The organism is Myxococcus sp. AS-1-15, from assembly GCF_020037055.1.
GTDB lineage: Bacteria > Myxococcota > Myxococcia > Myxococcales > Myxococcaceae > Myxococcus > Myxococcus fulvus.
Genome location: NZ_JAIQDF010000023.1, coordinates 112,491 through 152,954, shown reverse-complemented (window position 1 = coordinate 152,954; position 40,464 = coordinate 112,491). Strand labels below are relative to the sequence as shown.

The 40,464-nt window shown below is 71.4% G+C and carries 27 protein-coding genes (1 of these 27 cut by a window edge); 20 read left to right on the top strand and 7 right to left on the bottom strand.

The genetic code is table 11. From position 1 onward, the window contains the following. Nucleotides 1-107 precede the first annotated feature (107 nt). The 12 genes from K8625_RS40395 to K8625_RS40340 all read left to right on the top strand — a co-directional run bounded on the left by K8625_RS40395 (nucleotide 108) and on the right by K8625_RS40340 (nucleotide 11,925). Nucleotides 108-1,400: a glycoside hydrolase family 2 TIM barrel-domain containing protein gene (locus tag K8625_RS40395; RefSeq protein WP_223785694.1), complete on the top strand. Its 1,293-nt coding sequence runs from the start codon at nucleotides 108-110 to the stop codon at nucleotides 1,398-1,400. 121 nt (nucleotides 1,401-1,521) lie between these two features. After that, nucleotides 1,522-2,733 carry a hypothetical protein gene (locus tag K8625_RS40390; RefSeq protein ID WP_223745755.1) on the top strand — a complete coding sequence of 404 codons (1,212 nt, stop codon included), beginning with the start codon at nucleotides 1,522-1,524 and terminating at the stop codon, nucleotides 2,731-2,733. A gap of 7 nt (nucleotides 2,734-2,740) precedes the next feature. Then, on the top strand, nucleotides 2,741-3,721 hold the full coding sequence (locus tag K8625_RS40385) for a HEAT repeat domain-containing protein (protein ID WP_223745756.1): 981 nt from the start codon (nucleotides 2,741-2,743) through the stop codon (nucleotides 3,719-3,721). 47 nt (nucleotides 3,722-3,768) lie between these two features. After that, complete coding sequence (locus tag K8625_RS40380; protein ID WP_141323642.1) at nucleotides 3,769-4,287, top strand: hypothetical protein; 519 nt, start codon at nucleotides 3,769-3,771, stop codon at nucleotides 4,285-4,287. Between the two features lie 115 nt (nucleotides 4,288-4,402). Then, nucleotides 4,403-5,785, top strand: coding sequence for an ATP-binding protein (locus tag K8625_RS40375; RefSeq protein WP_223745757.1), 1,383 nt, complete (start codon nucleotides 4,403-4,405; stop codon nucleotides 5,783-5,785). Beyond that, complete coding sequence (locus K8625_RS40370) at nucleotides 5,772-6,323, top strand: response regulator transcription factor (RefSeq protein WP_046714908.1); 552 nt, start codon at nucleotides 5,772-5,774, stop codon at nucleotides 6,321-6,323. The genes K8625_RS40375 and K8625_RS40370 overlap by 14 nt, the downstream gene beginning before the upstream one ends. A gap of 68 nt (nucleotides 6,324-6,391) precedes the next feature. After that, a complete protein-coding gene (locus tag K8625_RS40365; RefSeq protein WP_223785693.1) occupies nucleotides 6,392-7,438 on the top strand; it encodes a hypothetical protein in 1,047 nt (348 codons plus the stop codon). Nucleotides 7,439-7,440: 2 nt separating this feature from the next. Next, nucleotides 7,441-7,914: a hypothetical protein gene (locus K8625_RS40360; protein WP_223745759.1), complete on the top strand. Its 474-nt coding sequence runs from the start codon at nucleotides 7,441-7,443 to the stop codon at nucleotides 7,912-7,914. 310 nt (nucleotides 7,915-8,224) lie between these two features. Then, nucleotides 8,225-8,878: a hypothetical protein gene (locus K8625_RS40355; protein ID WP_046714905.1), complete on the top strand. Its 654-nt coding sequence runs from the start codon at nucleotides 8,225-8,227 to the stop codon at nucleotides 8,876-8,878. After that, nucleotides 8,875-9,339 carry a (2Fe-2S)-binding protein gene (locus K8625_RS40350; RefSeq protein WP_223785692.1) on the top strand — a complete coding sequence of 155 codons (465 nt, stop codon included), beginning with the start codon at nucleotides 8,875-8,877 and terminating at the stop codon, nucleotides 9,337-9,339. The genes K8625_RS40355 and K8625_RS40350 overlap by 4 nt, the downstream gene beginning before the upstream one ends. A 10-nt stretch (nucleotides 9,340-9,349) precedes the next feature. Further along, nucleotides 9,350-11,611: a molybdopterin cofactor-binding domain-containing protein gene (locus K8625_RS40345; RefSeq protein ID WP_223785691.1), complete on the top strand. Its 2,262-nt coding sequence runs from the start codon at nucleotides 9,350-9,352 to the stop codon at nucleotides 11,609-11,611. 56 nt (nucleotides 11,612-11,667) lie between these two features. Continuing rightward, the gene (locus K8625_RS40340; RefSeq protein ID WP_223785690.1) at nucleotides 11,668-11,925 is read left to right on the top strand and encodes a hypothetical protein; all 258 of its coding nucleotides are present in this window, start codon (nucleotides 11,668-11,670) and stop codon (nucleotides 11,923-11,925) included. A gap of 25 nt (nucleotides 11,926-11,950) precedes the next feature. Here the strand turns inward: K8625_RS40340 and K8625_RS44340 are convergent, their stop codons facing one another. Continuing rightward, nucleotides 11,951-15,142 (bottom strand): PAS domain-containing protein, encoded by a 3,192-nt coding sequence (locus K8625_RS44340; protein WP_370642031.1) that lies wholly within the window; start codon nucleotides 15,140-15,142, stop codon nucleotides 11,951-11,953. A 248-nt stretch (nucleotides 15,143-15,390) separates the two neighbouring features. Beyond that, the gene (locus K8625_RS40325; protein WP_223785689.1) at nucleotides 15,391-16,389 is read right to left on the bottom strand and encodes a hypothetical protein; all 999 of its coding nucleotides are present in this window, start codon (nucleotides 16,387-16,389) and stop codon (nucleotides 15,391-15,393) included. A gap of 187 nt (nucleotides 16,390-16,576) precedes the next feature. Here K8625_RS40325 and K8625_RS40320 point away from each other — a divergent pair, with 187 nt between their 5' ends. After that, nucleotides 16,577-18,118, top strand: coding sequence for a M28 family metallopeptidase (locus tag K8625_RS40320; RefSeq protein ID WP_223785688.1), 1,542 nt, complete (start codon nucleotides 16,577-16,579; stop codon nucleotides 18,116-18,118). A 7-nt stretch (nucleotides 18,119-18,125) separates the two neighbouring features. On the opposite strand, the gene K8625_RS40315 is transcribed toward K8625_RS40320, so the two are convergent. The 4 genes from K8625_RS40315 to K8625_RS40300 form a co-directional block, all read right to left on the bottom strand. Next, the gene (locus K8625_RS40315) at nucleotides 18,126-21,101 is read right to left on the bottom strand and encodes a tetratricopeptide repeat protein (protein ID WP_223785687.1); all 2,976 of its coding nucleotides are present in this window, start codon (nucleotides 21,099-21,101) and stop codon (nucleotides 18,126-18,128) included. Nucleotides 21,102-21,197: 96 nt separating this feature from the next. Continuing rightward, nucleotides 21,198-23,510, bottom strand: coding sequence for an AAA family ATPase (locus tag K8625_RS40310; RefSeq protein WP_223785686.1), 2,313 nt, complete (start codon nucleotides 23,508-23,510; stop codon nucleotides 21,198-21,200). Nucleotide 23,511: 1 nt separating this feature from the next. Further along, nucleotides 23,512-26,910 (bottom strand): AAA family ATPase, encoded by a 3,399-nt coding sequence (locus tag K8625_RS40305; RefSeq protein ID WP_223745767.1) that lies wholly within the window; start codon nucleotides 26,908-26,910, stop codon nucleotides 23,512-23,514. A 3-nt stretch (nucleotides 26,911-26,913) separates the two neighbouring features. After that, nucleotides 26,914-30,327, bottom strand: a complete 3,414-nt coding sequence (locus K8625_RS40300; RefSeq protein ID WP_223745768.1) for an AAA family ATPase — start codon at nucleotides 30,325-30,327, stop codon at nucleotides 26,914-26,916. Between the two features lie 139 nt (nucleotides 30,328-30,466). Here K8625_RS40300 and K8625_RS40295 point away from each other — a divergent pair, with 139 nt between their 5' ends. Continuing rightward, nucleotides 30,467-32,224 carry an aminotransferase class V-fold PLP-dependent enzyme gene (locus tag K8625_RS40295; RefSeq protein ID WP_223785685.1) on the top strand — a complete coding sequence of 586 codons (1,758 nt, stop codon included), beginning with the start codon at nucleotides 30,467-30,469 and terminating at the stop codon, nucleotides 32,222-32,224. A 13-nt stretch (nucleotides 32,225-32,237) separates the two neighbouring features. On the opposite strand, the gene K8625_RS40290 is transcribed toward K8625_RS40295, so the two are convergent. Then, a complete protein-coding gene (locus K8625_RS40290; RefSeq protein ID WP_223785684.1) occupies nucleotides 32,238-34,829 on the bottom strand; it encodes a LamG domain-containing protein in 2,592 nt (863 codons plus the stop codon). A gap of 377 nt (nucleotides 34,830-35,206) precedes the next feature. On the opposite strand from K8625_RS40290, the gene K8625_RS40285 reads away from it, so the two are divergent. The 6 genes from K8625_RS40285 to K8625_RS40260 form a co-directional block, all read left to right on the top strand. After that, on the top strand, nucleotides 35,207-36,511 hold the full coding sequence (locus K8625_RS40285) for an OprO/OprP family phosphate-selective porin (RefSeq protein ID WP_223745771.1): 1,305 nt from the start codon (nucleotides 35,207-35,209) through the stop codon (nucleotides 36,509-36,511). 11 nt (nucleotides 36,512-36,522) lie between these two features. Continuing rightward, complete coding sequence (locus tag K8625_RS40280; RefSeq protein WP_223785683.1) at nucleotides 36,523-37,554, top strand: sulfate ABC transporter substrate-binding protein; 1,032 nt, start codon at nucleotides 36,523-36,525, stop codon at nucleotides 37,552-37,554. Between the two features lie 3 nt (nucleotides 37,555-37,557). After that, nucleotides 37,558-38,400: a sulfate ABC transporter permease subunit CysT gene (gene cysT, locus K8625_RS40275; protein WP_223745773.1), complete on the top strand. Its 843-nt coding sequence runs from the start codon at nucleotides 37,558-37,560 to the stop codon at nucleotides 38,398-38,400. Between the two features lie 8 nt (nucleotides 38,401-38,408). Then, entirely contained in the window at nucleotides 38,409-39,257 is an 849-nt protein-coding gene (gene cysW, locus K8625_RS40270) for a sulfate ABC transporter permease subunit CysW (RefSeq protein WP_370640313.1), read from the top strand. Next, entirely contained in the window at nucleotides 39,254-40,321 is a 1,068-nt protein-coding gene (locus K8625_RS40265; RefSeq protein ID WP_223745775.1) for a sulfate/molybdate ABC transporter ATP-binding protein, read from the top strand. The genes cysW and K8625_RS40265 overlap by 4 nt, the downstream gene beginning before the upstream one ends. A gap of 76 nt (nucleotides 40,322-40,397) precedes the next feature. Further along, a protein-coding gene (locus tag K8625_RS40260) for a family 16 glycosylhydrolase (protein ID WP_223745776.1) crosses the window boundary here: on the top strand, nucleotides 40,398-40,464 show its beginning. It continues 1,292 nt past the right edge of the window; only the first 67 of its 1,359 coding nucleotides appear in the window; the start codon lies at nucleotides 40,398-40,400; its stop codon lies off the right edge, out of view.

Below are 40,464 nucleotides of genomic sequence, written 5' to 3'. Positions count from 1 at the left end.
ACCGCACGTACGGTTTGAAAGGAGGCGGGTGGAAACGGGCCGCTGACCGGTACCGCGCCACCCATCTACCAATGGCCCCTACGCTTCGCTGTCCTGGCGTCGTCCTGGTGTGGCTGTTCGCGGTGGTGCTGTCCGTAGGTCCGGTGGCGGAGGCCCGGACCACCCTGGTGAAGGGGGAGGGCGGCTGGAGCTTGCAGGTGGATGGCCGCCCCCATGTCGCCAAGGGGGTGACGTTCAGCGGCAGCGCGGGCTCGGCCGCGTACGAGCAGGACTGCGCGCGGCTCGCGGCGCTCGGCGTCAATACCTTGAGGACCTGGGGAGTGGGGCCGCAGACGCAGCCGCTGTTGGACGCGGCGCACAAGCACGGGCTCAAGGTGCTCGTCGGGCTGTGGATGCGGCATGGCCAGCCCGGCGCGGAGGACGACGACTCGTTCGACTATCTCACCGACACGGCGGGCATGAAGAAGCAGCGCGAGGACACGCTGGAGAGCGTGCGGCGCTACAAGGACCACCCGGCGGTGCTCGCGTGGGGCGTGGGCAACGAGGTCATCCTCAACAGTCCCAACGACGCGGCGAAGGAGGCCTACGCCCGCTTCCTGGAGGGCGTGGTCCGGGACATCAAGAAGGTGGACGACGCGCACCCCGTCATCTCGGTGGATGCGTGGGTGCTCGCGGTGAAGTGGTGGGAGAAGCTCGTCCCGTCGCTGGATGCCTACGGCCTCAATGTCTATGGACGGGGGCTCCAGGCGCTGCCGGAGGCGCTGCGCGAGGAGGGCGCCACCAAACCCTGGCTCATCACCGAGTTCGGCGCGCAGGGTGAGTGGGACGCGCCCAAGGATGAGCGGGGCGTCCCGCGCGAGCCCGATGACCGGGAGAAGTACGCCGTCATCGTCGACGCGTGGAACACGCTGCTCGCGCCCCACGTGCGCACCGGTGACTGCCTGGGGCTCTTCGTCTTCAACTTCAGCTCCACGTTCGACCACACCAGCCTGTGGCTCGGCATGCTGTCGGGCAAGTCGACGCGGCCCGCGTGGCACGCCGTGCGCGAGGCGTACACGGGGCAGAAGCCGCAGCCGCCCCTGCCGGAGGTGGGCGCGCTCGTCGTCCAGGGCGTGAAGAAGGAGACCTCGGGCACCTGGGCGGACGTGGCCTTCGAGGTGAAGGACCCGCAGGGCCGGCCGCTGGACATCTCCTTCGCGTACAACTTTCGGGGCGCGGCCACCCGCTTCGAGCGCGGTGAGGTCATCCGCCTGCGCGCCACGCCGGGCGCCACACCGAACTCTTGGCGCGTGAAGCTCCCCTCGGTGAAAGGCCCCATCAAGCTGTACGGGCTGGCGAAGGACGCCTCTGGCAACCTGATGACGGCCACCACCTCCGTGCTCACTTCCTCTGCGCCATGAGCCGTTCCGCCGTGTCGTGGAAAGGCAGAGCGAATTGTATCTTCGAAGGAATACTGTAATTATCTGATTTCTGAGATTTTAAGGTCTGGGTGGTTGGAGCACGTAGTAGGGTCGGCGCGGCATGCGTCCCGAATCGTCTTCGCGCTCCACCTCCTCGGGCCGGCTGTCGCGCCATCGCGTGGTCGCCGTGCTCGTGGGTGGGCTGTTGCTGGTGTTGGTCGTGGGGGTGGTGACCTTCTGGCGCGGAAGTCTTGCGCCCTCGACTCCGGTGCCGGCTGTTGGCGTCACGCCCGACGGAGGGGCCCCGCATCGGGGCGCTCGCGCGGGTGGGCGGGCCTTGGCCGCGGCCCAAGAGGAGGAGGCCGTCGAGGCTGCGCCCCGGTACGACGCCACCACCTGCTGGCGGGAGCTGGAGCGCTTCAACGACGGCGTGAGCGTGGAGACGTTCCGCGAGTGGGCGGCGCCGCTGCTCGCGTCGAGAGACCCGCTGGTCCGGATGTACCTCAAGGAGCGGCTGACGGAGCTCATCGGCGGAGACGCGAGCAAGGCGCGCGAGGTGTTGGAGTGGACGCGCGAGGCGGGGCCGAAGGAGTTCAAGGTCTTCGCGATGGCGCTGAAGGACTCGGACGCGGTGCACCTGCCGGAGGTGTCCCGGCGCATCCTGGAGCTGGGGCTGGACGTGGAGCTGTCGCCCGAGCGGCGCGCGGGGGTGTTGTCCGCGTTGGACACGCAGAAGCAGCTCTCCCCCGACGCGCTGTCGAAGCTCTCGGACTTCGCCAAGGACCCGGCCTCGGGTGAGGCGGGGTGGGCGGCGGCGCGGACCATCGCCCGGGTGATGAAGAACGACTACGGGCGCACGGCGAACGCGGGGCCCTATCTCGAATCACTGTTGAGCATCGGCACGCAGTCGCTCGACGAGCACGTGCGCTACATGGCGCTCTCCACGCCGATGGAGACGGCGCCGGTGCTGGATGCGCGCGCCACGGACGGCTACGCGAAGGTGCTCACCACCGAGGGCAGCCCCGACGCGCGCGGCGCCGCGGCGCACAACCTGGCCCTGTCCGAGGACCGGACGAAGGTGCTGGACACCTTCACGCGCGCCTTCGAGCCGGAGCAGGACGTGTGCGTGAGATGGGCGTTGTTCCGCTTCTCCGCGCGCGCCGCGGGACAGGAGGCGCTGCCCGTCATGGCGAAGATGGCGCTCATCGACCCGCGCTTCCAGCCGCTGTACCAGGACTTCGAGCGCATCTACGCCAGCGGCGTCGTGGACTTCGAGCGCGTGTGGAACGCGCTGGCGGACCAGGACCCCCTCGGCTGTCTCCACCACGACTGAGCCCTCCATGACGCGCACCTCGTCTTTTCTCCGGGCCCTTCGCCTGCTGGCCCTGTCGTCGCTCCTGCTGTCCGTCCCTTCCTGGTCCGCGCCGCCTCCCGAGCTCCAGCCGGAGACGTGCTCGGTGGAGGGGCTGATGGACTCCATCCGTCGAGGGCTCCAGTCGAAGTCGCCCGCGTACCGGCGCTACCTGCGCGAGCTGTTGAAGGAGTCCGCCGTCACGCTGCCCGAGGCGCAGCTGCGCGCGGCCTTCGAGCGCGAGACGGAGCCCGTCATGGTGGAGCACCTGGCGGCGGCCCTGGCGGCGAAGACGGACCGGGGCGAGAGCCCGGGCACGCTCCAGCTCGTGGCGAAGCGCGCGCTCGGGGACGCGGACCCGGCGGTGCGAGCGGCCGCCACGCGCGCGCTGCGGCGCACGAGCGCGGAGGAGCACACCGGGGACATGTACTCGCGGCTGGTGCGGGACGCCTCGCCCCAGGTCCGCGAGGAGGCCGCGACGAACCTCATCGAAGACAACCAGTTTGTCTACGCGGGCATGCACGGGCCGTCGTCGGACCTGGCGGTGGCGGCGGCCGCGGCGTCCCATGACGCGAAGGTGACGGCGAGAATCCTGGGCAACATCTCCACCGCGGCCATCGGCGCGGGTTCCGCCGGGGCGCTGCACACGCTGCTGGGCAGCGATGACGCGCAGGTGCGCGCCTCCGCGGCGACGGCGCTGGGCGGGGTGCCGGCGTCGGAGATGGCGCGCGCGCGTCAGACGCTCGGCGCGCTGTATCGCGCCGAACAGGACGTGGGTGTGCGGACGGCCATCCTCCAGAGCCTCGCGCGGCTGGGGTTCCAGGGCGCGGTGCCGGAGCTTCGGGCGCTGCGCAGTGTCGACCCTCGGCTGGTCGCCGAGGTCGACGCCTGGATTGGCGCGTTGAGTACCGGTCTTCAGGAGTGGAGCCTGCTCCTGAGGGAGAAGCAGCGGTTGCGTCAGGCTCGCTGAGCAGCAGTCCTTCTGGGGGCCGCACAGTCGGCCCGAAAGGAACAACGATGCGTAGCTCCAAGTCGCGCCTGATGGCGCTGGCGGCCCTGGTCTCCCTTCCCACGGCCGCGCTCGCGTACACCGCCGTGGCGCCGTATCCGAGCACCGTGACGGCCACCACGTACTACTCGAGCGGCACGTACCACGGCGCCGTGGACGTGGCGAACTCGCGCTGCAACTACTGGGGGGCCCAGACGGGCGTGTCCGCCACCGTCTACTGGAACGTGACGGTGCGCACCTCGGGCGTGGTGTGCAACGGCAACGGCAGCGGCAACCAGAACGAGGCGAAGCTCAACCTCGGCAGCGGTTGGTCCTTCCGTCAGTGGCATTGGATCAAGACCAGTGACTCGTATGACCGCACGTGCAACCGCTGCCAGGTCGGAAACCTGGGCGGCACGGGCAACGCCACCGGTCCCCACTCCCACTTCCAGAAGGACCAGTACGGCACCAAGAACACGTCCTGGTACTCCTCGTACACGTCGAAGGGCGAGGCCTTGGACCGTGGTGAGCTGATGGGCTACATCTAACCGAAGCCCCGCACCGGCCAGGGAAGCGGGGCGTCGTGTTCCTCCTCCCTGGCCCGGTGCCCCTGCGTCAACTTGACGCGCTCGCGGACCGGGGGCTTACGGGTTACAAGGAGGCGTGTTCCGCCCGCCCTCCGACTCGCAGGCGGCCCCGCGTGGCTCGCCGGCGTCGAGACAACCTCCGCCTCGCTCCGCGTTCCACCGCTCCGCGCAGGACATGGTGGACCTGCTGTCGTCCAGCGCGATTGCCCTGCGGTGGCTCGCGCGCCTGCGCTGGCACGCGGTGGCGGGCACGGGGCTCACCATCATCGTGGCCGTGCGGGTGCTGATGCTCGACCTGCCGGTGGTGCCGCTGCTCGCGCTGGTGGCGACGACGGGTGTGTCCAACCTGCTCTTGACGCTGTGGCTGCGCCGGGGGCCGGTGGTGAAGACGCACCACCTGGGTGGCGTGCTCGCGTTCGACACGATGCTGCTGACGGCGATGCTCGCGCTCTCCGGGGGGCCGGACAACCCGTTCGCCATGCTGTACCTGGTGCACGTGTCGCTGGCGGCGCTCGTGCTGGGGCGGCGCTGGATCGTCTGCCTGTCCATGCTGTCCGTGCTGGGCCCCATGCTGCTGATGCTGTGGCACGTGCCACTGGCGGAGGTGGCGCATGTCGCCAGCCCCATGCCGACGCACTCGCGCCATGTGCTGGGGCTGTGGGTCGCCTTCTCGCTGACGGTGATGCTCATCGCGCTGATGGTGGCGCGGGTGTCGGCGGCGCTCCGGGACCGACAGGAGGCGCTGGTGCGCGCCCAACTGCTCGCGGCGCGGGCGGAGAAGCTGGCCTCGCTGAGCACCCTGGCGGCGGGCGCCGCGCACGAGCTGGGCTCCCCGTTGGGCACCATCGCCATCGCGGCCAACGAGCTGGAGGCGCTCATCCAGGAGGAGCCGAACGAGGCGCTCGAGGACGCCAGGCTCATCCGCGACCAGGTGGAGCGCTGCCGGGACATCCTGGAGCGCATGAGCGCGCGCGCGGGGCAGACCTACGGCGAGGTGCCCGAGCGCACCACGACGGGCGCGGTGCTCGGGCTGCTGCGCGAGCAGCTGTCGGCCGGGGAGCTCTCGCGGCTGCGCTTCACGCAAGGGCCCGACGTGTCGCTGTTCTTCCCCACGCGCGGGCTGGTGCAGGTGCTGGCCAACCTGGTGCGCAACGCGCTGCACGCGAGCGAGGCGTCGCAGGCGCCCGTCACGTTGAGCGTGCACGGCGACGCGGAGGGCACCGCCTTCGTGGTGGAGGACCAGGGCACGGGCATCCCCCGCGAGGTGCTGGAGCGCGTGGGCGAGCCGTTCTTCACCACCAAGCCGGCGGGGCAGGGCATGGGGCTGGGGCTGTTCCTGGGTCAGACGTTCGCGGAGCTGTGCGGCGGACGACTGGAGCTGGATACGGAAGAGGGCCGGGGCACGCGCGCCACGCTCGTGCTGCCGTGCCGGAGGGAGGCTGTCCATGCAGCGGCCTGAGACCTCCGCGGTGGTGCTCGTCATCGACGACGACGAGCCCTATCGCGAGCGATTGGTGCGCGCCTTCGGGCGCAAGGGCTTTACCGCGCACGGCGTGGGCAGCGCGAAGGAGGCGCTCGAGCTGGCGCCGTCGGTGCGCCCCGGCTACGCCGTCATCGACCTGAAGCTGCCGGATGGCTCGGGGCTCGACCTGGTGCGCGAGCTCAAGGCGCTGGATGCGCGCACGACGATGGTGGTCCTCACCGGCTACGGGAGCATCGCCACGGCGGTGGAGGCCGTGCGCCGTGGGGCCACGCACTACCTCTCCAAGCCCGTGGACGTGGATGACATCCTGCTGGCCTTCGCGGGCGCCACGCTGCCCGCCGGAGAGGCCGCGGCCCTGGAGCACCAGGTGCCCTCGCTGGCGCGCGCGGAGTGGGAGCACATCCAGCGGGTGCTCGCGGACTGTGGCGGCAATATCTCCCAGGCCGCCCGGCTGCTGCGCATCCAGCGCCGCAGCCTCCAGCGCAAGCTGTCCAAGCACCCCGTGCGGCAGTGAGACGGGGTGACGCGGGGTGCGTCACCAAGACGCACGATGCGGCCCGCGCCCTTCGTTAGTGTGGCGGCGTGCGAATCGTCTGGCTCGTCGTCCTCGTCCTCCTCGCTCCGGGCTGTGAGCGTCGCTCCTCGCGCGGGGGCGCCGGCTGGAAGGCCGTGGACGGCGGCATCGTCTGCGAGGGCGGAGGGCTGCAGCACCTGGCCTGCACGGGCCTGTACGGCGAGGGGGGCAAGGGCTGGGAGAAGCGCGCGGTGGGCGCCGGGATTCGCGCCTTCGAGCCCGGCCTGCAGCTCTGGAGCGACGGGCTGGAGAAGTCCCGCTTCATCCTGCTGCCGCCCGGGACGCGCATCGACACCTCGCGCCCGGACGAGTGGCGCTTTCCTCCCGGCACGAAGCTCTGGAAGGAGTTCCGCTGGAAGGGAAGGCCCATCGAGACGCGGCTCTTGTGGAAGAAGTCCGAGGGCAAGTGGCTGCGGACGACGTACCGCTGGAGCGACGACGGCCAGCAGGCCACCGAGCTCACCGACGGCGAGAAGAACGTGCCGGGGACCCCGGGCCATGAAATCCCGAGCCAGGTGGACTGCCTGACGTGCCACGGAGGGCGCGAGGACGAGGTGCTCGGCTTCGAGGCCGTGGCGCTCGGGCACGAGGCGGCGCGGGGACTGACGCTGGCGAAGCTGGTGGAGGAGGGCCTGCTCACCCATCCCCCCGAGCCTCCGCCGCGAATCCCGGGGAGCGAGGTGGACCGCGCGGCGCTGGGCTACCTGCACATGAACTGCGGCGTGTCCTGTCACAACACCAACCCGCTGGCGTTGGGCGGAGGCGGCGGGCTGCTGTTGCGCCTGGAGGCCGCGGAGCTGGGCTCGGTGCACCTGACGGATGCGTGGAAGACGGCGGTGGGCGTGCGCTCCATCTTCCGCACCACGGGCCTGTTCGGAGACGCCGTGCCTCGCATCGCGCCGGGGGACGTGAAGCGCAGCACCTTGTTCCACCGCATGAGCGCTCGCGGACTTCCCGTCCAGATGCCTCCCCTCGGCACCCACGTGGTGGATGAGCAGGGGCGCGGAGTGGTCCAGCGCTGGATTGAGTCCATGCCCGCCACGGCGGAGAGGTGAGCGTGAGCGCGTACCCGGTGGTGCTCTTCCTTCATTCGTGGGTGCGCTGGGCGGTGGTGCTGCTGGGCGTGCTCGCGCTGGGAAGGGCGCTTCGGGGCTGGAGCGGAGGGCGTGAGTGGACGCGCGGGGACCGGCGGCTCCAGGTGTTCTGCGTGTCCGCCTTCGACACGCAGATGCTGTTGGGGATGGTGCTCTATTCGGGCCTGAGCCCGTTCACGCCCTTCTCGCTGCAAGGCGGTCTGCGCGAGAGCCTGGCCCACCCGACGCTGCGCTTCTTCGGCATCGAACACCCGACGCTGATGCTGCTGGCGTTGGTCGTCGCTCACGTGGGGTCCGCGTTGAGCCAGCGCGCGGACGTGTCGGTGACGCGGCACCGCGCCTGGGCCCTGGGGCTGCTCGTCGCGATGGGGCTGGTCGCGTGCGCCATCCCGTGGGCCGGGTTGTCCCAGGGTCGTCCCCTGTTTCGAGGTTTCTGAGGTCCTCGCCCATGTATGACTTCCTCTGGATGATGTTCGTGGTGGCTCCCTCGGTGCCCCGGGCGCCGAGCCTCAAGCGAGCGCCGAGGGCCGCGCTGTCGGAGCGGACCCGGAAGGGGCCTGGCGAGGCGCCTCCCACGCCCCCGGCGAGGCGCGCGCGACGCCCGGTGGGCAAGACGCGTCGTCCTCGAGACCCCGCCGCAAGGTGAAGTGGGAAAGGGGCGTGTGACTCCCACCTCCACGTTCAGTGGCGGGAGTCCGTGGAACATTCAGCTTGAGCAGGGGGGCGACATGCCAGAACCTTGTCGCGATGAAGCTCGCCCTTCCGGTCATGGCCTCCGTGTTCTTCCTCGCGGGCGCCGGAGGATGTCGGCGTCAGCCTGATACCGAGGCTGCGCAGTGGGAACCGCTTCCGCGGGTGGACGCCCGCGAGCTGCGCTCCCTGGACATGTTCCAGCGCATCGAGGACCCGAAGCAGCGCTCCCGGGCGCTGTTCCTCGAAGCCAGTCGCGTGCTGCTGCATCCGCGCTGCGCGAACTGCCATCCGGATGGGGACAGCCCCTTCCAGGAGATGGGCTTCAAGCCGCATGACCCGCCCGTGACGCGAGGCCCCGAGGGCTTCGGCGTCGTGGGCATGGAGTGCGCGGGCTGTCACCAGGACCGCAACCAGGCGCTGACGCGCGTGCCGGGGGCGCCGAACTGGCACCTGGCGCCGTTGTCCATGGCCTGGGTGGGCAAGAGCCCCCGGCAGGTGTGCGAGCAGCTCAAGGACCCCGCGAGGAACGGAGGCAAGACGTTGGCGCAAATCGTCGAGCACAACGCGCATGACGAGCTGGTGGCGTGGGGTTGGACGCCGGGCTCCGGGCGGGAGCCCGCGCCGGGCACCCAGGAACAGTTCGGCGCGCTGGTGGGCGCGTGGGTGGAGACGGGCGCGGAGTGCCCCAGCGAGGAGGCGCGGCCATGAGCATTCGCGTGAAGGTCAACGGCGTGGACCAGGTGCTGGACGTGGACCCGGAGATGCCGCTGTTGTGGGCGCTGCGCGACGTGCTCGGGCTGACCGGGACGAAGTACGGCTGCGGTGAGGCGCTGTGCGGCGCGTGCAGCGTGCACCTGGACGGGCAGGTGGTGCGCGCGTGCGTGACGCCCATCCGCCGCGCGGACGGGCACAGCGTCACCACCATCGAGGGCCTGTCGCCGGACGGCAGCCATCCGCTCCAGCGCGCGTGGGTGGAGCTGGGCGTGCCGCAGTGCGGGTTCTGCCAGTCGGGACAGCTGATGTGCGCGGCGGCGCTGCTGGTGAAGAAGCCGCGGCCGACGGACCAGGACATCGACCAGTCGCTCGCGGGCAACCTCTGCCGCTGTGGGACGTACACGCGCATCCGCGCGGCCGTGAAGAAGGCCGCGGGCACGCCCGACGCGAAGTGACGAGGACGCGATGAGCCAACAGCCTGAGTTGATTTCCCGGCGCTCCTTCCTCGAAGGGCTCAACCTCTCGGTGGGAGGGCTGGCGCTGGGCGTGGTGCCCACCGTGACGCTGGCGGGCGCGGCCCCTGGCGCGAAGGGCAAGCCCGCGGAGCTTCGGCCCAACGTCTTCGTGCACATCGCCTCGGACGGGCAGGTCACCATCGTCTGCCACCGCTCGGAGATGGGGCAGGGCGTCCGCAGCTCGGTGCCGGTGGTGGTGGCGGACGAGTTGGGCGCGGACATGGCGCGGGTGAAGGTGGTGCAGGCCGTGGGTGACGCCGTGTACGGCGACCAGAACACGGATGGCTCCAGCAGCATCCGGGGCGTGTACCAGTCGCTGCGCCGCACGGGCGCCACGGCGCGGGAGATGCTGGTGGCCGCGGCGGCGCGTCGCTGGAAGGTGCCGGCCTCGGACTGCGAGGCGAGGGAGCACGCGGTGTTCCACAAGCGGAGCTCCCGCTCGCTGGGCTTCGGAGAGCTGGTGGCGGACGCGGCGAAGCTGCCGGTGCCGAAGGCGGAGTCCGTGGCGCTGCGGCCCTCGTCGGAGCTGCGCTACGTGGGCAAGGAGCTGCCGCTCTTGGACGGGCCGGCCTATGTCATGGGCACGGCCGTCTTCGGCGCGGACGTGAAGCTACCGGGCATGCTCATCGCGGTGGTGGCTCGGCCTCCCGTCGTCGGTGGGAAGGTGGTGCGCTTCGACGCCGCGAAGGCGCTCGCGATTCCGGGCGTGAAGCAGGTGCTGGAGCTGCCCGTGCCCAAGCGGCCCTATGTCTTCCAGGGCTGGGGTGGGGTGGCGGTGCTGGCGGAGAACACGTGGGCGGCGATGCGGGGCCGCGCGGCGCTGGACATCACCTGGGAGGACGGTCCCAACGCCGAGTACGACTCGGTGAAGTACCGCGAGGCGCTGCTGGAGTCGGTGCGGGTGCCGGGCAAGCCGGCGCGCACGGTGGGGGACGTGGACAAGGCGCTCGCGAGCGCCGCGCGGGTGGTGGAGGCGGAGTACTACGCGCCGCACCTGTCGCACGCGCCCATGGAGCCGCCGGTGGCGCTGGCGCGGGTGGCGAATGGGGTCTGCGAGGTGTGGGCGCCTTCGCAGCATCCGCAGGCGGCGCGCACCGAGGCGGCGCAGGCGTCGGGGCTGCCCGAGGACAAGGTGACGGTGAACGTCACGCTGCTGGGCGGCGGCTTCGGGCGCAAGTCGAAGGCGGACTTCGTCGCGGAGGCGGTGCACCTGGCGAAGATGGCGGGCGTGCCGGTGCGCGTGCAGTGGACGCGCGAGGACGACATCCGTCATGACTACTACCACTCGGCCAGCGCGCAGCGGCTGAGCTGCGGATTGGACGCGGCGGGCAAGCCGACGGCGTGGCTGCACCGCACGTCCTTCCCAGCCATCCGCTCCACGTTCTCCGAGGACGTGACGGGGCCGGTGGCGAGGGATTTGAACCAGGGCGTGCTGGACCTGGCGCTGGCGATTCCGAACGTGCGCGCGGAGATGGGCGAGGCGCTGGCGAAGGTGCGCATCGGCTGGCTGCGCTCGGTGAACAACATCTTCCACGGCTTCGCGGTGGGCTCGTTCATGGACGAGCTGGCGCATGCGCGGGGGATGGACCCGCGGGAGAACCTGCTGGAGGTGATCGGGCCTCCGCGCCTCGTGTCCGTGGCGGAGCTGGGCGTCAGCGCGCTGCCGAACTATGGCGCGCCGGTGGAGGCGCATCCGGTGAACGCGGCGCGGCTGCGCGGGGTCATCGAGCGCGTCACGGCGATGTCGGGCTGGAGCGAGCGCGAGAAGAACGGCCGCACGCTGGGGCTCGCCGCGCACCGCAGCTTCCTGAGCTACGTGGGCGTGGTGGTGTCGATGAAGAAGGACGCGGCGGGACGGGCGCGCGTGGACGAGGCGTGGGTGGCGGTGGACGCGGGGCTGGTGGTGAACCCGGACCGCGTCCGCTCGCAGATGGAGGGCTCCGTCATCTTCGGCATGAGCCTGGCGTTCTACGGCGCCATCACGATGAAGGGCGGCGCGACGGAGCAGTCGAACTTCCGCGACTACAAGCTGGTGCGCATGGCCGACGCGCCCCGGGCCATCCACGTGGACATCATCCAGAGTGACGCGCCCCCGGGTGGCGTGGGCGAGCCGGGCGTGCCCCCGGTAGCCCCCGCCATCGCCAATGCGCTCTTCGCCCTGACGGGGACACGCGTGAGGGATTTGCCCATCGTTCGGACATTTCCGGTGTAGCCGGGCTTGATGCTAGGCTTCTTGGAGTTCCAAGAAGTCTGGCCCAGGGGGACACCATGAAGACGTTCATCATTCGCGGAGCATTGGCTGTGGCGTTGCTGTCCGGATGTGGTGGCGATGTCGAGCCTTCGCTGGAGGGCGACGCGATGAGTTCGGAGTCGGCGTCGCTGGAGCTGCCCGCGTGCGAGGCCATGGACGGTCAGACCTGCCGTGTGCGCATCGCCGAGTGCACCTGGCAGTCGAATGGGGCCCTTGGCGTGTGTCTCTGCAAGAACACCTCTGCGGGATTGCGTTGGGGTTGCCAGGAGTACTGAGCAGCGGGGAGCCGCGGGCATGCCGTCAGTGGATGGACGGCGGCGCGGTGGGCTCGGGCCCGGTGAGCGGCAGCTCGACGATGAGCGTGGCGCCGTGGCCCCGCCGGCTCTCCGCGCGGATGGTGCCCTGGTGTGCCTCTACAATCCGGCGGCTGATGAAGAGGCCCAATCCCAGTCCCCCGTAGTTGCGCGCGGGGACTGCGCGGCCGAACTTCTCGAAGATGCGCTCCAGGTCCTCGGACGCGATGCCGATGCCCTCGTCGCTCACCAGGATTCGTCCCCGCCCCGCGCGCTCCTCCACGCGGATTCGCACGGGCCTGCCGGGCCCGTACTTGATGGCGTTGGACACCAGCCCCCGCACCACCTGCTCCAATCTGCGCGCATCCCACCGGCCCACCACCGCCACGGGCGCCTCGACCTCGAGCACGCTGTCCGCCTGCGCCGCCTGCGCCCGGAGCTGCTCCGCCACCTCGCGCGCCACCGCGGACAGGTCCACCCGCCCCAGCTCCAACGGCAGCGGTGAGCCCGCCAACTGCGTCACGTCCAGCAAATCATTGATGAGCGCGGCCAGCTTGCGCACCTGCAGCGACGTGCTCTCCGCCGCCCGCATCACGCTGTGACGCAGGTGCTCCTCGGACGTGGACGAGCCGGCCTCGCGCGCGAGCCCCTGGAGCTTGATTTGCAGCGGCGTCAGCGGCGTCTTGAGCTCGTGCGAGGCCACCGTGAGGAACTCGTCTCGCAGGCGCACCGCCTCCTGGAGCCGCACCTCCGTGTCCTTCAGCCGCGTCACGTCCTGGAGCGCCAGCACCACCGTCGCCGGATGTCCGTGCATCGCGGGCAACAGCTCGGAGTCCACCAGGATGTCGAGCACCTGTCCGGACGCGACCCGCCAGCGCATCGGCTCCCGCCGCAGCGTCTCACCCCGCGCCGCGCGGGCTCCTGGCATGCGCTCGTTGGGCAGCGCGGCGTCGTGCTCGTCGATGACGTTGTAGACGGTGCCGTAGCGCTCCACCGGCACGCCGAGCGCGAGCTCTCCGCCCGCGAGCTGATGGGCCGCCTGGTTGGCGAAGAGCACCTTCCCCGTCCCCGGCTCCATCATGAGCAAGGCAATCGGAGTCATGTGCAGCAGCGACTCCAGCCACTTCTGCTGGCTCGCCTGGTGCGCGGCCAGCTCCTCGGCCTGATAGCGCGCCCGGACCTGGTCCGTCACGTCCAGCGAGAACGACAGCACCGAGTCCACCTCGCCCCGCGCGTCCCGCAGCGGCTGGTAGACGATGTTGAAATAGTGCTGCTCCAGCCCCTTGTCGTTCAGGTTCAACAGCTGCGGCATCTCCGTGAGCTTCATCGGACGCCCCGACGCGAAGACCTCGTCGATGGCCAGCGAGTACGCCCGGACCTGCTCGCTCTCCCGTGCGATGTCCCGCAGGGAGGTGCCCACCAGCTCCGCGTTCTGTGCCTGCCGCTGGAAGTTCGGGTTGACCAGCGTGAAGGTCTGCTCCGGACCGGAGAGGATGGCGATGGACGCGGGCGCGTTCATCAGCACGTCGTAGAGCCGCGCGCGCTGGGCCTCCACCTCGGCCTCCGTGCGCTTGCGGTCCGTGATGTCGTGGATGAGCACCACGCAGCCCTGGATGCGGCCGCGCGCGTCCTCGCTGGGCACGAAGGTGGCCTGGACATGGATCTGCCGGCCGTCGCGCAGGCCGAGCGCCGTCTCGTGGGCCACGTGCTCTCCCGACAAGGCGCGGCGCACCCAGGCCTTGAAGACGGGATAGAGCAACTCCCCGCCCACCTCGCGCAGCGTCCTGCCCACCACGCTGCTGGGCTTCACGCCGAACCAGGTCTCGAAGGCGCGGTTGCAGAACAGGTAGCGCTCCTCCGGGTCCAGGTAGGCCACCAGCGCGGGCAGCGCATCGGTGATGGTGCGCAGCTGGTGCTCCCGCTGGCGCGCCTGCATGCGGCTGTGCTCCAGCGCCCGCTGCGCCTGGGCCTGCTCCGTCACGTCCCGCTGCGTCCCCCACACCCGCACGAGCCAGCCGTCCTCCACCACGCCCACGAAGTTGGACAGCCGCACCCGCTCCAGGCCCTTCCTGTCCCGCTGGCGCGTCTCCAGGTCCTGCACCCGGAAGCCGCGTTGGACGAAGGCTCGGATGGCCTCGGCCGAGCCCCCCGTTCGCTGGATGAGCTCGCGCAGCGACACGCCCTCCAACTCGCGAGCGGAGTCGAAGCCGCTCATCCGCGCCATCACCTCGTTGCTCTCCGCGATGTGGCCCGTGCGGATGATGGCGTCGACCAGCGCGTCCTCCGGCTGGCGCGTGTCCAGCGGCGCGTCGAACTCCATGCGCCAGATGCCCTCCGTGCTCTGGGCCAGGAAGGTCCGGTAGCGCTCGTCACTCGCCGCGAGCGCGCGCGTCGTCTGCCGCAGCTCCTGCTCCGCCTGCTTGCGCTCGCTGACGTCCTCGGCCGTGGACATCCACTCGCGCACCAGGCCGTCGTCGTCGAACACCGGCACGCCCCGGAGGATGACGTCCCGCCACGTCCCGTCGCGGTGCTGCAGGCGCACCTCCCCGCGGTACGGCTCGCTTGTCTTCAAGGCGGAGCGCCACTCCGCCACGAAGCGCCCGCGGTCCCCGGGGTGGATGGCGTCGAGCCAGCCGAGCCCCAGGTGGGCACCCCGCGACTGTCCGGTGAAGGCCATCCAGCGGGGAGCCGCCTCGGTCAGCTCCCCCTGCGCATCCGTGGTCCACACCGGCTGGGCCGTGGCCTCCACCAGCGAGCGGAAGCGCTCCTGATTCAGCCGGTTGGCCTGCTGCGCGAGCTTGTGCTCCGTCGTCTCCACGACGGTGATGCCCACGCCCTGCATCGCGCCCCCCGCGTCCCGCACGGGGAAGTAGTTGATGACGAAGCTGCGGGGGACGCCGAGCGCCTTGGCCGTGGCGCCGACAATCTCCAGGTTGCGCACCGGCTGCCCGTGCTCCAGCACCTGTCGGTAGTGCGGCTCGATGAAGGGCCACAGGTCCGGCACCACGTCGCGGACCTTGCGGCCCAGGTGCGCGTGGCGCGGCAGGCCGTTCATCTCCGCGAGCGCCTCGTTGATGTGGATGTAGCGCAGCTCCAGGTCGACGAAGGCCAGGCCCACGGGCGCCCCCGCGACCATCGTCTCGAGGAAGAAGCGGGACTGCTCCGGGGAGATACCCTCGATGGCCTCCTCGTCCGTCACGCTGGCGCCTGGTCCCCGCACACGGTGTTCCCCCGGCCGGCTCCACCCAGGATGGGTGGTGGGTAGGTCGTGCCCGCGCGCGCTTCCGGGCACACCCCACCCACCGCGAGTCTGTACATCCTCCCTGTCACCGGGGAGATGCGGGCTCACCAGGAGGCGAGCCCGCGGTCGTCGGGTGACAGTGGAGGACGCATGGCACCTGGGGGCGGGGACTTGCGCCCGCCGGGCCGTCTGCCCTCACGCGTGTGTCAGAGCTCGTGCCACGTCTGCTCGAAGACGATGACCTTGTACGACTGGGGGAAGAGCATGATGTAGAGGATGCGGTGGGTGTCTCCGTTGGGGCCGGTGGAGTACTCGCGGAAGTAGCGCTTCACCTGCACCGTCTCCGTCCCGTTGCCGTACGTCTCCAGGATGACGGGCAGCAGCGGGCGGAACTGGAACCACATGGAGCTGCTCGTCTCCGACAGGGAGAGCACCGCCGGCGCGGGGTCGCTGCGGTAGACCTGGTAGCGCCCCTGGGCGAGCACCGCCTGGACGGCCTGGTCCAGCGTGGCCTGCCCGGTGAAGGTCCAGTAGTAGTCGAGCCGACGCAGGGAGCCCGTCTCATTCTCGAACCAGTCATTGCCCTGGTCGACCACGGACTGGAGGCGCTCGGTGATGGGCTGCTCGAGCCAGCTCAGCGTGAGGCCCGCGGGCGGCGCCGGCGGGTTGACGAGGCAGGTGCCGCCGACACACGAGGCCGCGAGGCGGAACTGCTTGTTCGCGGCGTTCACGAAGCCGACCACCGCCAGGTACTCGCCCGTCTTCGGCACCGTCACCAGCTCCACCTTGCTGAGCGTGCCGTAGCCCGAGTCGTCGTCCTGCGCGAGCGGCGTCACCCCGAAGCTCCCGTTGGCGTCCTTGGGGCCGTAGAGGAACAGGCCGGTGTCCAGGTACATGGAGCTGCCCAGGTGCGTGACTTCGAGCCGGAGCTGCGCGCCCGCGTTCGCCTGGATGGTGTAGCCGAAGTAGCCGGGCTGCGAGCCCGGGTAGCCGGCCACCGCGCCGCCCACGGGCAGCACCCCCTGGTCCACGACGCTGTCCGCGATGTTCCCGCTGGGCGGTGTCGGCGGAGCGGCCACGAGCCCCGCCTGGCCCTGCTCCAGCGGCGCGTCGTCGGAGGCGGGCGCCTGGGGCGCTCCACCACACGCGCTCAACAGGGCCGCCGGCAACGTCCACAGAATGGCTTGCTTCAGATTCCCACGCATCGTCTGGGCCTCCACGGGGTGAGGACGGCGCCACGGCTGGTGTCGCCGCCCTGGGATGGGCCGCCCGTGTGCCATCCCCTCGCGTGGAACTCAAGCGGACGCAGATAAAACACAACAACGATTGTAGTCGGATGTACCGCGAGGTCCGTGGCGCCTTGCGGCTTGAAGCAGACGCGGGAGGTTGTGAATGCTGCGCGTCATGTCCTCACGTCAGAAGCCCTGGAGCGCGGCGTTGGTGTCGCTGGTCCTCGTGTCGTCGCAGCGGGTGGAGGCCGAGCCTCAGGCTCCTTCGGTGCGCGAGCGGGAGGTGATGTCGCTGACGGGAGCGGTGCTGGGGGCCACGCCGATGGTGGAGGACCTGCGCTCGCTGGTGGACGAGGTGGGTGGGCGGGCCACGGGCTCGGAGGCCAACCGTCGCGCGGTGGAGTGGGCGCTGGAGCGCTTCCGGGAGGCGGGCGTCAGCGCGAAGGCGGAGCCGTTCCGGATGCCGACGCTGTGGCTGGAGCAGGGCGCGAGCGCGACGGTGCAGGGCAAGGGCGTGCGCTTCTCGCCCCGGGTGGCGGCGATGCCCTTCTCGGCCGCGACGCCGAAGAATGGACTCACCGCGCCGCTCATCGACCTGGGGCGAGGCACGGAGGCGGACCACGCCCGCGTGGGCGCGAAGGTGAAGGGCGCCTTCGTCCTGGTGGAGACGGACGAGCTGCGGGACGTGGACGGGCTGTTCCGCGAGTACGCGGAGGCGGTGGGAATCGAGGCGCGCGCGGTGGCCGCCGGTGCCGCGGGCGTCGTCTACATGGGCAGCCGCCCCGGCAATCAGCTCTACCGCCACAACGTGTCGACGGGCGCGAAGAACACCCGGCCCATGATGGTGATGGAGCGCGATGGCGCCCGACGCGCGCAGCGGTTGCTTCGCGCGGGCACGGCCCTCACGTTGAGCGCGGCGTTGGATTTGAAGACGGGCGGGCCCTACGAGGCGCGCAACGTCATCGGTGAGATTCGGGGCACCACCAAGCCGGACGAAGTCGTGGTGCTGGGCGCGCACCTGGACAGTTGGGATCTGGGCGGAGGCGCGCTCGACAACGGCGCCAACGTGGCGATGCTCATCGACCTGGCCCGGCAGATTCGACGCCTGGGGCTCAAGCCCGCGCGGACGATTCGCTTCGCGCTCTGGAACGGCGAGGAGCAGGGTCTGTATGGCTCGGCGGGCTACGTGCGCTCGCACGCGGCGGAGCTGGACGGGCACGTCATGGCGCTGTCGGTGGACATCGGCTGCGGGCGCATCAACGGCTTCTTCACCAACGGCCGGCCTCCGCTGGTGCCCCTGGTGGACCGGGCGCTCGCGCCAGTGGCGGGCCTGGGGCCCTTCACCCAGGTCGACGTGCCGGTGGTGGGCACCGACAACCTGGACTTCATGCTCAGCGGCGTGGCGAACCTCATCGCCAACCAGGAGTCCGCGACGTACGGGCCCAACTACCACGCGCGCTCGGACGAGTTCGAGCAGTGCGACGCGCGCACGCTGCGCGGCAACGCGGCGGTGGTGGGCTCGCTGGCGTGGGGCTTCGCCACCATGGAGGAGCGGCTGGGGCGTCAGGGCCGCGCGGAGGTGGAGGCGCTCATGAAGGCGACGGACCTGCCCCAGCAGCTGCGCTCCTTCAACCTCTGGGACGAGTGGCAGGAGGGCAAGCGCGGCAGCCTCGCCGACAAGCAGGCGACGCCCACGCCGCGCTGAAGCGCCCTCAGCGCAGGCGGTGCTCGGCGAGCCAGGTGTCGATGAGCGGCTGGGTCCTCGGGGACGGGTCCTCCGTGAGGGCCATGGCCTTCGCCTCGTTGGCGAGCCGCACGGCGCGCTCGCGGTCCTTGCCGGAGTCCCACAGGGCCTGGGCCAGGAAGAAGCGCACCTCGGTGCGGTGGCCGGGGCCCGGCAGGGCCTTGTCCCAGCCCGCGACGGCGCGCTCCAGCGGCGCCAGCGCCTCGCGGGGCCGGCCGAGCTTGAGGAAGGCGGCGCCCAGGTCCCTCAGGCTGAGCGTCCACTGACTGGCGCTGTCGTCCGCCTGCTGCATCTGGATGTCGACGGCGCGCTGCAGGTGCGGCAGGGCGTCCTCGTACCGGCCCTTCAAGCCAAGCACCCGGGCCACCAGCCGCAGCGGACTGACGAGCCCCGGGTCCGTGAGGCCGCGCGCCTTCTCACGGATGCTCACCGCCGAGAGGAAGCGCTCGAGCGCGAGGTCGTGCTTGCCGCTCTGGAAGTAGAGCACGCCCAGGTTGGCGTTGATGACGGCGGCGCCCAGGCTCACCGCGCCGTCCGTCTTCGCGACGATGGAGAGCGCGCGCTCGTACAGCGGCAGGGCCTCGTCCGTGCGCGACTCGACGACGAGCGTCGAGGCCAGGTCATTGAGCGCGTCGTACACCCGAGGGTGCTCCGGGCCGAGCGTGCGCTCGAAGACGCCCAGCGCCTCGCGCGCGATGCGCTCCGCGACGTCCAGTTCGTTCAAGTCTCGCAGCACGGGGACCATGGCGATGCGCACGCGCGCGACGTCCGGGTGCTCGGGGCCCAGGGCCTGCTGGGTGATGGCGGCGGCGCGCTCCAGGTGGGCCTTCGCCTCCTCCAGCCGGGGGTGCACCCACTGGGTGGAGCCCAGCTCCAGCAGCACGTCCGCGACCTCCAGGCTGTCCGGGCCGAAGGTGCTCTCGGCGAACAGGAGCGCCTGCCGCTGGAGCTCGACGGCCTCCTCGAACCGGCGCTGCTTGCGCAAGAGCGTGCCGGAGTAGGTGAGGAGGTTGACGCGCGTCAGCTCGTTGCCGCCGCCCAGTCGCTCGATGGCGGCGGCGGCCCGGTCCTTCCAGCGCGAGGCGAGCTCGTACTCGTCCAGGCCGATGCACGTCACGCGCACCAGCAGCGTCCAGGCCCGCGCGGCCACGGCGTCCTGACGCGTGGCCTCCGCGGCGTTGAGCGCCTCGAAGAGGGCGGCCTCCGCGCCGCGCCAGTCGCCCGCGCCCTCGCGCAGCTCGCCGAGCAGCAGCGAGATTTCGGCGCCGTCATGCCGGTTCGCCGCGCGCCGGGCGGCGAGCGCCGTGGGCTCCACCAGCGCGACGCCCTCCGCATAGCGCCCGGTGGAGAGCAGCGCGCGGCCCCGGGCGAGGGTGGCGCGCAGCGTGGCGTGCTGGGCCCGGGCCTCGGGCCCCTCGGGAATCACGGCCCCGCCCGGCGCGAGCGCCTCCGAGCAGCCCGACAACGCCGGCAGCCCCTTCACCGCGCGGTGCGACTCGTCCACCGTCCGGGCATCCGCCTGGGACAACAGCCGCGCGAGCGCAGAGACGTCCGCCAGCCGGTTGTCGAGACAGCGCATGCGCCACGCCATCACCTCCTCGGGCTGCTCCTGGCGCACGCGCGTCGCCTCGCAGGCGGTGATGCGCGTGGTCGTCCACGCGGCGGTGTACGCGTCCAGCTCGCGGCGCACGCGCTCCCAGGCGGCGGTGGCGTAGGGACGGCCGGTGGCGGCGAAGGCGTTCTGGATGGCGTTGTGCTGCTCGGGCCCCCAGACGGCGGTCATCTCGTCCGGCGCGCTCGCGCAGGAGCGGGCGCCCCGGGTGTGCACCGCGTGCGTCAGGCCCACGGCCGCGCCGAGCACGGCCACGGCGCTGGCCAGCTGGAGCCCGCGCTTCCATCGGGCCGAGGGGTCCTTCTGGAGCGCGTCCAACAACGCCCCCAGATGCGGGAAGCGGTCCTCGGGACGCCGGGCCAGTCCGCGCAGCAACACGCGGCGCACCCACGGCGGCACGCGCGTGCCGGCGGGCGCGGTCCGCACCTGCCCCGAGGACACCTGGGTGGAGAGCTCCGCCAGCGTGGCGCCCTCGAAGGGCCGCGCGCCGTAGAGGGCCTCGTGCAGCGCCACGCAGAAGGAGAACTGGTCCCCGGCCGCGCTCGCGCGTGTCTTGTCGAGCAGCTGCTCCGGCGCCATGTAGGCCGGCGTGCCGCCCATGACGGAGCGCTCCATGCCCGCGGTGGCGGCACCCTCCGTCGTGGTGGCGGCGCCCTGTGTCGCGGTGGCGGCGCCCAGGCGCGCGAGGCCGAAGTCGGTGACATGGACGTCGCCGTCGTCGCCCACCAGGAGGTTGGCGGGCTTGAAGTCGCCGTGCACCACGCCCGCGGCGTGCGCGGCGGCGAGCCCCCGGCCCGCGTCGAGGAAGAGCTCGAGCACCTGTCGCCACGGGCGCGGCGCGGCCTTCAGCCACTCGACGAGCGTCCGGGCCTCCACGCGCTCCATGGCGAGGAAGACGTGCTGGCCGAAGGTGCCCACGTCGTACACGGCCACCACGTTGGGGTGGGAGACGCGGGCCATGGCCTGCGCCTCGCGCAGCAGGTGCGCGCGCTCCTTCTCGACGTTCAGCCCGAGCGCGCCGGTGCGCAGCAGCTTGAGCGCCACGCGGCGGTCCAGCTCCGGGTCATACGCGCCATAGACGACGCCCATGGCCCCGGCGCCGAGCAGCTCCAGCACCAGGTAGCGGCCCACGGCGGTGCCCTTCTCCAGGGCCGCGTCCGGGCGGCCTGGGAACGGCTGCGCGGGCTCGGTGGGCGGCTCCGCGCCGGCGGCGTCCGGGGACTGGGCGCGCAGGCCCTCGGCGACCATGGACCTGCAGGAGGCGCACGTGTCGAGGTGCGCATCCACCTCCGCGGACTCCTGGGGGGACAGCTCCCCCAGGAGCAACTTCATGAAGACGGCCTCGTCGACACAGCGCATGAAGGAGGGGTCTGGCTCCGGGTGGGGAGGGCGTGGGCGACGATAGCAGAGCCCTGTCACGAGTTGATGTCAGGCCCGGGGCACCACCTCCAGGCGCTCCTCGCTGCCCAGGCGCAGCTCCACGTGCCGGTGGGGCGCGCCCGCATGGGCGGCGAGCCACTGGGCGAGCGGGACGACGGCGTGCTGCTCCACCGCGCGCTTCAGGGGCCGGGCGCCGTAGCGCGCGTCGAAGCCCGTCCGGGCGAGGAAGTCCACCACGTCCTCGCCGAAGGACACCTTCACGCCCCGCCGTGAGAGGCCCTCGCGTCCCAGGGCGGCGTCCAGCGTGCGCCGGGTGAGCGTGCGGATGACGTCCGCGGACAGGGCGCGGTAGGGGACCACCTGGTCCAAGCGGTTGAGCAGCTCCGGCCGGAAGAAGGCCGTGGCCGCGCCCAGGTAGTGGGCCTCCATGTCGCGAGGCCCATCCCCGCCGAAGCCCAGCGAGCGCGCCGCCGACTCCGCGCCCAGGTTGCTGGTGAGCAGCACCACCGTGTTGCGGAAGCTGACGGTGCGGCCCGTGCCGTCCGTGAGCCGCCCCTCGCCGAGCACCTGGAGCAGCAGGTCGTGCACACCGGCGTCCGCCTTCTCCACCTCATCCAGCAGCACTACGCCGAAGGGCTGCTCGCGCACCCGCCGCGCAAGCCCCCCCTGCTGTCCACCCACCTCGCCCACGAGGCGCCCCGCGCTGCCCGGCGCCGCGTACTCGGCCATGTCGAAGCGCGCCAGCCGCGACACGTCCCCGAACAGGTACTCCGCCAGGGCCAGCGCGGACTCCGTCTTGCCCACGCCCGTGGGGCCCAGGAGCAGGAACGCGCCCAGGGGACGTGAAGGGTCGGCGAGGCCCGTCTTCAGCGTGACGACGAGGTTGCGCAACAGCAGCGTGGCCTCGTCCTGGCCGACGATGCGCTCGCGGAAGCGGCGCAGGAGCGCGTCCGGGTCCAGGCGAATCGACGCGTCCACCAGCTCCCGCGGATAGCCCGTGCGCGTGCAGAAGGCGGCCGTCACCGCGCCGGGGCCCACCTCCGCGCCCGAGTCGAGCTGGGACGTGGCGGCGCGCAGCAGCGACACCGCGCCACCGGGCGGAGGCCCCTCGCCGAAGCGCTCCGTCAGCTCGGCCGCGCGCTCCAGGGACTCCGGCGTGAAGCGCACCTTGCGCGTCTTGGCCACGCGCTGCGAGGCCTGCTGCACGGCGGCCCTGGCGGCGGACGCGGGCAGCGGCTCCACCGCGAGGTGTCGCAGGGCCTGGAGGAAGGCGCCATGCGTGCGCTCGGCGCGCGCGACGTCCTCGGGGGTGGCCTCCAGCACCAGCACCACCTCGCCGCCCTCCAGCGCGGGCAGCAGGTGCCGCGCGACGTCCAGGCCCGTGTCGCCGCCGCCCAGCGAGAGCAGCTCCGAGAGGCTGTCCAAATGCAGCACCGCGCGGCGCACCCGCAGCTCGAGCACCATCTGCTGCACGCGCTTCTGCCACTGCCCCAGGTAGGCCATGCCGGCCATGATGCGGCCCCCCGACGTGCTGTAGACCTCCAGCCCGTGGAGCGGGTTGCCCGCGGGGGCGGACTCGGCGCGGTGCACCAGTTCGTGCACCAGCGCCGTCTTGCCCACGGAGGGCGGCCCCACCAGCAGCACGCTGGCGCGCGCGCGCGCGGTGACGGCCTCGGTGAGCAGCCCCACCTCCTTGTTGCGCTCCCACGCACGCTCCAGCAGGCCCGCGCGGACCTCCTCGTTGAGGCAGCGGCTGGCCTCCGCGAGCGCGGGGGGCGGAGGCGGTCTGCGCTCGGCGCTCCGGGATTCGTCGACCCGGGTCGCGCGGGGTGCCTCACGGTGCTTCATCGACACGGAGAGGGTTTCGACGGTCTCATCGCCCAGGTAGGCCAGCGAGTGCAGCCGCTCCAGGGGCGCGAGGTAGAGCTCGTGCCGGACGAGCTCCTCCACGTACGCCTCCAGGTCGGAGAGGTCCTGCAGCGAGCCCTGCACGTCCACGCGCGGCACCCAGACGTGCACGGGGTCCTTGCCCGAGCCCGCCTTGCGCTTCGCGCGCTCCGCCTTGCCGCCGCCGCGCCCACCGCGCGTCACCACGGTGAGCTTGAGGGGCACGGGCAACAGCCGCCCGTGCTGTACGGCGCGCACGGTGAGGTTCATCTTCTTGGTGCGCAGGTCCGGCCAGTGCGTGACTTCATCGTGGAGCTGACCGCGCTTGAGCAGCCGCCCCAGCACCTCCGTCACGTCCAGGCGCGCGGTCGCCAGGTCCGGCGCGAACGAGGCGAGGTGCGGATGCGTCAGCACGTGCGCGGCCACACCCACGCCCGGGTAGCTGCGCACGAACAGGTGAAAGTTCTTCTCCATGTCAGTGCCCTCCTCGGGACTGCTCGCGCAGCACTCGCGCCGCCCAGGTGACGGCGTCCGCGGGCGGCCGTCCGCTCGCCAGGTGTTGGATGGGCGGCTGCATTCCTTCCAGGACGACCCGGCCCGGGGTGGGCGCGGGGGCCGTGCCCGCGCGGCGTGCCTGCTGCTCGGCGAGCTTCAGTTGGTCTCGCGCGGCCACCCGCTGGGCCACGTCCGCGAGCTGCTCCGGCGAGCCCTCCAGTCGCTCCACGCGCAGCAGCGCGGGCCTGGGGCCGTCATCGCGAGGGATGAGGACCAGCGCGTAGCCCTCCAGCTGGGGGAGGACGTCCGACAGACCGAACGCGGTCAGCGTCACCACCGCGCGCCGGACGCGGGCTCCGACGGGGAGCGCCGTCCCGCTCGACTCCCATGATGTCCTGCCATCCGGCTCCACGCGCTCCTCGAGGACGACGCAGCGGCCGAGCCCCTGGGGCAACGAGCCCGTCACGGCGCTCACCGCGAAGGTGGACGCGTCGGCCAGACCCTCGACCAACAGGCTGTGCGTCTCCACGCCGCGCTCGCGCCGGCCAAGCTGGTGCGCGAGCCACTCCACCTCATCCCGCAGCTTCATCACCTTGGGGCGGCAGCGGCGCAGCCGCTCCTCGGGAGACACCGGCAGGGGCTGCGCGGCGTACGCCGGACGGGGCCTCAGTCCACCGCGTCCCTTGTTGTGCCAGCTGGAGTCGTACGCGCGGCGCTCCTCCTTGCCCGCGCGCTCCTCCGTCTCGAGGAAGTCGCGGTCCGCCAGCTCGTTCTCGCGGATGTCCAGGGCCTCGGCCGACAGTCGCTCCAGGCGCTCGCCCAGTTCCAGCGCCTCGGGGCTCGTCGATACGTCTCCCGCCTCCGCGCGCTTCGCCTCCGCCGCCAGCAGCGCGTCCAGCCGCGCGGTGACCTCCTCGAGCGCACGGAAGACCGCGGGCAGCGTCCATGCGCTCGCGGCCTGCTCGGGCGCCCACGCGGGCTCGCGCACGAGCAGCTCCACGGACAGGCCCATGTCGTCACCCTGGCGATACAGCTCCACGCGGGCCAGGTCGTCGCCACCGCGCCGCACCAGGTGATGCGCCAGGGGCACGGTGAGGCGACGCTCCAGCGCGCGCTTCAGGGGACGCGCGCCATAGCGCGGGTCATAGGCCTGCTCCACGAGCAGGTCGAGCAGCGGGGACTCCACCTCCACCAGCACGTTGCCCCGGCGGATGCCCCGACGCGACAGCAGCGACTCCAGCGCGTGCTCCACGACGAGCCGCAGCGCGGCGGGCGTCAGCGAGCGGAAGGGCACCACGCGGTCCAACCGGTTGAAGAACTCCGGGCGGAAGAACGCGCGCACCGCGGAGAGGTAGTGCGCCTCCGCGCCTTCGGGGGCCCGGTGGAAGCCCGTGCGGGCGGCGGCCTCGCGCACGCCCAGGTTGGACGTGAGCACCACCACCGCCTGCCTTGCGTCCACGGTGCGCCCGGCGCCGTCCGTCAACCGCCCCTCGCCGAGGAACTGGAGCAGGGCATCGAACACGCGCGGGTGCGCCTTCTCCACTTCGTCGAAGAGCACGACGCAGAAGGGCTGGGTGCGCAGCGCCGTGGTCAGCTCACCGTCCGGCGCACCGGGCCGCCCGAGCAGGCGGGTGATGCTGGACGCGGAGATGAACTCCGACATGTCGAAGCGCACCAGCCGCTCCTCGCTGCCGAAGAGGGTGCGCGCCAGCGCCTTGGCCGTCTCCGTCTTGCCCACGCCCGTGGGGCCCACGAAGAGGTACGTGGCCAGCGGCTTGTCCGGCGGCTGCAGCGAGCGCTGGAGCGTGAGGATGGCGTCCACCACGGCGCCGACGGCCTCCGGCTGCCCCGCCACCTGCGTGGCCAGGGCCCGCTCCAGCGCCTCGCGGGGGCGGGGCGGCGCGCTGCCCAGCACGAAGTCCGGCAGGCCCGTCTGCTCACGCATCGCGGCGGTGACGTCGACCTCCGTGAAGCGCCGCACGTTCTGCTCCACCGTGCCCGGGCGCGCGAGCACCCGGCGCAAGAGGCGCACCGCCTTGCCCGGGAAGGACTCGTGCGCGACGAAGCGGTGCTGCAGGTCCAGGAGCGTCTCCAGCGCCAGCGGCGACAGCCGCACCGCGGGCCCGCCGTCACCCGAGCCCTCCAGCTCGCGCAGCGTGCCCAGCAGGGCGGGCAGCGTCGTGCGGGGCTCCAGCGCTGGCACGTGCACCACGCGGAAGAGCGAGGCGAGCGTGGGGGCCTCCTCGCGCACGCGCTCGAAGCGCTCCGGCGTGGACTCGGCCAGCACCGTCAGCTCGCCGCGCGCCATGTGCGGCTCCAGGAACTGCGCCACGTTGGTGCGCTCGTTCGCGGTGCGTCCCGCGTAGACGAGCGACGCCAGGTCGTCCACGTAGAGCAGGTCCGCGACCTCCACCAGCTCCTTCACCACGCCCCGGGCCCGCGCCTCCCACTGGCCCACGTAGCTCATGCCCGCGATGAACTGGTTGCCGTCCACGCGCCACACGTCCCGGCGCTGTCCCGCGGCGTCCTGGCGGACGGTGAGCCGGCGCACCACCTCGTGCACCAGCGCCGTCTTGCCCGAGCCCGGCGGGCCCACCAGGACGATGGCCGCGCCCTCGCGGCCTTCCAGTGCGTCCACCACCTCGCGCACGAGCGACTCGCGGCCGTAGCAATGCTCCAGCCCGTCGTCGCGCGCGGCGTGGCTCAGGTTGCGCGCCACCTCGCGCAGCTCCGTGAGCGTGAGCCGCCTGCGGTTGCGCCGCTTCTCTCGCTGCTCCGGTGTCTCGGGCGGCGTCGCGGTCTGCTTCGACTCCGACGCGGACGCGCGGCGACGCCGGGGCGGCTTGGGCGGCCGGGGCGGCGTGCGCGGGAGGATGGAGGGCGCGTAGGCATCCACCTCCAGCAGCTCCAGCCGCTCACGGCCCTGGGCCCAGCGCGAGTCCAGGTTCTTCAGCCCGTGCTCCAGGCACCACGCGCCCAGCCTGCGCCCCAGCGCCTTGGGCAGGTCCTCGGGCCGGGCGATGGCGAAGCGGGCCTCCGGCATGCGCGTGGGCGTCACCACCCAGAAGTCATCGCGAGGCCACTTCTCCAGCAGCACCGCCATGCGCCCCTCCAGCGCGATGCGCAGGCCCTTCTCCCGATCTCTCGCCTCGGTGTCCACCTTCACGTGCTTGAGCGACAGGTGCGGAGGCAGCTGGTAGCTGGCCACGCGCGACGGGTGCTCCTTCTCGAAGCGCTCCATGATGGCGAGCGCCAGGTCGTCGCGCAGCGCGGACAGGCTGGGGCCCACGCGGTGCAGGGCGGGCCAGAAGGCGGGGACCCAGGCCTCGACGAGGCGGCCACCCATGGGGGCGTAGACGAGGGGCAGTTTGAGATCCATGGGTCAGTCCTCCTCCGTCTCGCCGAACACGCGCCAGTTCATCCACGGCTCCTGCAGCGACTCCATGTCCAGCACGCCGCCGGCGTAGCGCGCGCGCGCGCCGGTGCGCAGGTCCTCCACGGAGCCCCCCGACATCTCCGTCGAGCCGGGGCGAATCCTCCGGACCTCCTCCTTCGGCAGCAGCTTCTCGAGCTTCTCCCACTCCGGCAGCACGTCCCGGCTGTACGGGTTCGTCGTGAAGAGCACGCGGACCAGCGCCGCCTGGCTCCCCTCGACGAAGCGGTGCACGCCGTGCTCGGCGGAGAGGAGGAGGGGGCGCGTCTCGCCCGTCACCTCGATGGCGTAGGCCATGGGCGTCGTCTTCAGCTTCGTCAGGTCGTCGTGCTTCTCGTAGCTCCACGTCGGAGGCGGGGGCTTGCGAGGCGCCTTCTCTCCCTCCGGCTTCTGGTAGGGCCACAGGAGCACGCGCTGGAACGTGAGCTGCTTGCTGTTGCACCAGCGCTCGTAGGAGGCCGCGAGGAAGCACAGCCGGGCCCACGCGCCCCGGCTGGGGACCAGGATGAGGGAGACGCTGCGCGAGTACTGGTAGAGGCTCCCGTAGAGCCGCTCCCGCAGAGGGCGGAACGTGGCGCGCAGCGAGGAGACATCACGCGCGAGCGACTCCGCCTGTCCCACCGAGCGCGACAGGTGCGCCTCGAAGAGCAGGTCCTCGATGGCCTCCGTCTGCTGGGCGCACTCGCGGAAGGCCTTGTCCAGCTCACGCGCCTCGCCGGACTTGCGTGACGACTCCTCCGCCAGCGCGCGCTCCTCCCAGTACGACGTCTGCCGGGACATCTTGTCGAAGACAGCCAGCTCCTGGCGGAGCACGCGCATGGGCGGAGAGCGACCCCAGCGCTGCACCTCCGCGCGCAGGGTGGCGGCCTCCTCCAGCACCTGCTCGATGGCCTGTCGACCCACGCCCTCCGCAGCGCCGCCCACCGCCTCCGCGCGCAGCGTGAGGCCACTGTCGCCGCCTTCCACGTGCAGCGTCACCGGGCCGCTCGTCGGGTGCTCCGCGAGCCAGGCCGCCACCGGCACCACCAGCTCCCGCTCCAGGGCCCGCTTGAGCGGGCGCGCGCCATAGCGCGGGTCGAAGCCACGCGCGGCGAGCCAGTCCAGCGCGGACTCGGAGACCTCCAGGCTCGCGTCGTGGCGGGACAGGCCGGAGCGGCGTCGCACGGCCTCCACCTCGCGCACCACCAACCGGCGCAGCAGCTCCGCGGAGAGGGGCGAGAAGACGATGGTGTCGTCCAGGCGGTTGAACATCTCCGGCCGGAAGAAGCGCTGCACCTCCGCCAGGTAGTGCGTGCGCAGGGCGGCCACGTCGGGGACTCCGCCCAGCGAGTCGAAGCCCACGCGCGCGCGCCACGTGTCCGCGCCCAGGTTGCTGGTGAGCACGAGCACCGCGTTGCGGAAGTCGGTGAAGCGGCCCGACGCGTCGGTGAGCCGGCCTTCGCCCAGCACGCCCAGCAGCGCGTCGTGCACGGCGGGGTGGGCCTTCTCCACCTCGTCCAGCAACACCACGCAGAAGGGCTGGCGGCGCACGGCCGCGGAGAGGTGGCCCGGCGTCTGCCCGTCACCCAACAGGCGCAGGAGCGCGTCCGGGCCGGCGTACTCGCCCATGTCCAGGCGCACCATGCGCTCGCGCGAGCCGAACAACAGCTCCGCCAGGGCCTTGGACAGCTCCGTCTTGCCCACGCCCGTGGGGCCCACGAACAGGAGCACGCCCAGCGGCCTGCGAGTGTCCGCGAGCCCCGCCTTCAGCACGGACACGACGTTGGCGACGCGCTCCACCGCCGTCGGCTGTCCCAGCACCCGCGTGGAAAGGAACGCGCGCACCTGCTCGGCCTCCAGCGGCACGTCGTCGCGAAGCAGGGACTCGGGGATGCCGGACTCGGAGGCGAACTGGCGGACGGCGTCCAGGCGCGTGACGTGGGCCTGGGCCGCGTGGGTGCAGGTGGCGAGCAGCCGCCGGAGGAAGGCCACCGCGTTGCCCACCTGCGCGCCGTACGGCAGGAAGCGCCGGCACAGGAAGCGGCACTCCTCCAGGGCCTCCGGCTTCACGTCCAGCGACGTGGCGCCCACGGTGTCCTGGGCCACGCGCGTCAGGATGCGGGAGAGCGACTCCAGCGCGGGCTCCTCCACGCGCACCACGGAGAACAGCCGGGCGAAGCTGGCGTTGCGGCGCTCCACCTGGGCCCACGTCTCCGCCGTGGCCTCGGCCACCACGGACACCTCGCGGGTGGACAGCAGCGGCAGGAGCAGCTGCGCCACGTTCTGGTCGCTGTGCGCGCTCTTGCCCGCGTCGAGCAGGTCGACGGCGTGGCCCAGCGCGAGGATGGCGCGGGCCTCGGAGGCCTCGCGATAGGACTGGAGCACCTGCTGCTGCCAGCCGCCCCACATGCCCTCGCCCGCGATGAGGCGGCTGCCGTCCAGGAAGAAGAAGGGCCGCGCGCGCTCGTCGTCCGTGGCGGTGGGCGCGCGCAGCGCCTCGGCGAGCGCGTGCAGCAGGGCGGACTTTCCCACCCCGGAGGGGCCCACCAGCACCACGGCCTCCGCGTCCTTCGCGGCCAGGCGGGCGCGCAGCAGGGACACCAGCGCGTCCTGCTCGTAGGCGGGGTCCAGCTGGCCGTCCTCCGCGAGCTTGTGCCAGGGCACCGCGATGCGGTCCAGCACGGGCGTGGGGGGCGGCTTCGCGGCCTTGTCACCCGGCTCATGGCGCCGCTTGCGCTTGCGGGGCTCCCACGTGTCGTCGTCGAGGACCTCCTCTTCGTCCTCGTCGTCCAGCGGCCCGGTGACGCGAGGCTCATCGGATGTGTCGGGGGCGTCCGGGGGACGCGGCGGTGGGCGGATGTCCAGGTGGAGCTGCCGCGGCGTCAGGGCCGACAGCCGCGTGGGCGTGGCCTCCACCTCCACGTCGATCAACGCCTCGCCGCCGTCCGCGCGCAGGGCCAACAGGCGCGCGTCGCTGAGTCCCTCCAGGCGCTCGCGCAGACGCTCCGGGGCATCTTCGGGGAGTGACTTGCCCTGGAACCACAGCTGCGTCTCCAGGCGCGGCGTGTTCAGCCCCAGGTAGGACTGGTGCGTGGGCGCGGAGACGCCGAAGAGCGACAGCGGCGCGACGGAGTTCTCCTCCTCGCCCCAGACGGGGAGGGCCCGCAGCTCCAGCGCGTGCGGCGTGCCGCCCGTGGCGGAGATGAACTCCGGCACGCGGCGGGGATGGATGCGGGTCAGCTGGTCGTCGAGCGCCAGCGTGAGCTCCTCGGTGGCCTTCTCCAGGGAGTCCGCGTGCACCGCGAGGTGGGGAAGTGACAGCGGCGTGAGCGTCACCCGACCGCTGGCGTGGCGCTGCACCCAGCACTGGAAGCGAAAGTTCATGGAGTGTGTTCACGCTAACATGGGGCGGCGCAGTGACGGTGCGACGCTCGCGTGGCTGACGCGGTCCGTCGGCGCGTGGGGACTGGACAGTCGGCGCGCTTCGGCGGGACGCTGGGCCCCACCACGAGAGGTGCGAGCGATGCACGACGCGCGTACACGGCTGGTCGAGTCGATTCGAGGCGCCATCCTGGGGGAGGGGCGGGTGCTCGACGGCCCCTTCGGGGCCCGCCGGCTCACCTATGCGGACCACGCCGCGTCGGGCCGCTCCCTGGGCTTCATCGAGGACTTCATCCGGGACCACGTGCTCCCGTTCTACGCCAACACCCACTCCGAGACGTCCGGCACCGGCGCCCAGACGACGCGCTTTCGCGAGGACGCACGCGACATCATCCACGCGGCCGTGGGCGGTGGACCCGAGGACGTCGTGCTCTTCTGTGGCTCGGGCGCCACCGCGGCCGTCTGCAAGCTCATCGACATCCTCAACCTGCGCATCCCCGCGGACCTGGATGCCCGCTATGACCTGCGCTCGCGCATCCCCGCCGCCGAGCGCCCCGTGGTGTTCGTGGGGCCCTACGAGCACCACAGCAACGACCTGCCCTGGCGCGAGTCCATCGCGGACGTGGTCACCATCGACGAGGACGCGGACGGGCGCATCGACCCGGACCACCTGGAGCGGGAGCTGGTGCGCTACCGGGAGCGACCGCTGCGCATTGGCAGCTTCTCCGCCGCGAGCAACGTCACCGGCATCCTCAGTGACCTGGAGGGCATCGGCGCGCTCCTGCGTCGTCACGGCGCGCTCGCGTTCTGGGACTTCGCCGCGGCGGGCCCCTACGTCCACGTGGAGATGAATGGCCGGGAGGACGGCACTTCGCGGCCCCGCGTGGAGAAGGACGCGGCGTTCCTGTCACCGCACAAGTTCATCGGCGGGCCGGGCACGACGGGGGTGCTCGTGGTCAAGCGCAGGCTGCTGGGCAACCGCATCCCCACCGTGCCGGGGGGAGGCACGGTGTCCTATGTGAGCGGCAGCGAGCACGTCTACCAGCGCGACCCCGTGCATCGCGAGGAGGGTGGCACGCCCGCCATCGTGGACTCGATACGCGCCGGGCTGGTGTTCCGGCTGCGCGAGTCCGTGGGCGTGGAGCACATCGACGCCCTGGAGAAGGACTTCGTCGCCAGAGCCCTCACGCGCTGGGGCGCGAACCCCGCGCTGCGAATCCTTGGCAACCCCGCGCTGCCCCGGCTCCCCATCGTGAGCTTCCTGGTCCGCCACGGTGACGCGTACCTCCACCACAACTTCGTCGTCGCCCTGCTCAACGACTTGTTCGGCATCCAGGCGAGGGGAGGGTGCTCCTGCGCGGGCCCCTACGGCCATCGCCTCTTGAGCATCGACCCCGTCACCAGCCACCGCTTCCAGGACGTCATCCTGAGCGGCACCGATGGCGTGAAGCCCGGCTGGGTGCGCCTGGGCTTCAACTACTTCCTGTCCGAGACGACGTTCGGCTTCCTGTTGGACGCGGTGGACTTCGTCGCCGCCGAGGGCTGGAAGCTGTTGCCGCGCTACGTGCTGGAGCCCGCCACCGGACAGTGGCGCTACCGGGGACATCAGCGGGCGCTGCGACGACTGGATGCGCTGTCCTATGCCAACGGCGACGCCGAGGCGCCCCCTCCAGGGCGCTCCGTGCCCGAATCGGAGCTGACCTGCTATGTCGCCCGCGCGCACGAGGCCGTCGAGGAGGCGCTCCAGGACTACGCGCGCCTGAAGACGGACGACGCGCCGCTCCGCGTGGAGGCCGAGCGGCTGCGGTGGTTCCCGCTCCCCGGCGAGGTGCTCGAGGTGCTGACCCGCGAGCACTCCACCGGCGAGAAGGGGACGCCCTTCAGGCTCCAGGGGACCTGAGGGGCGCCGGGGCTCAGGGGTTGATCTTCCAGGGCACCGTCACGGCGGGCTGGAAGCAGTGCACCTGCGCGAGGTAACCCAGGCCCAGCTCCTGCACCACGCCGGCGCCATACCCTCGCGCCTGGCACCACCGGCTGACCTCCAGCTTGGAGTCGGTGGTCATGAAGGCGCCGGAGTTGGACACGGGGCCGAGCTGGTCCTTGGCCACGTCCTGGATGAGGCCGGAGTTGAAGCAGCCCACCCAGGGACGTGACGTCACCTCGAAGATCTGTCCCGTCGTCCAGCCCAGCTTGTTGCACCAGCGATGCGCGGCGGCGCCGCAGTCCAGCGTCTGCGCGACGCGCTCATCCGTGCAGAGCCCGTGCAGGCGCGACAGCTCCTCGAAGGTGACGGCCACGCTCTCATGTTGGATGGGGCCGCAGGCCACGTTGACGTCGGTGGCGTTCGCGCCGGCGAGCACGCCCAGGAGCGAGATGGGCGGGCGGTTGCCGATGAGCTGCTGAATCGTCTCCAGGACGTTGGTGCTGTTGGCCAGCGCGTCATGCGCCCCGCGCTGCGCGCAGACGCGGTGCATGGCTGACGAGCAGGCCCGCGTGCCGAGCGCCGCGTAGCTGTTGCACAGGTGCAACTGCTGGCTCATGCCGAACTGCCCCTCGGTGGGTGTCTCCTGGATGGCGGTGTCCAGACAGTCCGCGCCCGGCGAGGTCATGCAGATGGAGCGGGCCGAGCGCGCGTGGCTGAAGAAGCGCACCTCGTCGATGGCGCCCTTGAATGAGCCCTCGCCGTTGACGGGGCATGACTGGGTGTTCATCACGTTGCCCGCGCCGATGCTCAGCAAGCCCGTGCCCAGGCGGAAGCTGCCAGGGGCCACCGGGAGGACGCGGCGCGTGGGCACGCCGTTGAGGTACTCGCGGAAGACGCCGGTGACGCCGTCCCAGGAGTAGCCCAGGTGGGTCCACGCGCCGACGAGCAGCGGCGGGCTGCGCCCCAGGCGCACGCGGGTGCCGTTGATGACGAGGGAGAGCTGCACCGTGTTGTCGGACTCGTAGATGAGGTCGATGGCCCCCGACTTCTGGAAGAGGTAGCGATAGGGATTGCCGGTGGTGCAGCCCGCGTGGATGTTCGCGTCGGGGCGGACCGCGAGCTGCACGGTGAAGCCTCGCACCAGCGCGCCCACGCCGCGCACGGTGCCGCTGGGGTCCGTGAGATTCACGGTGAGGGCGCCGCCTCCAGGGACGACGAGCGCCTTGCCCTGGCCGTGCGGCTCCCACAGCGAGCCGGAGGTGGACTGCGTCACGAAGTTGCCCGCGGAGATGGACGCGGTGCCGGTGAGGGTGCCCGTGTAGAAGTAGCCCGAGTGGTCCGGCGTGCGCGTCAAGTCGTAGGCGCCCGCGCGCGTCACCAGCTCGTTCATGGGCAGGTTGAGCACGTGGAACGGGTCCACCAGCTCGCCCACGTCCACCTCGTTGTAGTCCGACGTGTTGCTGCCGAAGAGGGCGAGCACGTCGTGGGACTTGGTGACGGGCAGGTAGCGGCTGTCGTTGTTGGCGCCGGGAGGGAAGTTCTGCTCCGGGGCGCGCTCCTGCTCGAAGTTCCACATGGGGCCCGAGTAGAAGAGGTGCGCGATGTCGAGCCGGCCCGTGTTGATGGCGCCATCGATGTGGTACGCCGTCCACTGGGTGTCCGCGCCAATCAGGCTCACCGCCTCGCGGCGCGCGCCATCCGTGTAGACGACGCCGGTGTACGTGACGTTGCGCCCCTCGTGGTCCACCCACGGATACGCGCCGCGCAGCAGCGGGCCGGACGTCGTCTCGCCGAAGAGCTCGCCGGTGGCGGCCTTGAGCTTCTGGCGCGCCAGTGGATAGCGCAGCACACCCGAGGCCGTGTCGGTGTTCATCATCGACAGGGGACGCGGGGTGCTCCAGCCCGAGGCGGCGCACGGCGTGGGGTTGTAGGCGTACATCAGGTGGTCGATGCCGCCATCGTTCAGGGGCCCGCCCTGGAAGATGAGCAGCCGGCCGTCGGAGGTCATCGTCGGCTCGATGCCTCGGATGCTCGCGCCGGTGACGGTGGTCAGCGTCTCCAGGTTGCCGGTGGTGAATGACGAGATGTCCGCCTGCGGCGTGAAGGGCTGGGACACGCGGAGGTCCACCGGACGGCGGCGGAACACGTTGGGGCCGTTGAACATCATCGAATCGAAGAGGTACGGCTGGTACACCGCGAGCCCGTCGACCAGCGTGTAGGGCTGGGCCGGGTGGGTGAAGCAGAACGCCAGCGCGTTCTCTCCGTTCCTCACCGTGGTGGTGCGCCCGGGGGAGAACGCGGCGGCGAAGCTCGGCTTGCCCTCCGCGTCGTACGTCACCGCCTCCGGACGGAACACCCGCGCCACCCAGGCGGTGGTCGTCGTCGCGTGGTCCTCGCGGATGTTGCCCACGAAGACGCGGCCATCAATCGTGGACGAATGCCCGTTCGCGCCGAAGGGCGTGCCAATGCGCGTGTTCACCAGTGAAGGGCGCTCCGCCGCGAGGACTGCTGGCGCCGCCACTCCCGCGAGGAACAGCGTGGCGAGGCGTGGAACCCACCGCGAACGACTGTGTTTCGACATGGGACCTCCTGACTTGGAGTTCCAATTATGCTTGGATTCCACTCATTGGCCGCGAGGCCCTCGGGGGCGAGTGAGAGGGGGCGGGCAAAGGCTGTCCGGAGTGGAAAGTGCGGCTGCCGGCGGATGGCTGTCGTCAGGGGCCGCGTTGACAAGATGGAGGGTGGCGGGCATCGTGGCGGAACTCGATGCGCCGCTCGACCCACCACGCATGTTGCTGCTGTGACGCACCTGCGGTGGGCGCCTGTCGACCCGTGGCCTGAGAAGCCTGGTTCGAGCTGGTTCGAGGAAGCCCACCATCCGCGAGGAGGTGGGCTTTCGGCTTTCTGGTGTTCGAAACCCCCGTCCATCGCGCCCCTCTCCGCTGTCGAGGTTCCGCCATGGCAGGTCCACCCCCGCATCGATGCACCCCGCTCCTGGCCGTGGCGCTGAGCTGGCTGTGCTCGTCCGTCGCGCTGGCCCAGACACCTCCGCCCGCCGAGCCCACGCCGCCCGCCCCGGGGAGCGTCAGCGTGAGGGCGACGTCCGAGGGAATCTCCCTCCACTCCGCCGACAACGCCCTGTTGCTGAAGCTGCGCGGCTACGTGCAACTGGATGGTCGCTTCTTCGAGAGCCGCGCGGACCGTCCCGGGGCGACGACGCTGCTCATCCGGCGCGCGCGTCCGCTGCTGGAGGGGACACTCTTCAGTCTGTTCGACTTCCGCCTGCTGGTGGACTTCGCGGCCAACGTGCCTCCGCTGTGGGATGCCTATCTGGAGTTCCGCCCGCGCAAGGAGGTCCGGGTGCGCGTGGGCAGGTTCCGTCCGCCGGTGGGGCTGGAGCGCAACCAGTCCGGCATCCATACGCTCTTCATCGAGCGGGCGCTGCCCACGGACCTGGTGCCCAACCGGGACGTGGGGGTGATGGTGCACGGGGAGCTGAAGGACGGCGTGGTGAGCTACGCGCTGGGGGCCTTCAACGGCACGGCGGATGGGGCGAGCGCCGACACCAACCTGGATGACAGCTTCGACCTGGCGGCGCGGGTGTTCGCCCATCCGTTCCGGGCGCTGGGGCTCTCGTCGCTCTCGGGACTGGGGCTGGGCATCGCGGCGTCGCGCGGGTCGCAGTTCGGCTCGGCGTCCACCACGGGCGAGGCGCCGCTGCGCTCCATGGGGCAGCAGACGTTCTTCATCTTCAGGACGGGCAACGGCCTGGGAGAGACCGTCGTCGCCCACGGCCCGCACGTGCGCTGGTCCCCACAGGGCTATCTCTACCTGGGACCGCTGGGCGCGATGGCCGAGTACGTCTCCTCCACCCAGGAGGTCCACCTGGGGGAGCAGCACGCGAGGCTGCGCTTCGAGTCCTGGCAGGCCAGCGCGTCGTACGTGCTCTTCGGAGGCAAGGCGGCCTACGACGGCGTGAAGCCCACCGAGCCGTTCGGCGCGAGCGCGGACGGCTGGGGCGCGGTGGAGGTGGGGGCTCGCATGTCCGAGCTCCGCGTGGACCCGGACGCGTTCCCCGTCTACGCGGACCCCACGCGCGCGGCGCGCAAGGCCCATGGCTGGGGCGCGGTGGCGAACTGGTACCTCAACAACAACGTCCGGGTGGCCACCTCGTATGACCACACCGAGTACGAGGGAGGCGCCGTCGACGGCGCTCGCCTGCCCGAATCCGTCGTCATGTCCCGCTTCCAGGTGAGCTGGTGAAAGGCCCCTCCATGCATTCGTGGCTCGTGTCGTCCCTGCTCGTCGTGCTCGCCCTCGTCGGGTGCTCCAAGTCCGCCGGTGCCGATGCGGCCTCGGCCAACGTCGTCACGCTGCTCAACGTGTCCTACGACCCCACGCGGGAGCTGTACGTGGACGTCAACGCGGCGTTCGCCAGCCAGTGGGAGGCGAAGCGCGGACAGAAGGTGTCCATCAAGCAGTCGCATGGCGGCTCCGGCAAGCAGGCGCGGGCGGTCATCGACGGGCTGGAGGCGGACATCGTCACGCTGGCGCTGGCCTACGACGTGGACATGCTCCACGACAAGGCGTCGCTCATCCCGGAGGGGTGGCAGGCGCGGCTCCCGCACAACAGCGCGCCGTACACCTCCACCATCGTCTTCGTGGTGCGCAAGGGAAACCCCAAGGGCATCCGCGACTGGGAGGACCTGCTGCGCGAGGACGTCGCGGTCATCACGCCCAACCCGAAGACGTCCGGCGGCGCGCGGTGGAACTACCTGGCCGCGTGGGGCTATGCGCTGCGCAAGCCGGGAGGCACCCCCGAGAGCGCGCGCGGCTTCGTGGAGGCGCTGTTCCGTCGGGTGCCGGTGCTCGACTCCGGTGCGCGGGGGGCCACCACCACGTTCGCCGAGCGAGGGCTGGGCGACGTGCTCATCGCCTGGGAGAACGAGGCCTTCCTGCTGACGGACGAGGTGGGACAGGGGCGGTTCGACATCGTCGTGCCCTCGGTGAGCATCCTGGCCGAGCCCCCCGTCGCGGTGGTGGACCGGCACGCGGACAAGCGCGGCACGCGCGCCGTGGCGGAGGCGTATGTCCAGTTCCTCTACTCGGAGGAGGGGCAGCGGCTGGCGGCGAAGCACCACTACCGTCCGCGCTCGGAGGCGGTGGCGAGCAAGGAGGGCGCCCGCTTCCCGAAGCTGACGCTCTTCACCATCGACGAGGTGTTCGGCGGCTGGCGCAAGGCGCAGGCCGCGCACTTCGATGATGGCGGCGTCTTCGACCGCATCTACGTCCCCCAGGCGCGCTGAGCCATGAGCATGCCCGCGCGTCGTCATGTCCTGCCCGGCTTCCGCCTGTCGCTGGGCTTCACCTGGGCCTATGTGGGGTTGTTGGTGCTCATCCCCCTGTCGAGCCTCTTCCTCAAGACGTTCTCCCTGACGTGGCCGCAGTTCTGGGAGACGGTGTCGGCGCCCCGCGCGCTCGCGGCGTACCGGCTGAGCTTCGGCGCGTCGCTGGTGGCGGCGCTGGTCAACGTCGTGTTCGGCCTGCTCGTCGCGTGGGTGCTCGTGCGCTATCGCTTCCCCGGGCGCTCGTTGGTGGAGTCGCTGGTGGACCTGCCCTTCGCGCTGCCCACGGCGGTGGCGGGGCTGACGCTCACCACGCTGTTCTCGTCGAAGGGGTGGTACGGCCAGTATCTGGAGGCGCTGGGGGTGAAGGTGGCCTACACCTCCGTGGGCATCGCGGTGGCGCTGACGTTCATCGGGCTGCCCTTCGTGGTGCGCACGGTGCAGCCGGTGCTGGAGGAGCTGGACGCGGACGTGGAGGAGGCCGCGGCGACGCTGGGCGCCACGCCGTGGCAGACCTTCACGCGGGTGCTGTTCCCGGCCATCTCCCCCGCGCTGCTCAGCGGCTTCACCCTGGCCTTCGCGCGGGCGCTGGGCGAGTACGGCTCCGTCGTCTTCATCTCCGGCAACATGCCGCTGCGCACCGAAATCGTCCCGCTGCTCATCGTCACCAAGCTGGAGCAGTACGACTACGCGGGGGCCACGGCCATCGCGGTGGTGATGCTGGTGACGTCGTTCCTGCTGCTGCTCGTCGTCAACCTGCTCCAGCGCTGGAGCCACCGCCGGTTCGAAGTCCGGCCTGGAGCGTGACGGACATGCTGGCTCCTTCGAGTCTGGTGTCGCACCGCGCGACGCGCCCGCTGGAGGGCTCGCGGTGGGTGCGCTGGACGCTCATCACCCTGGCGCTGGGCTTCCTGGCCGTCTTCCTCGTCGTCCCGCTGGTGGCGGTCTTCACCTTCGCGTTCCAGAAGGGGTGGGCCGCGTATGTGGCCGCCGTCACGGAGCCGGAGGCGCGCTCCGCCATCCTCCTGACGCTGACGGCCGCGGGCATCGCCGTGCCGCTCAACCTGGTCTTCGGCCTTGCGGCCGCGTGGCTGCTGGCGCGCTTCCGGTTCCGGGGGCGCGCGCTGCTGCTGACGCTCATCGACCTGCCGTTCAGCGTGTCGCCCGTCATCGCGGGGCTCATCTTCGTGCTGCTCTTCGGGCGGCAGGGCTGGCTGGGGCCGCTGTTGGCCGAGCACGACGTGCACGTCATCTTCGCGGTGCCGGGCATCGTGCTGGCGACGGTGTTCATCACCTTCCCGTTCGTGGCCCGGGAGGTGCTGCCGGTGATGCAGGCGCAGGGCAGTGACGAGGAGGAGGCGGCGCTGACGCTGGGCGCGAGCGGCTGGCGCACCTTCCTGCGCGTCACGCTGCCGAAGGTGAAGTGGGGCGTGCTCTACGGCGTCATCCTCTGCAACGCGCGGGCGATGGGCGAGTTCGGCGCCGTCTCGGTGGTGTCCGGGCACGTGCGCGGCGTCACCACGACGCTGCCGCTGCACGCGGAGATTCTCTACAACGAATACGACTTCGCCGGAGCGTTCGCCGTGGCCTCGTTGCTCACGGTGCTGGCGCTGGTGACGCTGGTCCTGAAGAAGTACGTGGAGTGGAGGAGTGAGGCGTCATGAGCATCGTCGTCGAGCAGCTCACCCGGCGGTTCTCCGCGGGCGGAAGCCCCGCCGTCTCGTCGGTGTCGTTCCAGGCGCCCGCGGGGGCCATCACCTCGTTGTTGGGCCCGTCGGGCGCGGGGAAGTCCACGCTGCTGCGCCTCATCGCGGGGCTGGAGGTCCCCGACTCGGGGCGCGTCCTCATCGACGGCGCGGACTGCACGGCGCAGCCGGTGCAACAGCGCAACGTGGGCGTCGTGTTCCAGAGCTACGCCTTGTTCCGCCACATGACGGTGCGGCAGAACGTCGCCTTCGGATTGGAGATGCGCAAGCTCCCCCGGGCCGAGGTGGAGACGCGCGTGGACGAGATGCTGCGCCTGGTGCAACTCGAGGCCCTGGGCGCGCGCCATCCGGCGCAGCTCTCCGGAGGCCAGCGTCAGCGTGTGGCCTTCGCGCGGGCGCTCGCCATCCGCCCTCGCGTGCTGCTCCTGGATGAGCCCTTCGGCGCGCTGGACACGCGGGTGCGCGAGGAGCTTCGCGAGTGGCTGCATGGCCTGCACGAGCGCACCGGTTTGACGACGCTCCTGGTGACGCACGACCAGCAGGAGGCGCTCGAAATCTCCCAGCACGTCGTGGTGCTGAGCGAGGGGCGCGTGGCCCAGGCGGGCTCACCGGAGGACATCTACGACCGCCCGGCCTCGCCCTTCGTGGCGTCGTTCATCGGCGGGGCGAGCATCCTGCGAGGCCATGTCCAGCAGGGGCGCGCGGCGCTCGGCTCGCTCGCCCTGGCGATGCCGTCCGCCGCTCGGGAGGGCCAGGCGGTGCATGCCTTCGTGCGTCCGCATGACATCAAGCTGGCGCGCACGGATGAAGCGGCGCGAAGCGCCTCTCCTGTCACCGGGAGGGTGGAGCGCCTCAAGTCCGTGGGCGGCTTCGTCAAGGTGCTCCTGCGACTTCCTTCGGGCGATGAAGTGACGGTGCAGGTGTCCCGCTCCGAGTTCGATGCGCTCGGCGTCTCGGAAGGAGACGCGGTCCACGCGGACGTGCGCTCCGCCTCCGTGTTCGTGGGGGACTACGCCATCTGACTTTGTCGTCACTTCGAATGAAGTAAATGCTAGAATTCGAGTAAATCGTGTTCTCGCATTATTCCAGGAGGAGCGGATGGCATATCGGAGCGAGTCCAGCTGGGGTGCGTGTTTTGTCTTGGGCGGGTTGTTGTTGGGGGGAT

Coding starts and splice junctions, on each gene's coding strand:
- K8625_RS40300 (WP_223745768.1), bottom strand. CDS start 30,327: ATGAACTTTCGCTTCCAGTGCTGGGTGCAGCGCCACGCCAGCGGTCGG.
- K8625_RS40290 (WP_223785684.1), bottom strand. CDS start 34,829: ATGTCGAAACACAGTCGTTCGCGGTGGGTTCCACGCCTCGCCACGCTG.
- K8625_RS40345 (WP_223785691.1), top strand. CDS start 9,350: ATGAGCCAACAGCCTGAGTTGATTTCCCGGCGCTCCTTCCTCGAAGGG.
- K8625_RS40350 (WP_223785692.1), top strand. CDS start 8,875: ATGAGCATTCGCGTGAAGGTCAACGGCGTGGACCAGGTGCTGGACGTG.
- K8625_RS40265 (WP_223745775.1), top strand. CDS start 39,254: ATGAGCATCGTCGTCGAGCAGCTCACCCGGCGGTTCTCCGCGGGCGGA.
- K8625_RS40315 (WP_223785687.1), bottom strand. CDS start 21,101: ATGAAGTTGCTCCTGGGGGAGCTGTCCCCCCAGGAGTCCGCGGAGGTG.
- K8625_RS40310 (WP_223785686.1), bottom strand. CDS start 23,510: ATGGAGAAGAACTTTCACCTGTTCGTGCGCAGCTACCCGGGCGTGGGT.
- K8625_RS40390 (WP_223745755.1), top strand. CDS start 1,522: ATGCGTCCCGAATCGTCTTCGCGCTCCACCTCCTCGGGCCGGCTGTCG.
- K8625_RS40320 (WP_223785688.1), top strand. CDS start 16,577: ATGCTGCGCGTCATGTCCTCACGTCAGAAGCCCTGGAGCGCGGCGTTG.
- cysT (WP_223745773.1), top strand. CDS start 37,558: ATGAGCATGCCCGCGCGTCGTCATGTCCTGCCCGGCTTCCGCCTGTCG.
- K8625_RS40370 (WP_046714908.1), top strand. CDS start 5,772: ATGCAGCGGCCTGAGACCTCCGCGGTGGTGCTCGTCATCGACGACGAC.
- K8625_RS40380 (WP_141323642.1), top strand. CDS start 3,769: ATGCGTAGCTCCAAGTCGCGCCTGATGGCGCTGGCGGCCCTGGTCTCC.
- K8625_RS40325 (WP_223785689.1), bottom strand. CDS start 16,389: ATGCGTGGGAATCTGAAGCAAGCCATTCTGTGGACGTTGCCGGCGGCC.
- K8625_RS40280 (WP_223785683.1), top strand. CDS start 36,523: ATGCATTCGTGGCTCGTGTCGTCCCTGCTCGTCGTGCTCGCCCTCGTC.
- K8625_RS40385 (WP_223745756.1), top strand. CDS start 2,741: ATGACGCGCACCTCGTCTTTTCTCCGGGCCCTTCGCCTGCTGGCCCTG.
- K8625_RS40340 (WP_223785690.1), top strand. CDS start 11,668: ATGAAGACGTTCATCATTCGCGGAGCATTGGCTGTGGCGTTGCTGTCC.
- K8625_RS40285 (WP_223745771.1), top strand. CDS start 35,207: ATGGCAGGTCCACCCCCGCATCGATGCACCCCGCTCCTGGCCGTGGCG.
- K8625_RS40305 (WP_223745767.1), bottom strand. CDS start 26,910: ATGGATCTCAAACTGCCCCTCGTCTACGCCCCCATGGGTGGCCGCCTC.
- K8625_RS40295 (WP_223785685.1), top strand. CDS start 30,467: ATGCACGACGCGCGTACACGGCTGGTCGAGTCGATTCGAGGCGCCATC.
- K8625_RS40355 (WP_046714905.1), top strand. CDS start 8,225: ATGAAGCTCGCCCTTCCGGTCATGGCCTCCGTGTTCTTCCTCGCGGGC.